General features: G+C 40.6%; 43 protein-coding genes, 6 tRNA genes, 1 other RNA gene, 3 pseudogenes and 1 riboswitch. Of the genes and pseudogenes, 31 read left to right on the top strand and 22 right to left on the bottom strand.

Annotation, left to right across the window (positions count from 1 at the left end; genetic code table 11):
• Together AC25JC_RS15495 and AC25JC_RS15490 are read right to left on the bottom strand one after the other, a co-directional pair.
• Positions 1 to 107: pseudogene (locus tag AC25JC_RS15495) on the bottom strand (hypothetical protein); the annotation flags it as partial.
• 132 nt (positions 108 to 239) lie between these two features.
• Positions 240 to 971 (bottom strand): annotated as a pseudogene (locus AC25JC_RS15490) (MBL fold metallo-hydrolase); the annotation flags it as partial.
• A 372-nt stretch (positions 972 to 1,343) separates the two neighbouring features.
• On the opposite strand from AC25JC_RS15490, the gene AC25JC_RS15485 reads away from it, so the two are divergent.
• Positions 1,344 to 1,718: a diacylglycerol kinase gene (locus tag AC25JC_RS15485; protein ID WP_180083798.1), complete on the top strand. Its 375-nt coding sequence runs from the start codon at positions 1,344 to 1,346 to the stop codon at positions 1,716 to 1,718.
• A 139-nt stretch (positions 1,719 to 1,857) separates the two neighbouring features.
• Here the strand turns inward: AC25JC_RS15485 and AC25JC_RS15480 are convergent, their stop codons facing one another.
• Positions 1,858 to 3,462, bottom strand: a complete 1,605-nt coding sequence (locus AC25JC_RS15480; protein ID WP_078192152.1) for an isocitrate lyase — start codon at positions 3,460 to 3,462, stop codon at positions 1,858 to 1,860.
• A 683-nt stretch (positions 3,463 to 4,145) separates the two neighbouring features.
• Here AC25JC_RS15480 and AC25JC_RS15475 point away from each other — a divergent pair.
• The 4 genes from AC25JC_RS15475 to AC25JC_RS15460 all read left to right on the top strand — a co-directional run bounded on the left by AC25JC_RS15475 (position 4,146) and on the right by AC25JC_RS15460 (position 8,536).
• Complete coding sequence (locus AC25JC_RS15475; RefSeq protein WP_078191331.1) at positions 4,146 to 5,138, top strand: LysR family transcriptional regulator; 993 nt, start codon at positions 4,146 to 4,148, stop codon at positions 5,136 to 5,138.
• 129 nt (positions 5,139 to 5,267) lie between these two features.
• On the top strand, positions 5,268 to 6,596 hold the full coding sequence (paeA, locus tag AC25JC_RS15470) for a polyamine export protein PaeA (protein WP_486924374.1): 1,329 nt from the start codon (positions 5,268 to 5,270) through the stop codon (positions 6,594 to 6,596).
• A gap of 54 nt (positions 6,597 to 6,650) precedes the next feature.
• Entirely contained in the window at positions 6,651 to 6,929 is a 279-nt protein-coding gene (locus AC25JC_RS15465) for a hypothetical protein (protein WP_078192154.1), read from the top strand.
• 266 nt (positions 6,930 to 7,195) lie between these two features.
• Entirely contained in the window at positions 7,196 to 8,536 is a 1,341-nt protein-coding gene (locus AC25JC_RS15460) for a CitMHS family transporter (protein ID WP_427988907.1), read from the top strand.
• A 95-nt stretch (positions 8,537 to 8,631) separates the two neighbouring features.
• Here the strand turns inward: AC25JC_RS15460 and AC25JC_RS15455 are convergent, their stop codons facing one another.
• Entirely contained in the window at positions 8,632 to 9,138 is a 507-nt protein-coding gene (locus AC25JC_RS15455) for a hypothetical protein (protein WP_249680408.1), read from the bottom strand.
• Between the two features lie 196 nt (positions 9,139 to 9,334).
• On the opposite strand from AC25JC_RS15455, the gene AC25JC_RS15450 reads away from it, so the two are divergent.
• From AC25JC_RS15450 to AC25JC_RS15440, 3 genes are all read left to right on the top strand, one after another.
• Entirely contained in the window at positions 9,335 to 10,069 is a 735-nt protein-coding gene (locus AC25JC_RS15450) for a hypothetical protein (RefSeq protein ID WP_249680409.1), read from the top strand.
• Positions 10,070 to 10,237: 168 nt separating this feature from the next.
• Positions 10,238 to 10,323, top strand: a tRNA-Leu gene (locus AC25JC_RS15445).
• An 88-nt stretch (positions 10,324 to 10,411) separates the two neighbouring features.
• Complete coding sequence (locus AC25JC_RS15440; RefSeq protein WP_486924373.1) at positions 10,412 to 11,080, top strand: hypothetical protein; 669 nt, start codon at positions 10,412 to 10,414, stop codon at positions 11,078 to 11,080.
• Positions 11,081 to 11,140: 60 nt separating this feature from the next.
• Here the strand turns inward: AC25JC_RS15440 and AC25JC_RS15435 are convergent, their stop codons facing one another.
• From AC25JC_RS15435 to rlmE, 4 genes are all read right to left on the bottom strand, one after another.
• On the bottom strand, positions 11,141 to 11,455 hold the full coding sequence (locus AC25JC_RS15435; RefSeq protein ID WP_078191338.1) for a DUF5713 family protein: 315 nt from the start codon (positions 11,453 to 11,455) through the stop codon (positions 11,141 to 11,143).
• Positions 11,456 to 11,543: 88 nt separating this feature from the next.
• Positions 11,544 to 12,398 carry a dihydropteroate synthase gene (gene folP / locus AC25JC_RS15430; protein ID WP_486924372.1) on the bottom strand — a complete coding sequence of 285 codons (855 nt, stop codon included), beginning with the start codon at positions 12,396 to 12,398 and terminating at the stop codon, positions 11,544 to 11,546.
• A gap of 112 nt (positions 12,399 to 12,510) precedes the next feature.
• On the bottom strand, positions 12,511 to 14,409 hold the full coding sequence (ftsH, locus tag AC25JC_RS15425) for an ATP-dependent zinc metalloprotease FtsH (protein WP_078191443.1): 1,899 nt from the start codon (positions 14,407 to 14,409) through the stop codon (positions 12,511 to 12,513).
• Between the two features lie 136 nt (positions 14,410 to 14,545).
• On the bottom strand, positions 14,546 to 15,196 hold the full coding sequence (rlmE, locus tag AC25JC_RS15420) for a 23S rRNA (uridine(2552)-2'-O)-methyltransferase RlmE (protein ID WP_078192159.1): 651 nt from the start codon (positions 15,194 to 15,196) through the stop codon (positions 14,546 to 14,548).
• 195 nt (positions 15,197 to 15,391) lie between these two features.
• Between rlmE and AC25JC_RS15415 the strand changes: the two genes are divergently transcribed.
• Both AC25JC_RS15415 and AC25JC_RS15410 read left to right on the top strand, forming a co-directional pair.
• Positions 15,392 to 15,715, top strand: coding sequence for a YhbY family RNA-binding protein (locus AC25JC_RS15415; RefSeq protein WP_078191340.1), 324 nt, complete (start codon positions 15,392 to 15,394; stop codon positions 15,713 to 15,715).
• Positions 15,716 to 15,721: 6 nt separating this feature from the next.
• Positions 15,722 to 16,261 carry a DOMON-like domain-containing protein gene (locus AC25JC_RS15410; protein WP_180083791.1) on the top strand — a complete coding sequence of 180 codons (540 nt, stop codon included), beginning with the start codon at positions 15,722 to 15,724 and terminating at the stop codon, positions 16,259 to 16,261.
• 234 nt (positions 16,262 to 16,495) lie between these two features.
• Here the strand turns inward: AC25JC_RS15410 and AC25JC_RS15405 are convergent, their stop codons facing one another.
• Positions 16,496 to 16,981, bottom strand: a complete 486-nt coding sequence (locus AC25JC_RS15405; protein WP_180023242.1) for a hypothetical protein — start codon at positions 16,979 to 16,981, stop codon at positions 16,496 to 16,498.
• 309 nt (positions 16,982 to 17,290) lie between these two features.
• On the opposite strand from AC25JC_RS15405, the gene carA reads away from it, so the two are divergent.
• The 5 genes from carA (at position 17,291) to AC25JC_RS15380 (ending at position 24,019) form a co-directional block, all read left to right on the top strand.
• A complete protein-coding gene (gene carA, locus AC25JC_RS15400) occupies positions 17,291 to 18,433 on the top strand; it encodes a glutamine-hydrolyzing carbamoyl-phosphate synthase small subunit (protein WP_078192162.1) in 1,143 nt (380 codons plus the stop codon).
• Positions 18,434 to 18,446: 13 nt separating this feature from the next.
• The gene (gene carB / locus AC25JC_RS15395; protein ID WP_180113742.1) at positions 18,447 to 21,677 is read left to right on the top strand and encodes a carbamoyl-phosphate synthase large subunit; all 3,231 of its coding nucleotides are present in this window, start codon (positions 18,447 to 18,449) and stop codon (positions 21,675 to 21,677) included.
• Between the two features lie 106 nt (positions 21,678 to 21,783).
• A complete protein-coding gene (gene greA / locus AC25JC_RS15390; protein WP_078192164.1) occupies positions 21,784 to 22,260 on the top strand; it encodes a transcription elongation factor GreA in 477 nt (158 codons plus the stop codon).
• Positions 22,261 to 22,451: 191 nt separating this feature from the next.
• Positions 22,452 to 23,324 carry a class I SAM-dependent methyltransferase gene (locus AC25JC_RS15385; protein WP_486924371.1) on the top strand — a complete coding sequence of 291 codons (873 nt, stop codon included), beginning with the start codon at positions 22,452 to 22,454 and terminating at the stop codon, positions 23,322 to 23,324.
• Positions 23,325 to 23,398: 74 nt separating this feature from the next.
• Positions 23,399 to 24,019: a CatB-related O-acetyltransferase gene (locus AC25JC_RS15380; protein ID WP_486924370.1), complete on the top strand. Its 621-nt coding sequence runs from the start codon at positions 23,399 to 23,401 to the stop codon at positions 24,017 to 24,019.
• On the opposite strand, the gene AC25JC_RS15375 is transcribed toward AC25JC_RS15380, so the two are convergent.
• On the bottom strand, positions 24,008 to 25,438 hold the full coding sequence (locus AC25JC_RS15375; RefSeq protein WP_486924369.1) for a KAP family P-loop NTPase fold protein: 1,431 nt from the start codon (positions 25,436 to 25,438) through the stop codon (positions 24,008 to 24,010). The two genes, AC25JC_RS15380 and AC25JC_RS15375, sit on opposite strands and share 12 nt — an antisense overlap.
• A 162-nt stretch (positions 25,439 to 25,600) precedes the next feature.
• Between AC25JC_RS15375 and AC25JC_RS15370 the strand changes: the two genes are divergently transcribed.
• Positions 25,601 to 26,179: a hypothetical protein gene (locus AC25JC_RS15370; protein ID WP_486924368.1), complete on the top strand. Its 579-nt coding sequence runs from the start codon at positions 25,601 to 25,603 to the stop codon at positions 26,177 to 26,179.
• 67 nt (positions 26,180 to 26,246) lie between these two features.
• Here AC25JC_RS15370 and AC25JC_RS15365 read toward each other — a convergent pair.
• The 4 genes from AC25JC_RS15365 to coaD all read right to left on the bottom strand — a co-directional run bounded on the left by AC25JC_RS15365 (position 26,247) and on the right by coaD (position 27,559).
• Positions 26,247 to 26,323, bottom strand: a tRNA-Met gene (locus tag AC25JC_RS15365).
• Positions 26,324 to 26,396: 73 nt separating this feature from the next.
• Positions 26,397 to 26,776: RNase P RNA component class A (gene rnpB, locus AC25JC_RS15360), an RNA gene on the bottom strand.
• Between the two features lie 26 nt (positions 26,777 to 26,802).
• Positions 26,803 to 27,066, bottom strand: a complete 264-nt coding sequence (locus AC25JC_RS15355) for a YfhL family 4Fe-4S dicluster ferredoxin (RefSeq protein WP_078191349.1) — start codon at positions 27,064 to 27,066, stop codon at positions 26,803 to 26,805.
• Between the two features lies 1 nt (position 27,067).
• Positions 27,068 to 27,559, bottom strand: a complete 492-nt coding sequence (coaD, locus tag AC25JC_RS15350) for a pantetheine-phosphate adenylyltransferase (protein ID WP_078191350.1) — start codon at positions 27,557 to 27,559, stop codon at positions 27,068 to 27,070.
• 137 nt (positions 27,560 to 27,696) lie between these two features.
• Here coaD and smpB point away from each other — a divergent pair, with 137 nt between their 5' ends.
• Positions 27,697 to 28,170, top strand: a complete 474-nt coding sequence (smpB, locus tag AC25JC_RS15345; protein WP_078191351.1) for an SsrA-binding protein SmpB — start codon at positions 27,697 to 27,699, stop codon at positions 28,168 to 28,170.
• Between the two features lie 53 nt (positions 28,171 to 28,223).
• Here the strand turns inward: smpB and AC25JC_RS15340 are convergent, their stop codons facing one another.
• The 4 genes from AC25JC_RS15340 to rluD form a co-directional block, all read right to left on the bottom strand.
• Positions 28,224 to 29,573, bottom strand: a complete 1,350-nt coding sequence (locus AC25JC_RS15340; RefSeq protein ID WP_373684428.1) for a hypothetical protein — start codon at positions 29,571 to 29,573, stop codon at positions 28,224 to 28,226.
• Positions 29,574 to 29,802: 229 nt separating this feature from the next.
• The gene (locus AC25JC_RS15335) at positions 29,803 to 30,354 is read right to left on the bottom strand and encodes a flavodoxin family protein (RefSeq protein ID WP_078192171.1); all 552 of its coding nucleotides are present in this window, start codon (positions 30,352 to 30,354) and stop codon (positions 29,803 to 29,805) included.
• A 40-nt stretch (positions 30,355 to 30,394) separates the two neighbouring features.
• Positions 30,395 to 31,135, bottom strand: a complete 741-nt coding sequence (gene pgeF / locus AC25JC_RS15330) for a peptidoglycan editing factor PgeF (protein WP_486924367.1) — start codon at positions 31,133 to 31,135, stop codon at positions 30,395 to 30,397.
• Between the two features lie 44 nt (positions 31,136 to 31,179).
• Positions 31,180 to 32,232, bottom strand: coding sequence for a 23S rRNA pseudouridine(1911/1915/1917) synthase RluD (rluD, locus tag AC25JC_RS15325; RefSeq protein ID WP_078191355.1), 1,053 nt, complete (start codon positions 32,230 to 32,232; stop codon positions 31,180 to 31,182).
• A 71-nt stretch (positions 32,233 to 32,303) separates the two neighbouring features.
• On the opposite strand from rluD, the gene AC25JC_RS15320 reads away from it, so the two are divergent.
• Both AC25JC_RS15320 and AC25JC_RS15315 read left to right on the top strand, forming a co-directional pair.
• Positions 32,304 to 33,287 carry an outer membrane protein assembly factor BamD gene (locus AC25JC_RS15320; RefSeq protein WP_486924366.1) on the top strand — a complete coding sequence of 328 codons (984 nt, stop codon included), beginning with the start codon at positions 32,304 to 32,306 and terminating at the stop codon, positions 33,285 to 33,287.
• A gap of 220 nt (positions 33,288 to 33,507) precedes the next feature.
• Entirely contained in the window at positions 33,508 to 35,436 is a 1,929-nt protein-coding gene (locus AC25JC_RS15315) for a DNA primase (protein WP_486924365.1), read from the top strand.
• A gap of 55 nt (positions 35,437 to 35,491) precedes the next feature.
• On the opposite strand, the gene hemA is transcribed toward AC25JC_RS15315, so the two are convergent.
• Entirely contained in the window at positions 35,492 to 36,775 is a 1,284-nt protein-coding gene (gene hemA, locus AC25JC_RS15310) for a glutamyl-tRNA reductase (RefSeq protein WP_486924364.1), read from the bottom strand.
• Positions 36,776 to 36,853: 78 nt separating this feature from the next.
• Here hemA and AC25JC_RS15305 point away from each other — a divergent pair, with 78 nt between their 5' ends.
• From AC25JC_RS15305 to panD, 11 genes are all read left to right on the top strand, one after another.
• A complete protein-coding gene (locus tag AC25JC_RS15305) occupies positions 36,854 to 38,566 on the top strand; it encodes a tetratricopeptide repeat protein (RefSeq protein ID WP_180107740.1) in 1,713 nt (570 codons plus the stop codon).
• Between the two features lie 9 nt (positions 38,567 to 38,575).
• Positions 38,576 to 39,154, top strand: a complete 579-nt coding sequence (gene lolB / locus AC25JC_RS15300; protein ID WP_249734495.1) for a lipoprotein insertase outer membrane protein LolB — start codon at positions 38,576 to 38,578, stop codon at positions 39,152 to 39,154.
• A 28-nt stretch (positions 39,155 to 39,182) separates the two neighbouring features.
• Positions 39,183 to 40,022 carry a 4-(cytidine 5'-diphospho)-2-C-methyl-D-erythritol kinase gene (ispE, locus tag AC25JC_RS15295; protein ID WP_180114867.1) on the top strand — a complete coding sequence of 280 codons (840 nt, stop codon included), beginning with the start codon at positions 39,183 to 39,185 and terminating at the stop codon, positions 40,020 to 40,022.
• Between the two features lie 3 nt (positions 40,023 to 40,025).
• Positions 40,026 to 40,100, top strand: a tRNA-Gln gene (locus AC25JC_RS15290).
• A gap of 38 nt (positions 40,101 to 40,138) precedes the next feature.
• Positions 40,139 to 40,213: transfer RNA gene (locus tag AC25JC_RS15285), tRNA-Gln, on the top strand.
• A gap of 28 nt (positions 40,214 to 40,241) precedes the next feature.
• Positions 40,242 to 40,316: transfer RNA gene (locus tag AC25JC_RS15280), tRNA-Gln, on the top strand.
• Positions 40,317 to 40,407: 91 nt separating this feature from the next.
• Positions 40,408 to 40,482 (top strand) — tRNA-Gln (locus tag AC25JC_RS15275).
• A gap of 37 nt (positions 40,483 to 40,519) precedes the next feature.
• On the top strand, positions 40,520 to 41,473 hold the full coding sequence (locus AC25JC_RS15270) for a ribose-phosphate pyrophosphokinase (RefSeq protein ID WP_078191360.1): 954 nt from the start codon (positions 40,520 to 40,522) through the stop codon (positions 41,471 to 41,473).
• Between the two features lie 98 nt (positions 41,474 to 41,571).
• The gene (rplY, locus tag AC25JC_RS15265; protein ID WP_078192179.1) at positions 41,572 to 41,868 is read left to right on the top strand and encodes a 50S ribosomal protein L25; all 297 of its coding nucleotides are present in this window, start codon (positions 41,572 to 41,574) and stop codon (positions 41,866 to 41,868) included.
• Between the two features lie 20 nt (positions 41,869 to 41,888).
• Complete coding sequence (gene pth, locus AC25JC_RS15260; protein WP_168378106.1) at positions 41,889 to 42,464, top strand: aminoacyl-tRNA hydrolase; 576 nt, start codon at positions 41,889 to 41,891, stop codon at positions 42,462 to 42,464.
• Between the two features lie 150 nt (positions 42,465 to 42,614).
• Entirely contained in the window at positions 42,615 to 42,995 is a 381-nt protein-coding gene (gene panD / locus AC25JC_RS15255; RefSeq protein ID WP_078191363.1) for an aspartate 1-decarboxylase, read from the top strand.
• Positions 42,996 to 43,126: 131 nt separating this feature from the next.
• Here the strand turns inward: panD and AC25JC_RS15250 are convergent, their stop codons facing one another.
• The gene (locus tag AC25JC_RS15250) at positions 43,127 to 43,738 is read right to left on the bottom strand and encodes a GDYXXLXY domain-containing protein (RefSeq protein ID WP_486924363.1); all 612 of its coding nucleotides are present in this window, start codon (positions 43,736 to 43,738) and stop codon (positions 43,127 to 43,129) included.
• Positions 43,738 to 45,579: a DUF2157 domain-containing protein gene (locus AC25JC_RS15245; protein ID WP_486924362.1), complete on the bottom strand. Its 1,842-nt coding sequence runs from the start codon at positions 45,577 to 45,579 to the stop codon at positions 43,738 to 43,740. The genes AC25JC_RS15250 and AC25JC_RS15245 overlap by 1 nt, the downstream gene beginning before the upstream one ends.
• 170 nt (positions 45,580 to 45,749) lie before the next feature.
• A riboswitch (FMN riboswitch) is annotated at positions 45,750 to 45,903 on the top strand.
• Between the two features lie 103 nt (positions 45,904 to 46,006).
• Here AC25JC_RS15245 and ribB point away from each other — a divergent pair.
• Positions 46,007 to 46,666 (top strand): 3,4-dihydroxy-2-butanone-4-phosphate synthase, encoded by a 660-nt coding sequence (gene ribB, locus AC25JC_RS15240; RefSeq protein WP_180101767.1) that lies wholly within the window; start codon positions 46,007 to 46,009, stop codon positions 46,664 to 46,666.
• Between the two features lie 87 nt (positions 46,667 to 46,753).
• Here ribB and AC25JC_RS15235 read toward each other — a convergent pair.
• A pseudogene (locus tag AC25JC_RS15235) lies at positions 46,754 to 47,110 on the bottom strand (LysE family translocator); the annotation flags it as partial.
• Between the last annotated feature and the right edge of the window lie 95 nt (positions 47,111 to 47,205).

Here is a 47,205-nt window from a genome sequence, read left to right as displayed (position 1 = left end):
GTCGGAGCTGTCGGAGCTGTCGGAGCTGTCGGAGCTGTCGGAGCTGTCGGAGCTGTCGGAGCTGTCGGAGCTGTCGGAGCTGTCGGAGCTGTCGGAGCTGTCGGAGCTAAATTTAGCGGGTTCCAACGGAACTGACCATCATTCATTTCACTAATTTTACCAATACCGGGAAATGGTAAATGTGCAAATGCAACAAAGGTTTGCTCTTGAGCAAAACGTTTAAAAATTGCTAAACGAGTTTCACTGGCTTTGACCGGATCGACATCAAAATCGACAGATAACTTGGGTTGTTCAAACTGTAAATGATACGAATGAACCACATCACCGAGGATAGCAAAACTTTTAGCTTGCGACTTTAAGATAAAAGAATAATGCCCTGGTGTATGCCCAACACTCGGTAGTACTTCTAATCCATTAATCACCGAACCAACGCTAAAAGTCTTAAAACTCCGCATGGTCTGATAAGGCGCAATCGCAGCTTTAATTTTTGCAACAGTTGCTAAATAACCGTCACGTTTTTCGGCAGCTAAAGTGTCAACGGTGTTTTCACTTAACCAATACTGACTTTCTTGTTCATTGACGTAAACCGTTGCATTTGGAAACACGGCCTTGCCTTGTTTCGCAATGCCACATGCATGATCAGGATGTAAATGGGTTAAGAAAACACTGCGTACGCGATTAAGCTTATAGCCGGCCGCTTCAATATTTTGTGCAATAGATCCTAAGTTCGGACCAAAACAACTGGCTGCACCACTATCGACAAGACTGATGCCGCCTTGTCCATCATCAATCAGATAGGCATTGACACTGGTTTGTATGCCTTTGCTCTGATCAACCGCAAGCTTTTGGAATAAAGCACTGACTTCTTCTGGAGTTAAATTTTGTTTAAATAAATCAGGACTTAATTCGAGTGTCCCATCTTTTAAAGCAATGACTTTATATGCACCCACTTGGAAAGGATAAAATCCCATGGGCTGTGTCACATTCGTTTTGATTTCCGTTTGAATAAATGCCGGCTCTGCACTGACAAACTGGCTGGTTAAAAGTGTTGCTGCAAGCACAGCAAAACTAAAGTTTTTCATTGTTGACCTATATCACTTTTATTATTTCATGCAATGAAGCAAATGCTTCAAAATTAAAAATTTTAAACGTCTGTATTGTGCCTGAAATTCAGGCAAATTTTAAGTCTAATACTGGATAAACATAGCACTAACTTGATACAGGCACATGTAAATCATCCTAAACTTTTAGGCCTAATAAAATAAAAGCTGAATGCAAGAAAACTTTAAGCTTGGCATGCTATATTTTCGCCAGTTTTTAAATCTATACGTCTGTACAGTACTATGAGTGAAATTTCCCCGTTTAAAGGTAAATCTGGACTTAAACGAATTTTTAATGCAACGCAATATTCCCTCGACGGATTCAAAGCTGCTTATCAAAATGAAGCTGCATTTCGACAAATTGTCTGGATGAATATTGTGCTTATTCCCACCAGTTGCTTACTCGATGTGAGTCGTGTTGAACATGCCCTTATGGTAGTGGTGTGTTTATTTGCCTTAATTGTTGAGTTATTCAATTCTGCTATTGAAGCCGTGGTCGACCGGGTATCTTTAGACAAGCATCCACTTTCTAAAATTGCCAAAGATATGGGAAGTGCAGCTCAATTTGTCGCTTTAGCAATTATTTTTTTTACTTGGTTAATTATCCTTTTGCCTTAAATAAAGGGTGTCTCATTATATTTGCAGGGTTATGCCCTGCTTTTTTATATCGACACACTTCAATAAATGGATTTAAGAAGATTTTAAAGCCATAAAAAAACCCAGCTTTCGCTGGGCTTTTTTCGAATCAGTTCAATGCTTAGTGAGCAGCGAATTGGTTCATTGTGTTTTTCGCATCGTCACCCGCTTTAAGCGCGTTGTCACCAGCGAAGATTTCTTTGTGGTCGTCACCGATGTCTGAACCAGCCATTGCTTGGTGTTTCACACATGCAATACCACCGCGGATTTCTTTACGTTGTACGCCAGCAACATAAGCCAACATACCTTCAGAACCGAAGTAACCTTGAGCAAGTTCATGCGTAGAAAGTGCTGCAGTGTGGTAAGTCGGAAGTGTGATCAAGTGATGGAATACACCCGCTTCACGAGAAGCATCTGCTTGGAATGTACGAACTTTTTCGTCAGCTTCAGCAGCCAATTCAGAGTTGTCGTACTCAGCGCTCATTAATTTAGCGCGGTCGTATGCAGATACGTCTTTACCTTCAGCAACCCAACGGTCGTAAGCTTGTTGACGGAAGTTTAATGTCCAGTTGAATGATGGAGAGTTGTTATAAACAAGTTTCGCATTTGGAACAACTTCACGTACACGGTTAACCATGTGAGCAATTTCTTCAACGTTTGGAGTCGCAGTTTCGATCCAAAGAAGGTCAGCACCATTTTGAAGGCTAGATACACAGTCAAGTACAACGCGGTCGATTTGCGTGTCTGGACGGAACTGGTACAAGCCAGAAGCAAGACGTTTTGGACGGTGAAGTTTACCGTTACGCTTGATTAGGATTTCGTCTTCTTGAGCTTCTGAAATGTCAATTTCAGTTGTGTCTAAGTAGCTGATGTATTGAGAAGCGATGTCGCCTGGCTCTTTAACCACTGGGATTTTTTGAGTCAAGTCAGCGCCTTCAGAGTCAGTACGAGCAACGATGATACCGTCATCAAGACCCATTTCTAAGAATGCATAGCGAAGAGCGTGGATTTTCGCGATGAAGTCTTCGTGTGGAACTGTAACTTTACCAGCTTGGTGACCACATTGTTTAGCGTCAGATACTTGGTTTTCGATTTGTAGTGCACAAGCACCCGCTTCGATCATTTTCTTAGCTAGTAAGTAAGTCGCTTCTTCGTTACCGAAACCAGCGTCGATGTCCGCAATAATTGGCACAACGTGAGTTTGGAAGTTGTCGATTTGAGCAGTAATTTCTGCAGCTTTAGCAGTATCACCTGCTTCGTTTGCTTTTTTAAGCGCACGGAATAAGTCGTTTAATTCTTTCGCATCAGCTTGGCGAAGGAAAGTGTAGATTTCTTCGATCAATGCAGGAACTGAAGTTTTTTCGTGCATAGATTGGTCAGGAAGTGGACCGAATTCTGAACGAAGAGCTGCAACCATCCAACCAGAAAGGTAGATATAACGACGTTCAGTTGTACCGAAGTATTTTTTGTTCGCAATCATTTTTTGTTGTGCGATAAAACCGTGCCAGCAACCTAATGATTGAGTGTATTTGCTAGAATCAGCATCATAAGCAGCCATATCACGACGCATAATTGCAGCTGTATATTTCGCAATGTCTAAACCAGTTTTGAAACGGTTTTGCATTTGCATACGTGCAGCATCTTCTGGGCTAATATCGCGCCAAGTGCTTCCGAATTTTGCTTTTAATTCACGGATTGCATCAATCGCTGTTAAGTATGTAGACATGATATGTTCCTGTAATAATATTAGGATTTTTCTGCAACGTAAGGCTAAAATCATACCCTCGAATGATTGTTCAGATTTAGAACACTTCGTTGCGATAGACACAGAGTAGATTGACTAAAAAAATTAATCCAATATTCTGCATTAATTTTCAGTATTTATTTAAAAAATATGTAGATTAAAGTCGTATTATAATAATTAACCAATATTTATAAGTATTTGTATTTAAATAATTTTATTAATATATTTTGCTAATTTTTTTGTCTATTTTTCAAACATCTTGATGAATTATTCTTCATTAGACTTAAGTCGACTGAGCATTCACTTTAAAAAAAAACAGCATTTTTTACGCAATTTTTGCCCAAATTTACCGAGCTAAATACTTGGTTATTCTGTCTTCAAATGATCAGGCAAATGAGATATTTCATCTAATTTTTTTGTTTTATGAACATCGCATCACATAAACAAATTGCTCCGTATTTTTATTTCATTCACTTTAAAAATATCGGTCTAAACAGGTAATAAGTATTTAAGAAGTATGTGCTACGACTTCAGCAAATTTGTCTTAAAACTGCTGAATTTTAGTACAAAAGTACACGTCATTTTTTCATCCATTTTTTACACAAGCCTTAGTAGTTATGGCATAATCAGATAAATTTCATGATTTTATTGTCGGTATTTATTTTATGAATCTGGAGCGGGTCGATCTCAATCTATTAATTTATCTTGATGTACTTCTTCGTGAAAAAAATGTGACTCGTGCTGCCGAGCAACTGGGTGTAACTCAGCCTGCGATGAGTAATATTTTACGTCGTCTACGCAACTTATTTAATGACCCACTTCTTATTCGTTCTTCAGAAGGTATGACACCTACAGAACGTGCGCTTGAATTACAGCCACGTATCCGTGACGCACTTTCTGACCTTTCGATGATTTTGGAACCCCGTACCGAGTTCCGACCTTACACTTCAAATCGTGTTTTCCGCATCATGACTTCAGATTATGCTGAAGCAACACTGGTGCCGCGCCTAGTAAAAGCTTTGCGCTCAGAAGCACCCAATGTGGTTCTCGATTTTTTAACGCCTAGTGATGTGTCTTATCGAGATATGGAACAAGGTAAAGTCGACTTGGCGATTAACCGCTTTAATGAAATTCCGCAAAGTTTCCACCAAGTTTTGGTCTGGCGTGACAGTTTTTCATGCCTTTTAAATGCCAAGCACCCTGCTGCAAATAATTTAAACCTTAAAAGCTATTTAGATGCACAACACATTTGGGTGTCTAAAACAGGTATGGGTGTCGGTTTTGGTGTCAACCCAGAAAAACAAGCGGGTCTAGGTTGGATTGATCAAGCCTTAGAACGTATTGGCCAAAAACGTAAAATTTCAGTTTTCACCCGTCATTATCAAATGCCGGGCTTATTGGCATCGAATGTTGACTTGGTTGCAACTCTGCCAAGCCGTATTGCTCGACTTCAAGCCAAAAGTCAAAACCTGTTACTTCGTGATCCACCATTCTATATTCCTGAATTTGAATTAAAAATGGCTTGGTGTCCATTACTTCATCATCACCCTGCTCATCGCTGGTTACGTCAACTTATCTTGTATGTTGCACGTCAAATGATTGAAGAAGAAAACCGCGAATACTTAATGAATAACTCTCAGTTTTCACAGTATCAGTAATTAATTCTTTAATTCCTTATTAATTCAAACGTATACTGTCACTATATAGGTAGTAGTTAAGACTACTACCTTGCCCATTTTTGTGTTAGAAATACAGAAAAATAGAATGAATCACAAACAGGTGTATTCGTGAGCCTTTTCCAAAATATTGTCATTATTATTCTCCTGATCGTCGGTGCGGGTTTTCTTTCACTAACAGAAATTGCCCTTGCGGGGGCACGAAAAGTAAAACTTAAAATTTTGGCTGAATCTGGAGATTCACGTGCACAACGTGTGCTTGACTTACAAGCCAACTCAGCAGACTTTTTCGCTGCATCGCAAATTGGCTTAAATGCCGTGGCAATTCTTGGCGGTATTTTGGGTGAGGGTGCATTTCGTCCCTATTTCATAACCTTAGTGACCCGTTTTTATCAGGGCCCGTGGACTGAAACTATTGGATTCACCCTGTCGTTTACTTTAGTCACCTCCTTATTCATTCTATTTGCTGATCTGATGCCAAAACGTTTGGCGATGATCGCACCTGAAAAAATTGCCGTTGCTGTTGTTGACCCGATTCAAATCTTTATTAAAGTGTGTAAGCCAATGGCGTGGGTGATTAATGCCATTGCCAATTTGTTGTTTCGTTTATTCAAAGTGAATACAACACGTGATGACAATATTACCTTTGACGACATTTCAGCCGTGATGGATGCCGGTGCTCAAGCTGGTGTACTACAAAAGCAAGAACACCACTTTATTGAAAACGTATTTGAGCTAGAAGAACGTAACGTCCCTTCAAGTATGACTACACGTGAAAACGTGGTGTACTTTACCCTCAAAGAATCAGAAGCCAGTATTCGTCAAAAACTCGCTGAATTTCCATATTCGAAGTTTTTGGTCTGTAGTGAAAATATTGATGACGTGATTGGCTATGTGGATGCCAAAGATATTTTGGTGCGAATCCTCAACAATCAGTCACTTTTACAACTCAACGAAAATACTATTCGTAATGTTCTCACGATTCCAGATACCTTAACACTGTCCGAGTTACTCGATCGCTTCCGCTCATCCAAAGAAAAATTTGCCGTTGTAATTAACGAATATGCGTTGGTTGTCGGCGTTATTACCCTCTCCGACATTATGATTACCGTGATGGGCGATTGGGTAACACCGATTGAAGCAGAGCAACAAATTATTAAACGTGATGCGGATTCTTGGCTCATCGATGGCAGTACACCAATCGAAGATTTAAAACATGCACTCGCTTTAGATGAAATGCCCGATGAAGAAAACTATGAAACCCTTGCGGGCTTTATGATGTTTAAACTACGTAAAATTCCACGTCCAGCTGACTTTGTTACATATCATGGCTACAAATTTGAAGTTGTGGATGTAGACCACTTTAAAATTGACCAATTATTAGTGACCCGCTTACAACAGGCTGAGACTGAACTGGATACACCAGAAGAATCGGATTAATTCGATTCTTCTTTTTTTAAAACCATAAAATAAAAATACGATGGAATAACAACGATGTCTTTTTCACTTAAAGCGATTTTGACTTGCTTTAGTTTTTATACTGGGGCTTATTTAGTCTATTATTTTTTCAAAGCTCATCCGCAACCTTTATTTCTATTGCTCGGTGTTGCACTGATCGTCACTGCTTGGTTTTTAACACCTTATCCTTATGAACGTGGCAGACAACAATATGACGAAACCATGCGTTTTGGTCTTTTTTTTTATAATCCCTTAATTTTTTGGTTCCGATTTTTTAGTTGGCCGATTCGGACGCTACTGTCTATTTTTGCTTAAGCGCACTTATTGTGATCAAACTGGATCTACACGCACTTACAGTTCTCTACAGATGTTGAATATATGTAAACAGACCACTTTTTTTGAATAAAAATTAAAATAAATCGAAAAACTACCCCTCCTTAATACCTTCATTATTAATGACTATTTTTCATCAAAATAGTGATGTATTTCACATTTTCCCACCTTTGTTTTGACTGATGAAATTTCTCTTTATGCTCTGCCCTTGGATTTAAAAACAGCTTTATATTTCAAAGGAATGAACCATGTTAACCGTACTCGGTTTGGGCATGATCTTGTGCTTTATGTATTTGATCATGTCGAAACGCTTAAGCCCACTTGTCGCACTGACTTTAATTCCCCTACTTTTTGCCTTGATTGCGTGGTTACTTGGTTTTTATTTTGACAGCTTGTCACACATACAAATAAATGAAATTGGCGACATGATGATTGAAGGTGTAAAAAAACTTGCACCGACTGGCATCATGCTGCTTTTTGCGATTCTGTATTTTGCCATCATGATTGATACAGGTTTGTTCGACCCTTCGGTGAAATTTATTTTAAAAATGGTCAAAGGTGATCCCTTAAAAGTTGTCCTTGGAACCATTACCCTGACGTTAATTGTCTCTTTGGATGGAGATGGTTCTACAACCTATATGATCTGTGTTGCGGCCATGCTGCCACTCTATAAGCGCTTAGGTATGAGCCCATTGATTATGGCATGTTTGATTATGCTCTCTAGTGGAATTATGAATCTTACACCTTGGGGTGGGCCTACTGCCCGCGCCGCCAGCGCGCTTCATGTCGACCCAAGTGATGTATTTGTTCCGATGGTTTTACCGATGTTATTTGCCATCGGCTGGTTGTACTTCTTAGGAACGATGTATGGTCGCATGGAAAGAAAGCGTCTAGGAATTGTCCAATTGGATATCAGCCATGGTGAAAACATTCAAATCTCCGATAATCCAGAAGCCAACCGCGCAGATCTACGTTGGTTTAATGCACTGTTAACCGTCGTTCTGATGATTTGTCTGGTTTTTAGTATTTTACCTATGCCTATTTTATTCATGGTGGCTTTATGTATTGCGCTAGTCGTCAACTACAAAAATGTCGACTTGCAGAAAAAGTTAATCGCACATCACGCAGGTAGTGCTTTAAACGTGGTCGGCATCATTTTTGCTGCAGGTATTTTTACCGGAATTTTAGCTGGAACAGGCATGGTAGAAGCCATGTCCAAACAACTTGTGGCAATTATCCCTGAAAGTATGGGTCCCTATTTAGCACCGATTACCGCTGTCATCAGTATGCCGATGACTTTCTTTATGTCGAATGATGCTTTCTATTTTGGGGTTTTGCCAATTCTTTCCGATGCTGCCGCTCATTATGGAATTGCACCTGTAGAAATGGCACGTGCCTCCATCGTAGGGCAACCTGTACACCTACTCTCTCCACTTGTCCCTTCGACCTATTTACTCTGTGGACTTGCGGGTATCGAGTTTGGACAACATCAGAAATTTACCATTATCTGGGCTGTAATCACGTGTTTTGTCATGTTAGCAGCAGGTCTGATCTTTGGAATGTTTCCCTTTTATTCGAGCTTAACTTAAAATTTTAAAGATAAAAAAGCACCATCAGGTGCTTTTTTATGCTTAACAATACTGAACTAGCCAGTGTTTTACACTCACAGGTTCATTTGTAGTGATTAATACTTTGAAATTAATGCTTCTAGAACTGCTTCATAATGAATACGAATGTCATCTTCTAAAATTTTATAAACATTGTCGAATTGAACCATTGGCCAGCCTTCTTTCCAAAATGGAAAAATGTTATGGAGGTCATGAGTCACCGTTGCGTCTTCACGTACAATTGCTTGTGCAACTTGTGACAATACTTGTGCAGTTTCAGCACCATCAATCGCTAAATAATCGATACCACGAACTTTCAAAATACGGATACGGTCTTTCTTATAGCGAATTTTTTTACTTTGGCCTTCATTTAAGCCTAAAGCCAAAGTCACAGCTTCAACAAATTTATCTTCAAATGCTTGATTTAATTTCACCAAAGCTTGTTTATGAGCCTCTTGACGACCAGCTTTCCCCCCACTACGAATCACTTCATTTGCTTCAGTATTTAAAACATCTGATTTCATCGACTGAAGAATGTCTAGAATTTCGATATCGCTTAATGTTTCAGGAGAATGATCAGTCATAAACTGCCTATAAAAACTTAATATTCAATAAGTATGTATTTTCGCATAAAAGCAGCGTGAAAACTGCGACCTTCGCTATAGAAATTGCGTTTTCTCTTATAATGTTCAGATATACAACATGATTTAGAAAAAAAATTCTGTCAAAAATATCGAAATCAACTATATTACTTTCACGCTTTAATATTAACGTCACAATATGGCTCAAAAAAAACCGGCTGCACTTTACCTTCAACAACTGAAACAGCAATATCCAGCAGCCTTTAAACATAATTATTTATTTTATAGCCAACTGAAAACTCAAGGCATTTTAGACGAACTCAAAGAGCTTATTCCTTGGGTTTTGGCGGCGATGATTTTTATTTCTTTGAGCATGAGTATTGGACATGCAGTGCAAGTATATTTTCCAGATATGAGTGAGTTTCGAGCTCATGGTATTGCTGTGCTGAGTATTATGTTGTTTTTCATGCTGGTTGTGCCCTTAGTCATCAAGCAAATCAAACACAGTTCAATGTCACTGTATCAAAGTTTGAAGAATACGCCGTTCAGACTTGCGATCGTGATTTTATTACAATTACTCAATATCGCCTTTTTACAAAGCACCTTTGTTCAATCTGTATTGTTCTTTTTCGCCATGAGTTTCGGCTTTGTGCGTTTTTATAAAGAAAATCTATTCAAAGGTGGAAGTAACACCCAAGAATACTATTTTCTGCAAGAGACACGTCGTATTGCTTATTGGTCGTATAAACAAATGCTTAAAGCAAAATTACGTTTGACGCTCAGTAATCCGAATCAAGCAAATCATAAACAGTTATCTGAGCGTTTCACCCATTTCCAAAATTTACACATACAAATGCTGCATCAGGAAAATCAGCTGTGTAAAAAGCTAAAGCACCAAAATGTTGAACATTATCTTGATGAGTTAATGAAATAAGTCGACTTTGGTGTAGTGAAAAAACTTTAATTCACTGCTCAAAATATCATTCAATACATCAATATTTTTGAATATTTTCAACTTATATGCATGAATTGATTGATTTTAAAACAAACACCATTAAATACACTTGCCAAGCTCCATTTCGTCCTCTATTATTGCGCACATGCCCGAGTGGTGAAATCGGTAGACACAGGGGATTTAAAATCCCCCGCCCACAAAGCGTGCCAGTTCGAGTCTGGCCTCGGGCACCATTCTTATACTTCTAAGATTGGTGCAATAAAAGATCCAGCAATTTGCTGGTTTTTTTATGCCTAAAATTTATAAATCTATTATTATTCAATGCGAATACCTTCAGATTTTGATTTCCCTGCACTACAACTCAAGCATCCCGATGCCTTTTATCAACGATTGCTGTTTGCGCATTTAAAAATCATCAATCTCACGCCCACTGCACCCGTTTTAATCTTTAGCTTTTGCCTGATACTTTTAATCTCTCTTGGCAGCGCTGTACTTAGCCTGATGTTTTCGACGACATTTTCAATTCACGACCCAAACATGGCGTTTAATCTTGGTATATTGATTATTCTTCCTTTGATCTATTGCTATGTCTGGTATGCACATTATCAAGCACGTTTTAGCAGCAAGTCCGCAGTTCAACGCCTGCAAATACAACTATATCTCCTTGGCGGATTAACACTTATCCTCGCTATAAACTTTAAGTATCTACAAACAGATGTATTAAACCTCATCAGTCTCTGTGGACTTTTTTTCAGTCTGTTTTTATGTGTATTTACTGAATTACTTTATAAACCTGAAAGCAGCGCCATTGAACGAGTAAAACTACAAAAGCTTCGCCAACTGGCATATTGGTCTTATCAACAATCCTTAAAACAAAAAGAGCATCAAACGTATTTCTACGCCCTACACTTACAAGCCATGCAAGAAGAACAGAAACTATCAGCATCGATCAAATCATCGTTTAAAGATTTTATAGACAAAGCTAAATAATTTTTTAAATCCCTAGACACAAAAAAGCCCTGTCACTACAGGGCTTTTTTTAAAGTTCAATTACCATTCTCGGTTAGCAACTAACTCTTCCATTTCAATATCCATATGGCCTTCGTCTTGCAGCACCATCATCATGGCTTCTGCAATATAATCTGCAGCCGTATCATCCAAAGACGAATCTAAATCTTCAAATTGAGGTTTCATCTTATTGAGCTGTGCAACCGTTTCATTGGCAAAATGGTAGATATCAGTTGAACTTAAATCTGCTTTTGCGATTTTCTTCGCAAATTGAACAACCAATAACTTCACCTCTGCAACCAACACATCTGGGTAATATTCATCATCAAACATGGGTAGCAGTAAATCTGCAAACATACGAAACTCTATCACAAAACATTCAGGGCGCTTATATAACACAAATACTACAATTCACCAAATTTATTGGGATTTAGTATTTTTCAAATCACACCGCATTCTGCATGGCTTGCCAAACACGTATCGCATCTACCGTCGCTTTGACGTCATGTGCGCGAACCATACATGCACCTTGTTGAATGCTGAGTAAATGCGCTGCAACCGATCCTACAGCGCGATTTTGTGCATCCGCACCGCCAAGTGCTTCACCGATAAAACGCTTACGAGATAATGCCGAAAGGATCGGATAGCCCATGTCATTCAATTGATAGAATTGCTGTAAAAGCTTTAAGTTTTGCTGCGCATTTTTTGCAAAACCAAAACCCGGATCAATTATAATGTTTTCTGCACGCACACCTGCATCTAATGCATCTTGCACACGTTGCTTTAATTCATCGATTACATCAGCCACGACATCTTGATACTGATCTAGATTATTCATCGTGGTAGGTTCGCCACGCATATGCATAATGATCACTGGAATATCCAGTTTTGCAGCGGTTTCTAAGGCATTCGGCCGAGTTAATGCACGTACATCATTCCAGATATGCGCACCTGCCTGAACCGCTGCCTCAATCACCTCAGGCTGTGAGGTATCGATAGAAATCACTACATTGTGTTTAGATAAAGCTTCAACGACGGGTACGACCCGTCGAATTTCTTCTTCAACCTCAACAACAGATGCAGCCGGACGTGTTGACTCACCACCGACATCAATCACTGTCGCGCCATCCACTATCATTTGTAAGGCATGTGCTATAGCTTGGTCTTTACCATTGTGTTTGCCACCATCACTGAAAGAGTCCGGTGTGACATTTAAAATTCCCATCACATGTGGCTCTGACAAATCTAATTGCAAATTACCACAGTTTAAAATTTTATTAGGCAAAGACACCAACTTCATAGTACACATCCCAGATTTTGCTGCGCTTATTTTAACGCTAAGTTTGCTCAGCATTTCGTTCACATGCATTTATTTTCATATAAAAAAACCACCCGAAGGTGGTTTTATAATTTTATGCTTTTGGCAATGACGGTAATGGTGGTGGAACATCTGGACCATCCGTTGGTGTGACATCAATCACTGGATTCTCAGCGATGTACACTTTTGGTGGTTGAGGTTCACGTCCTTCCATAATGTCACGGATTTGATCACGATCAATAGTTTCCCATTCAAGCAATGCTTTCACCATGGCATGTGCGATATCTTTGTTATTTTCAAGAATATCGCGAGCAACTTTATATTGTTCATCTAAAATACGGCGAACTTCACGGTCAACTTCAAGCTGAGTTGCTTCAGAAATCACACGACTTCCTAAACCACCCATGAATGACTGCTGTGAATCATCTTCGTAAACCATGACGCCCATTTTATCGGACATACCGTATTTAGTAACCATTGCTCGTGCCATTTTCGTTGCACGTTCAAAGTCATTTGAAGCACCAGTCGACATTTGGTTAATGAAGACTTCTTCTGCAATACGACCACCAAACAAAATTGAAAGTTCATTCAACATTTTGTCTTTGTAATGGCTGGTTTGGTCATGTTCAGGCAACTGCCAAGTCACACCCAATGCCCAACCACGCGGCATGATTGTCACTTTATGCACAGGGTCTGTACCCGGCAATATTTCAGCAACAATTGCATGACCTGCTTCATGATAAGCCGTCGCACGACGTTCTTCTTCGCGAATCACCATCGATTTACGTTCAGGACCCATGTAAAGCTTATCTTTTGCATCTTCAAAGTCATGCATATCGACCGTGTTCTTGTTACGACGTGCAGCAAACAGTGCCGCTTCGTTTACAAGGTTAGCCAACTGAGCACCCGAGAAGCCCGGTGTACCACGTGCCAAGACTTTGACATCTACACCAGTCACAGAAGGTAATTTTTTCAAATGTACATTCAGAATTTGTTCACGGCCTTTAATATCCGGTAGAGATACCATCACTTGACGGTCAAAACGACCTGGACGAAGTAGAGCTTTATCCAATACATCAGCACGGTTTGTTGCAGCAATGACGATAATACCTTCGTTGCCTTCAAAGCCATCCATTTCAACCAACATTTGGTTTAATGTTTGCTCACGCTCATCATTACCACCACCTGTGCCTGAACCACGGTGACGACCAACGGCATCGATCTCATCGATGAAAATGATACATGGTGCATGACGCTTTGCTTGTTCAAACATGTCACGGACACGAGACGCACCCACACCCACGAACATTTCAACAAAGTCAGAACCCGAAATACTAAAGAACGGTACTTTCGCTTCACCCGCAATCGCTTTAGCAAGTAAAGTTTTACCTGTACCCGGAGGACCAACCATAAGCACACCTTTCGGAATGCTTGCACCAAGTCGTTTGAACTTAGATGGATCTTTTAGGAAGTCAACGATTTCAACAACTTCTTGTTTAGCTTCATCACAGCCCGCAACATCAGTAAATGTCACTTTGATTTGGTCTTCAGACAGCATTTTTGCTTTTGACTTACCAAAACTCATTGGGCCATTCTTACCACCAGCTCCACCACCCATGTTGCGCATAAAGAACATGAATAACAGAATGATTAAAAGAACAGGGAAACTTGCAATCAGAAGTTGCATCAAAATACTTTGACGCTGTGGCGCTGTACCTTCAACAACAACATTGTTCTTGATTAGGTTCGGCATAAGTTCAGGATCTTGAACCGCAGGACGGATACTTTCAAACTCAGAACCGTTTGATTTTTCGCCACGAATTCTTTCGCCATCAATGGTGACTTGTTTAATCTGACCCGCATTTACGGCTGCCACGAACTCAGAATAGTTCATCGCGGTCGGTTGATTGCGGTCACTGACGTTGCTGAAGATTAAAACCAGCACGCCTAGGATAACCAGCCACAACACGGCATTCTTAAAAAGATCGCTCAAAGCTTTATTCCCATTTCTATCTAATTCGTTCAATCCCATTTACATGGGTGACTCTAATACTTACGCTGCAGAGTAGCTTCGCAATAATTTAAAAACGTACAAAATGCACAATTTTTAACGAGTTGGCAAGTAAACTTTACTTGAAAGCTTTCTTACGTCCCTGCCCGATTAAAAACACTTCTTTAGATCGAGCACGTGAAGCCGCCGGTTTTGCTGTTTTCAGCACATCAAATGTGTCTACAACTTGCTTACGGTATTCATCAAATCCAACACCTTGGAACACTTTAACAACAAATTGTCCATTTGGTCCAAGAACCTTTTGAGCAAAGTCGATTGCTAATTCACAAAGATAGATCTGACGCGGTTGATCTACAGCCTTATTACCTGATGTATTGGGGGCCATATCTGAAATTACAACGTCTACAGTACGTCCATCTAAAATTTTTAACAATTCATCGAACACTTCTTGTTCACGAAAGTCACCTTGCAAGAAGGTCACATCGGGTAAAGCATCCATGGGTAAAATATCAGAAGCAATTACCAAACCTTTGTCGCCAACAAGTTTACCGGCAATTTGCGACCAACTACCTGGTGCAGCACCTAAGTCGACAACGGTCATGCCTGGCTTGATCAATTTGTATTTTTCTTGAATTTCAAGCAATTTATAAGCGGCACGCGCACGATATCCTTCCTTTTGTGCTTTTTTCACAAAGGGGTCATCAAGATGCTCACGCATCCAGTCACGACTACTTTTGGATAATTTCTGGTTAGTAATGCGGGTAGCCATAACTCTCTAAATAAAAAAAACTTCTCAGTCTTGATTGTACGTGAAATTCAGCACTTTTGCAGTAGACATGTGTATCTAAAAAGCATCTTAAATCATGTTTTTTTCAATAATCTTCATCGAGAAAATGCCGATTAAATACAGCGCTTCAACTTTGATTTTGCTATACTAGGTCGTTTTTAAAATTAGGTTATATTTATGGCGGCTTTATCTATTCAAGAACGTAAACGCTTACGTCAAATTGGTCACACCCTAAACCCAGTTGTAATGGTTGCGGACAAAGGCTTATCAGAAAGCGTTGTTGAAGAATTAAACCGTGCGTTAAACGACCATGAGTTAATTAAAGTGAAAGTTGTGGCAGAAGACCGTGAAGCTCGTGCTGCAATGATTACTGAAATTGCGACTGTTTCAGGTTCTGAAGTTGTTCAAACGATTGGTAAGATTGCTTTGATTTACCGCAAAGCGGCAAAACAAAATGCAAAACTGTCTAACCTTGTTCGCTACGCACACCTGTCTAACTAAGCATTTATGGCAAGTTTCGAACTCAGCGCTTTTGATCGTCGCTTTCAGGCTGTATCAGTCGTTGGTGCTATCGAACAACAAAGCCCATATACTTTAAATGTGGGTTATTGGATTCGAGACCCAAACCAACTGATTCAATGGCCAGAATTGGTATCAGCTCACCCACGAATCGATTTTTTGTGGGAACAGACCTGCTTAGAAGTTTTTATTGGTGTACGCAATGAAGACTTTTATCGTGAAATCAACCTCTCCCCTTCACAAGCTTGGCAGGTTTACCAGTTTGAAGAATATCGCTATCCAGAAGATATGCCGCCACAAGCTGCTTACGATATTGAACTGAATCAGTTGAAACGGACGCACTATGGCTTAAATGTCAGTCTTGATCTGACAGAATTTATGCTGAAGTACAAACTTAAATGGGAAGATCTCTATATTGGTCTAACTGCGGTACTGAAAACCTCTCAAGGTGAACAGTACTATGCCATGCAGCATAGTAGTCCAAATGCTGACTTTCACAACAAACGTGATTGGCTACATCAGTTCTAAATTTTTAATGTTTTGATCTTCGATAAAAAGCAAAAGTACGATCTTTTGCTTTTTTATTGCCTGTCTATTTTTAAATAACTGCTTTGGACTTAAATGTACCATTCACAATAAGGGAGCCATTAATGACTCCCTTATGCATAGTGCTAACTTGATGTTTAATTCGCTCTCACCCAATCCAGCTCCTTGGAATGACTAGATTTAACTTAAGCGTTTTAAAATTCATGTCATTCACAATTAACTTTTAAGATCTGTGGTTTGATCCGTAACATCAGCTTTCAGTGGTGAAACTTTTTTCCACGCTTCTAAAGTATGTTCCTTAGAACGCTTAAATGTTTCTGTTAGATGATCTTTGTGTTTTCCTGAAATTTGGGTCACATCTTCTTTCAGCTCTTTTCCAAGTTTTGAAAGATCATCAATAACCGTATTAAACTCAGTTTTCACAAATTCTTTGAGTTCACTAAAATCTTTTTGCGATGAACCAAATTGAACTTTTAGCTGATCAAGTTTATTCAACACATCTTGCTTCAACTGACGCAATTGATCTTGCACACTGGCATTCAACTGCTTTGCCTCTGCTCCGATCTTTTCTTTGCTTTCAGTGACCGCTTCTGTGGCTTGGACACTCGCTTCTTTTGCAACTTGTTCAAGCTTTTCAGCACCTTCGATAACGACTTCTTTCAGGGAGGATTTAGCCGCTGTTTGTTTTTGTTGTGTTGCCATGACTTTGTACCTATAGTTTTTGCTGACCGAACCACAATAGCGCTTATTGATAAATTTTAATTTATGATTTGTCTGACAATAATTAATTGCTTACATTTTTCTACGATTTTGCAAAACCAAACTTTATTCTAAAATGCAAGCGCTTTATCTGCTTTATTCCTAATATTTACAATGGACTTTCAGTGGCTTTCTGCGTATAATGCCGTGTTAAGTTCAAGCGAGCAGATGTAAGGAGGGTAGGTTTTTAAGCAGCCTTCCTTTTTTTTCGTCTTCTCGCTTTTTTACAGCCTAAATTTCAGGAGCTTTGGTTTGAGCACCCCAGCAATTTTAGCCCTTGCCGATGGTACTATTTTTAAAGGTACTTCAATTGGCGCATCGGGTAGTACGACTGGTGAAGTCGTTTTCAACACTGCCATGACTGGCTATCAAGAAATTTTGACTGACCCAAGTTATGCACAACAACTTGTGACCCTAACTTACCCACATATCGGTAACACAGGTTGTAATGATGAAGACGCTGAGTCAGGTCGAATTCATAAAGTATGGGCAAACGGATTGATCATTCGTGACCTACCTTTATTGCATAGCAACTTCCGTGCTGAGCAATCACTAAGTGATTACCTTAAACAACACAATGTTGTTGCTATCGCAGATATTGATACTCGTAAATTAACGCGTATTCTGCGATCAAAAGGTGCGCAAAACGGTTGTATCCTTGCTGGTGAAAACGCGACTGAAGAAGAAGCGTTAGCTAAAGCACGTGCTTTTGGTGGTCTTAATGGTTTAGACCTTGCAAAAGAATGCTGTGATCCGACCGGTTTCGAGTGGACTGAAGGCTCTTGGGCGCTTGGTAAAGGTTTCGCTCAACCAGAACTTAAATTCCATGTTGTAGCATACGACTACGGTGTCAAAACCAACATCTTACGTATGCTCGCAGACCGCGGTTGTAAATTGACTGTCGTGCCTGCGCAAACTCCTGCTGCTGATGTACTTGCGCTGAATCCAGATGGCGTGTTCTTATCGAACGGCCCCGGCGATCCAGCAGCATGTGATTATGCAATTGAAGCTGTAAAAACAATTGTAGAAGACGCACGCAATGTACCTGTATTCGGTATTTGCTTAGGTCACCAAATTCTTGCACTTGCATCAGGTGCAAAAACTGTGAAAATGCCTCACGGTCACCACGGTGCTAACCATCCTGTACAAAACTTAGAAAATGGTACAGTGATGATTACTTCTCAAAACCACGGCTTCGCAGTGGATGCAGAAACTCTTCCTGCAAACTTGAAAGCTACGCACAAATCACTGTTCGACCAAACCCTTCAAGGGATTCATCGTACAGACAAACCTGCGTTCAGTTTCCAAGGTCACCCAGAAGCAAGCCCTGGTCCACATGACTGCGCACCACTGTTCGATCATTTCATCGAACTTATCGAAGCATCTAAGAAGTAATTAAGGAAGCATCATGGCTAAACGTACAGACATTAAAAGCATCTTAATTATTGGTGCTGGTCCGATTGTGATCGGTCAGGCATGTGAGTTTGACTACTCAGGTGCGCAAGCATGTAAAGCCCTTCGTGAAGAAGGCTACCGTGTTATTTTGGTGAACTCTAACCCAGCGACCATTATGACTGACCCTGCGATGGCAGACGCAACTTACATCGAGCCGATCACTTGGCAAACTGTAGCTGCAATCATTGAGAAAGAACGTCCAGACGCAGTTCTTCCGACAATGGGTGGTCAAACAGCATTGAACTGTGCCCTTGCACTCGATGCCAACGGTATTTTAGAAAAATACAATGTTGAATTGATTGGCGCGACGAAAGAAGCGATCGAAAAAGCGGAAGACCGTAAACTTTTCGATATCGCGATGCGCAAAATCGGTTTGGAATGCCCTCGCGCTGACGTTGCAGAAAGCATGGAACACGCACTTGAAATTCAAGCACGTTTCGGCTTCCCTGTCATTATCCGTCCATCATTCACGATGGGTGGTTCAGGCGGCGGTATTGCTTATAACAAAGAAGAATTCATTGAAATCTGTGAACGCGGTTTCGATCTTTCTCCAACTAAACAATTATTGATCGATGAATCTTTAATTGGTTGGAAAGAGTACGAAATGGAAGTTGTTCGTGACAAAAACGACAACTGTATCATTGTATGTACAATCGAAAACTTTGACCCAATGGGCGTACATACTGGTGACTCAATCACTGTTGCTCCTGCGCAAACATTGACAGACAAAGAATTCCAACTTCTTCGTAATGCATCTTTAGCTGTACTTCGTGAAATTGGTGTTGAAACTGGCGGTTCTAACGTTCAGTTCGGTATTAACCCGAAAGATGGCCGTATGGTTGTGATCGAGATGAACCCACGTGTTTCTCGCTCATCTGCACTTGCGTCTAAAGCAACTGGTTTCCCAATTGCAAAAATCGCTGCGAAATTGGCTGTCGGTTATACCCTTGATGAGTTGAAAAACGACATCACTGGCGGTACAACACCTGCATCTTTCGAACCTGCAATTGACTATGTTGTAACGAAAATTCCTCGTTTCAACTTCGAGAAATTCCCGCAAGCTGACGCAACTTTGACGACTCAGATGAAATCTGTAGGTGAAGTCATGGCAATTGGCCGTAACTTCCAAGAATCTGTGTCTAAAGCGCTTCGTGGTCTTGAAGTAGGCGCATGCGGTTTTGACGAAAAAATCGCTGTGGGCACTGAAGGCGCACGTGAGAAAATTCTTGTTGAATTGAAAGTTCCTGGTCCAGAGCGTATTTGGTACGTAGGCGATGCATTCCGTCACGGTTTCACTCTTGATGAAGTATTTGAAGCAACCAAAATTGACCGTTGGTTCTTGATTCAAATCGAAGACATCATCAAAACTGAAAACCAAATCAAAACTTTAGGTTTTGGTGACTTAAACGCTGACAACATCCGTTCGTTCAAACGCAAAGGTTTATCAGATCTTCGCATTGCGGACTTGATGGGTATTTCACAAAAACAATTCCGTAAACACCGTTGGAACTTGGGCGTAACTCCAGTTTACAAACGTGTAGATACATGTGCTGCAGAGTTTGAATCTGACACAGCTTACATGTACTCAACTTACGATGAAGAATGTGAAGCGAATCCGTCTAACCGTGACAAAATCATGGTCATCGGTGGCGGCCCTAACCGTATTGGTCAAGGTATCGAATTCGATTACTGCTGTGTACACGCGGCTCTTGCTATGCGTGATGACGGTTATGAAACCATCATGGTGAACTGTAACCCTGAAACGGTTTCTACAGATTACGACACATCAGATCGTTTGTACTTCGAACCAATTACTTTGGAAGATGTACTTGAAATCGTGCGTATCGAGAAGCCTAAAGGTATTATCGTTCAGTACGGCGGTCAAACTCCGCTTAAATTGGCTCGTGCTTTAGAAGAAGCTGGTGCGCCAATTATCGGTACATCACCTGATGCGATTGACCGTGCAGAAGACCGTGAACGTTTCCAACAAATGATTCAACGTCTACAACTTCGTCAACCAAACAACAGCATCGTAAAATCTGCTGAAGAAGGTATGGCTGAAGCAGCAAAAGTTGGCTACCCACTTGTGGTACGTCCATCTTATGTACTTGGTGGCCGTGCGATGGAAATCGTGTACAACGACGAAGAATTGAAACGTTACTTACGTGATGCGGTTCAAGCATCTAACGAAGCGCCAGTACTTCTTGACCACTTCCTTGACGATGCGATTGAAGTTGACGTGGACTGCGTATCTGACGGTAAAGACGTTGTGATCGGCGGTATCATGCAGCATATCGAACAAGCTGGTATTCACTCAGGTGACTCAGCATGTTCTATTCCTCCTTACTCTTTATCTCAAGAAGTACAGGACGAAATGCGTCGTCAAACCATCGCTATGGCAAAAGAGCTTGGCGTAATTGGTTTAATGAACGTACAGTTTGCTGTTAAAGGCACTGACGTATACATTCTAGAAGTGAACCCACGTGCATCACGTACTGTTCCGTTCGTATCTAAGTGCATTGGTGAATCTTTAGCGAAAGTTGCTGCGCGTTGTATGGCAGGTCAATCTCTAGAATCTCAAGGATTCACTACAGAGATTATTCCTGAACACTTCTCTGTAAAAGAAGCTGTGTTCCCATTCAACAAATTCCCTGGTGTTGACCCAATTCTTGGCCCTGAGATGAAATCTACAGGCGAAGTGATGGGTGTAGGTAAAACATTTGGTGAAGCGTTCTATAAAGCTGTGTTAGGCTCTAATGACCGTTTACCAGGCCTACCAACGGAAGGCGAAGTTAAACATGCATTCTTATCTGTTCGTCATTCTGACAAGCCTCGTGCTGTTGGTATTGCGAAACAGTTAACAGATCTTGGCTTCAAAGTCATCGCTACTGGCGGTACTTATGATGTGATTAAAGATGCTGGTATTGAATGTGAACGTGTGAACAAAGTGACTGAAGGCCGTCCTAATATCGTAGACCGCTTGAAAAATGGCGAAGTTCACCTCATTATCAATACAACTGAAGGCAAACAGGCTCAAGAAGATTCATTCTCGATCCGCCGCTCTGCATTACAAGGTAAAGTGTATTACACAACTACCCTTAACGGTGCTGATGCAGTATGCCAAGCTTTAGCAATCAAATTGCCAATGGATGTATACCGCTTACAAGACCTTACTAAAGGTTAATTAAGTTACCGAGAAGTCCCGCCACCTCTCGGTGGCGGGCTTTTTTTCATTTCTAGATCAGTAAAAATTTTACTGATTTTTTCTTTTACAAACATGAGGGACAACAATGCAACGTTATCCTATGACTCCCGAAGGCAAAATTGCCCTAGAGAAAGAATTACAGCAACTTAAAAGTGTTGATCGTCCACGTATTACTGCAGCAATTGCTGAAGCGCGTGAACATGGGGATTTGAAAGAAAACGCTGAATACCACGCTGCTCGCGAGCAACAAGGTTTCTGTGAAGGCCGTATCCAAGATATCGAAGGTAAATTGGGTGCTTGCCAAGTGATTGATGTTAAATCACTTGAGCAAAATGGTCGTGTGGTTTTCGGTGTGACAGTGACCATTGAAAACTTAGATACTGAAGAACAAAAGACTTATAAAATCGTTGGTGATGACGAAGCAGATTTTAAAATCAACAAAATCTCTGTGAATTCACCAATTGCGCGTGGTCTTTTGGGTAAAAACGAAGGCGACGATGTAAAAATCAACACACCACAAGGTGAAGTTGAGTATGAAATTTCTAAAGTTGAATATCTTTAATTCATTAAGATAAGCAATTTTAAGCCCCTCTTTTGAGGGGTTTTTTATTATTGTATGTTTTCCTTAGCCCAATGTATGCTATCGAGTGACCAAAATGTACGTTCAGCAACAATAGTCGACTGAATACGTCATTGTTCAACTGGCTTATTTCATTAAAGTGTTATCTAAAACAAAAAGAGTCATAACACACGATGAAATTTGGACATGCAAGCCGAACGGCACAAGCTGCCGCTGCCATTCGCGCAAATCATTATTTATATGCGAACCAACCTGTTTTTTCCGACCCTTATGCCTTTCATTTCACCAGTCCAATTTGGCGTCGACTGCTTTCAAGTCGTGCATGTATAAAAGCGTTAAATAGCAAAATACCCAACCAAACATTTGGATTACTCACTGCACAGGTGGTGGCACGTTCACGCTATGCCGAAGATCAATTAGAAAAGGCAGTACAACAAGGAATTAAACAATATGTGCTGATTGGTGCAGGTTTAGATTCTTTTGTCCTCCGATTAGCGCAGAAATACTCAGATATTAAAATCTTTGAAGTTGATCACCCTGATACTCAGGCATTAAAAATACAAAGTCTACAGAAACTCGGGCATATTCCAGACCATGTTGAGTTTGTTTCGATTGATTTTGAGAAAGAAAATTTAGCGTATGCCTTAAAACGGAGTTCTTATAATACCGAGCAACCCGCTTTCTTTTCTTGGCTTGGAACGACGCATTATTTAAAACCAAAAACAACTATGAGCACCTTACAAACCATTGCCGAATTTGCAGCCACAGGTAGCGAATTAGTTTTAGATTATTCTATTCCCTATCAAGATTTAACTGGTATAGAGCGTGTCGGATCATTTGCTGTTTCCAAATTTACCTATTTTTTAAGTGAACCCATTATTGGGACATTTCACAGTTATGAGTTACACCGTGCCGTGACAAAACTGGGTTATGTGGTCTTAGAAGATTTATCTGCACATGACATTACACAGCGTTATTTTGTAAATCGTAAAGATCGAATACGGCATACTCAAGCCACGCATTTACTGCATTTAAAACGAGCTTAAGCATTTATCTGTGGTCGACATTTATAGTGAGTCAGCTAGAATAGTCACGCGAATCATTATTGCTATTAAACGTTATGTCTGAAAAATTGATTAATTCACCTGTCAATCATTGGTGTGAGTTTGAGTTCATCTCTAAAACAGTGAAGAACCCAAATATTCACATCAAAGGTCATTATTCATATTATTCTGCATATTGGGATCAAGGTTTTGAGCGCTGTGTGGTGCGTTATCTGCACGACAAACCTGCGACCCCAGAGAAGCCGATAGACCAGCTACATATCGGTAATTTTGTCTGCTTTGGCGCAGAATGCGTGATTATGATGGGTGGTAACCAACTCCACCGCACAGACTGGATTTCAGCCTTTCCGTTTGATACACGGAGTTTTGTCCCTGCGGGCGACACCATCATTGGTGATGGATGCTGGATCGGCTCACGTGCCATGATTATGCAAGGCGTTACGCTGGGTGAAGGTGCTGTGGTGGCTACAGGCGCCGTGGTAACTAAAGATGTGCCGCCTTATGCTGTTGTCGGCGGTGTACCTGCTAAAATTATTAAATATCGCTTTTCTGAAGAAGATATCAAAAAACTGCTTTCCCTCAAGCTCTATGACTTAGATGAAAAGCAGTTTTTAAAAATGCGGGAGCAGTTGCAGACGGATGACGCTAAAAATCTCATAACCTATTTAAATGGATAATCCACTCGAAATGTAAAATTCCCATTCTTTTTTGAAGTCCACTGAATCTTCATATGAATTCATTGGCTGCATACTTATCTGCTGTAAATAATAGTCACTGTCAGGATTTTTTTGGTATTCATCAAAATATCGCATAAATATGCTAGCTATATGTACACTTCGAAAGTCATTTAATACCTGCCCATATAACTGATGTGTATTAATTACTCTCCCCCTTGACTCCATGTCATCTTTAAACGCTAATAGCTGCTGTGTTAATGCTAAATCTGCATCAATAATTTCCTTAAACCATTGCACAATGTATTCGTATACATCTACCGTTGATTTTCTATCTTTTAAGTTTTTACCTAAAAACAAATAAATTACTAATATTTGATTTTTAAGAGAATCATTTAAAGCTAATAAGTTAAAACTATGAATTATTTTAATTAATGATCGCGTTGTAGTTTTACAATGCAAAGCCATAAATGAAAATAAGAAGTCAATTTTGTTAAACTGTCCAACTCTTATGCTAATGCCTAGTTCCTGCAATTTATCCTGTATAAAACTCAATCTATTTTCAATTTTTGTAGGATTTAGCTTAATAAAAAAATCAATGAATTTATCTAAATACTCTTCCCCAATTTTTTCATCATAACCGTAATTATGACAAACCACCCTTGAAAACTGTGTTTTATCCATAACTAGAACAAAAACAATTTTAGGAATATCAAAGAAATGTTTAACCCTTTCAATTAATCGTATCGCAAAATCAGGACGACAACGATCCAACTCATCAATAATAAAAACTAAGGGATTTTCTAAACTTGCAGCTAACTCAGTTAATGTACTTTTAAAAGCCTGCAAAGATTGTTTTTCCTCTTCATAGCTATCAATCTTAGCTTGAATTGCTTCTGTAACTTTTTCTCCAATATTTTCAGTCACTTTATCAATTGCATCATCAAGTTTATCTGTGATTTGCTCACTATCAATTTTAATAAGTGGAATAATCCCACCCGTTAATGCACAGCTAATCATTGAAGCAATAAGTGTTGGAGCTAGAGTTAAAAGTCCTTGCTGCATAACTGCCGTTGCTTTCTTAAATTTATGTACCAAACGCTTATCAGCAGTTTTATCTAGTTTCGCTGCAATTTCAGAGGCTATAACAAGAAATGGATCTTCCAAATAATCATTAGCAAATGCATCTAGGTAAATGACGTTATGCTCAGTATCCATTAAATGCTTTGCCCAATGTCGGACAAACCATGTTTTGCCCTCACCCCATCGTGCATCCAAAGCAAGAACAGCACCGCAGTTTAAACGATCGACGTAATTTGTAAGTTGCCCTCCTAAACGACGGCGATCCCAAAGATCACCTTCCCATGCAGTTTCAATATTCTCAAAATTATCTTTAGTCCAGTTTAATTGGTTATCCATCATTTCTATTTATATTCATCAAGTTAACTATGTATTGAGTATAGCAGTAGCGCTATAAATTAACATTTAACCCATAAGCATCTCGTAACTTGTCATAGCCTTTTCCCCAAATACAGACTATAAAGAACACATAAAATAAAAAGACCCCACTTTTCAGGATGAATGATGACGAGAACCACTCAATTCTCAGGCATATTTATACTTGCCCTGCTGGCAGCAGTCGTCGCAACTTTTTGCGATGCGATTCATGTCTATACCCAGACGCTTAGTTATCCCAACCCATTATTTTTCCATCAAGCTTGGTGGGTATTCCCTGGCTTTTTTATTGCCTTTGCTTTCATGGCATTTAGCTATATTCAACTTACACAACTACTTAAACACCACGTAATGACTCAGCTCAGTTGCCATCACGATGGTACAGCTCCATTAGTTGAGGCTTTAGTACTCTTTGCGATTGTCTACATACTCAGTGGTTTTGGTAACTTCCACCCTGAAGCATTGTGCTGGATTTTCTATATTAGCTTTTTTATTCGCTGGTTATTTAGCTATGAGCGTACATGGCTACTGATATTAGCCATTATGCTTGCCATTGGCGGCATGTTCTTTGAAGGACTATTAGCTGAATTTGGTTTAGTCAAATATCGCTATTCAGAAGTTTTTAATGTGCCGTATTGGCTCGGGGGCGTATATATGCATGGCGCATTTGCCTTACGTGCAGGTATGCGTCGTTTTGTTTATCGTTAATTTTTTAAATTTGGAAAATTGAGACGTAAAAAAAGACCACTCAATCGGAGTGGTCTTTTTTTGAATATGGTGGCTATGACGAGACTTGAACTTGTGACCCCCGCATTATGAGTGCGGTGCTCTAACCAACTGAGCTACATAGCCTTAAACTGTGCGCGCATTATGGAGGGATATTTAAATATCGTCAAGCCCATAATGCGCGTATTTGATCAAAATTTGTTGAAGTGAACCGATAAGCCGGGTTCTGTCGAGGACGATCATTCCTCTAGGCGTACAATCACTCATACGCTCAAGCGACCTACCCGGATCCAGCATGGGCCATGCCTAAAGGATCCCTATTTGGTCTTGCTTCCGGTGGGGTTTACCATGCCATGAACTGTTACCAGTCATGCGGTGCGCTCTTACCGCACCCTTTCACCCTTACCTCCGATTTTGATTGCTCAAAACCATAATGAAGGCGGTCTACTCTCTGCTGCACTTTCCGTCGGCTCACGCCGCCCAGGCGTTACCTGGCACCTTGCCCTATGAAGCCCGGACTTTCCTCCCCTGGTTTAGTCACGGAGACCTATACACAGCAGCGATCGTCTGGTTCACTTCGGGGCGCATTCTAACAAATCTGACAACTAATTGCTTGATGTTTTTTGAGCAGTTAGTTTTTCGTACTTTTGTTGAAGCTGTTCCTGAGTTTCAGGATGTGCCGGATCCAATGGAATACAGTCCACCGGACAGAACAACTGACACTGCGGTTTATCGTGATGCCCAACGCATTCCGTACACAAATCGGGGTTAATCTCATAAATGAGTTCCCCCATGAAAATCGCCTCATTGGGGCATACAGGTTCACAGACATCGCAGTTGATGCATTCATCAGTGATATATAAAGACACTCTACCAACCTTGCTGTTGTTTACGCTTAAAGGCTTCCACAACAGCTTGTGGTACAAACTGAGTGACATCACCATTTAAACGTGCAATTTCACGCACGAGCGTAGATGAAATAAACGAATATTGCTCTGATGGGGTTAAGAACACGGCTTCAAATTTACTGTCCAAACGGCGATTCATATTTGCCAATTGAAATTCATATTCAAAATCTGAAACTGCACGTAAACCACGTAACACAGCTGTTGCTTTTTGCTCGTTAAAGAAGTTGACCAACAGCCCATCAAAACCTACAAACTCAACATTTGACAAATGACTTAAAGACTCTTGCGCTAGTGCAACACGTTCTTCCAGACTAAACACAGGGTTTTTGTGATGTCCAATTGCAATTGCCACGACAACTTCGTCAAACATGCGTGATGCACGTGTCACTAAGTCGATATGACCATTAGTAATTGGATCGAATGTGCCCGGATAAATTACACGAGTTTTAGACATCCAGTTGTACTCTGTTATTTTGTAGACGGGTATTTTAACAAAATCTTGATTTATAGGTGAAGTCAGCTTGTAAATTTAAAAACTTCATCTTATTCAAAGTTCGGGTACAATAGTGCTAAGTTTGGAAGTTTTTGATTATGACGAAAGCAGTAGTTAAAAAAAATAGTAGCAGTACGATTGCCCTAAATAAGCGTGCGCGTCACGATTATTTCATTGAAGAAAAATTTGAAGCGGGTCTTTCATTACAAGGCTGGGAAGTCAAATCAATGCGTGCGGGTCGTATGACTATCGTAGAGAGCTATATTACGTTTAAAAATGGTGAAGCATTTTTATTCGGCGCTCAAGTGCAACCTTTACTGAGTGCTTCGACACATGTGGTGCCTGAAGCAACACGTACTCGTAAATTATTGCTGAACCGCCGTGAAATTGAAAAACTACAAGGTGCGATTAACCAAAAAGGTTATTCATGTGTGCCTTTGGCATGTTACTGGAAAGGTCCTCATGCCAAACTTGAAATCGCCCTAGTAAAAGGTAAACAGCTTCACGACAAGCGTGCAACGGAAAAAGACCGTGATTGGCAGCGCGATAAAGCCCGTATTTTTCATAAATAAGTTCAATAAAAAAACCTCCATCTTGGAGGTTTTTTTATTTTTAAATTGCAGATTTAGCAGAATTTCAATCCACCAAAACAGTTGGTCCGAACTTCCTGATTTCCCAAGACCTGATTTTTTAACGTTAAATTGGCCGCACCGGCATTACTAAGGTTAATTGAACCGACATTTTTATAAATCGGTAAACCAAATGCTGCACCAACAGCAGAACCTAATGGAATATAAATCGGTTCATTGGTTAAAATTTGCGATACTTTTTGAGCAACTTGTGGCAAGACGCCTGAGATATCCACTTCAGATGTTGGATTTAATTTGCCAATATTGATCGGGTCTTTAAATGACATCCACCAACCTGTACGTGCAATATCATCGGGATTGGCATCTGGCCAACTAATATCTTGAGATTGAAGCGATAAATAACCGGCTGTGCCATTTAGTGGAATGTTATGAATCATATTTAAGGCTTGCTCAAAGGTAATGTTCATTTTCAAACCATCAATTGATGAGCCCGAATCCATAAAGAACTGCGCCCCTTCTACCCATAACAAATTACGGTCAAGTTTGACCTGCAAACTACCACTATCACGGTTGAGTTGAATCGACGGTACAGTCGCACTGATATTTTTGGCAACGGCTTGAGTTTGTCGTTTTCCGTTGATGGTAATTTCAGGGACGGTAAATGGCACATTCATTGAAGGAATTTTTAAACCCTTACTATTTTCGGGTTGGCTGACAAAGCTACGATCATTGTTCCAAATCGTATTAATCACCAAGTTCCCCGATAAAGTCTCACTGGTGCTATCCCCAAAGATCGCGGCTTGGGTCTTTGCTGTCCCTGTAGTCGGTGCAATTTTCATATAACCGCTCAGTGACTTAATCCCATCTGTCGGCGCACCCGTATTTTGAATACCAGTGGTCAATAAACCTGTAATTGATTCAGCACTGACACGGAAGCCTTTAACTTCGCGTAAAGCGGCTTGTTTTGGGTTTTTAATTGCAAATTCAATAAACGGATTTTTCAGTTCGGCACTGGTTGACGCTCGATCACCATTAAAGACGGGATTACCGTTGGCATCGGTCGACGTTGCATTACCACTCAACGCTAGATGACGAATATCAATATCACAGCCATTTGACCCATTTACCCCACCACAGCCGAGTTGCAAACTTTTGACATTGACGTTCAGATCCATGACGGCATCTAAACTGAGTTTGTAGAAACCAATATTTTCATCGACCATTTGTTGGTTGACCAAAATAGGATCGGTATAGGACATATTCATCAATGCAGCACCATTGATGGCAGACAATTCTTCATCTGCTAATCCCACCAATCCTTCTGCTGCAAAAACAACGTCAGAAACACATAAGGTCAATGCCATTGCGACTATTGTTTTTTTCACGATTATTTAATCCTTTTTAATATTCGTCACTCATCCCGAGTGAAATTTATGAGAAGATTAAATCAATAGCGTTGGCGTAAATGAATGGCAATTTGTGACACGCATCACAACTCAATTATACAAAATGCCAATTTTCACGAATTTTAGGCCAATAAAAACCCCAGTAACATTTCCATCACTAGGGTTTTCAAAGATTTATAAATGATAGTTCAAACGATTTATTTACAAATTAATTAACTTTATTTAACAACAGTCCCAGATATTCACCAAACCAAATAGCGGTTTCTAAATCACCCGCAGGTGGCGTGACTTCAACAGGCGCATTATCCGATTGTGTCATTAAACCTAAAAAGCTCGACATCCGATTTAAATCTGTTGTGCTTCGTCCAGTTGGCATCAATGGAAGACCGCTCCACAACATGCCGTGCTGCATGGCGAATAAATTGATTTGCTGCAATACTGCCAATTTATCTCCACTTAAGCCGCCACCATTGGTAAAACCAGCGGCTAACTTGCCTTGCCATGTCCGTGCTAACCAGCGTTTAGATGATTGCTCCATGAATAATTTCATTGCCGCACTCATACTGCCCATATAGGTTGGGCATCCAAAAACGATGGCATCTGCACTGTCCAATTCATCCCAATCCACATGCTCTACATTCATGAGATGGACTTTTACACCGGCTTTTTCTGCACCTTGTACAATGAAATTCGCCACTTTGGCAGTGTGCCCATAGGGGCTGTGGTAAACAACAGCAAGAGATTTAGCAGTCAAAGACATAACATTTAAAAGTCGATAGATTCAGTCAAGTTTAGCATTTTCAAAGCATAAAGACGAATGTTGCCATACGTCCTGTTTTCGCTTCTCGGCGATAAGAAAAATATTCTTCAGCTTGCAAAAAGGTACATTGGTCGCCACCGGTTACAGCTTTAACCCCATGTAATGCAAGAATATAACGCGCTATCGCATAAAGATCAGCATAATATTTACCTTCCTTTACACCAGCTTTAAATGCACTTTCAAGTTCTGGATATTTGGAACAAAAGGCAGCTTTGACTTCTGCACCAATTTCAAAACTCTCTTGGCAAATTGCTGCCCCCAACCAAGCCCATGTTGGCTGTGTGTGAATGGCTGCAATGGTGTTTTCCACAATACCGTTGGCCAAGCCCTTCCAACCTGCATGCAGATTGGCAACTTCAGTCCCGTCAGTATTACCCAAAACCACAGGTAAGCAGTCTGCGGTCATCATCATCAGGGCATGATGTTTAGACTGCGTGACCATACCATCGCCTTCGGGTGCAACAAAGTTGATCTGTTCATCAATGCGATGGCATAGCGTACTGTGCGTTTGGTTCATCCAACTGATTTTATTCACGCCATATTCAGCAAAGTCGTTCAACAACTGCATTCGGTGCTTTTGCACACGCGCTGCATCATCTCCCACATGCAATGCCAGATTAAATCCTGCCAGTTCAGGTTGTTCAGAGGGTTGCGTCTGATCATGATGAACTCGAGTTTGTCCCACAAAAACACCCTGTGGAAGTCCCTGAACAAATTGCATGTTGCCGTCCTTTTCTATCTATGGCGTGTAAATCAGGTTAAAACTTAATACGCTTTGTTTTCGCTACGTAATACTTCAACCAATTGATTAAAGTCTTCAGGCCATGGTGCTTCAAACATCATGTCTTCTCCTGTACGTGGATGAACGAGACCCAATTTAACCGCGTGTAACGCTTGACGTTTAAAGCCACGTAAAGTGTCATCTAATAACATCGACGCGCCTGCAGGCATACGTACACGTGGTACATACACTTGATCGCCCACAAGACCATGACCGATATAAGTGAAATGCACACGAATTTGATGGGTACGACCCGTTTCTAAACGTGCTTGAACGCGGGTAAAGTTTTGGAAACGTTCTTTCACATTATAGTGAGTCACCGCATCTTTACCGCCCGGCAAGACTGCCATTTTGATGCGATCGACAGGATGACGTTTAATTGGTTCATCGACTGTACCGCCAGCAATAATGTTGCCATATACGATCAAATCGTAAATACGGTAAACCGATTTCTTCGCCAATTGCTTACTTAAAGAAAATTGGGATTCGAGGTTTTTCGCAACAACCAACAAACCAGAGGTGTCTTTATCAATACGATGCACCAAACCTGCACGGGTCAACTCTGAAGATTTTGGGTAATGGTGCAAAATTGCATTCACCAATGTGCCTGTACTGTTTCCAGCGCCCGGATGTACAACCATACCGACAGGTTTATTAATCACCATAATATCGTCATCTTCATAGACAATATTAAGTGGAATATCTTCAGGTAAGCTACGGGTTTGTGCTTCTAACTCGACGTCTAAAGTCAATAACTCTGTGCCTTCGCATTTGTACTTTGGTTTCACAGTGTTACCATTGACCAACAAATGGCCCTCTTTGAGCCACTGTTTTAGCTTTTCACGAGAAAAATCAGTCCAAACCAGTGCTGAAACCTGATCAATACGTTGTCCTAAATAGCTTTCATCCAATTGAAATTGCAACGATAAACGTGTTGCAGTTGAGTCTGAAGTATGGTTATCTGCATCCTCAGAATCTTCAAGTAAATTGAAATCAGTTTCAGGGAAATTAGAATTGGAAGATTGTGCTTGACTCATTTGCTCATTCAGACAAAAGTGGTTTAATAGTTCAATTGTAGCTCATTGCCCGTATTAACAGAGGAATTTTTATGTCGCTACCAAAATATAAAATGACAATGCTTGCTCTAACAATAGGCATTGCATCGGCAATGGTAGGCTGTAGCAGTAATCCAAAGAAAGAAGTGGTCGACACAGGTCCACAATCAAGCGAACAGATTTATATCGAAAAAGCACAAAAAGCGCTTGAACGTAACCAATATACAGATGCAGCAAAACACCTTGAAGCTCTAGAGACCTACTACCCTACAGGTAACTATGCGCAGCAAGCACAACTTGAACTATTGTATGTAAAGTTTCAGCAAAAAGACTATGAAGGTGCGATTGCACTTGCAGACCGTTTTATTCGTATGAACCCACAACATCCGCAAGTTGATTATGCGTACTACGTGCGTGGTGTTTCAAACATGGAGCAAAACTACAACGGTTTGCTTCGCTATACTTCTTTAAAGCAATCGCATCGTGATGTGAGCTATCTCAAAGTGGCTTATCAAAACTTTGTCGACTTTATCCGTCGCTACCCATCGAGTGAATATGCAGTCGATGCCGCACAACGTATGAAGTTCATCAGTCAAGAATTGGCTGAAAGCGAAATGAATGCGGCGCGTTTTAATGTGAAGCGTAAAGCATGGTTAGCTGCTGTTGAACGTTCACTTTGGGTGATCGAACATTATCCGCAAGCGCCACAAGTTCCAGAAGCTCTAGCGACTGTAGCCTATGGTTACGACAAACTTGGTGATAAAACCACGTCTCAGCAATACATTGAAGTACTTAAACTGAACTATCCAAAACTTGTGAAGTCAGACGGTACGGTCAATATGCGTGCTGCACGTAGTGAAGGCAGCTTCCTTAACCGTGCAACTTTGGGTATTTTCGGTAAAGAAGCACAGACGATGTCTGAGCAAACCTCTACACACGTAGTTGAAACCGATGAAGAAAAACGCAGTTTAACCAATCGTTTAAGCTTTGGCTTATTGGATCGTCCTCATAGCGAAAAAACTGAGTCGTCAGAATAAGCTGAATAATATAGTCGCAACGAAGGTCGATTTTTCACAAAGGGCAAGTTAGAATACTTGCCCTTTTATCTTTTCAGGATCTACAGATTCGGTTAGATTAAAAGGTATACAATAGTTCGATGGACGATGCTGTACTGGATCTCCACCTGAACTTACAGCATTGCTGATTTCAAAATATTTCCGAACTGCCCAAATTCAATAGATAGACAGATAAAACAGCATGGCCATTCCTCAACATACAATTGATCAAATTTTAGATCGCACCGATATTGTCGATGTGATTGGTCAATTTGTGAAATTGAAAAAGACTGGACGCACCTACTCAGGATGCTGCCCATTCCATCAGGAAAAATCGCCATCTTTCCATGTCTATCGTGATAAACAATATTTTCACTGCTTTGGTTGTCAGGCCAATGGTAATGCCATCCGTTTTTTAATGGATATTGGTAGCCGTAACTTCATCGAAGTAATGAAGGATTTATCTAGCCAAACAGGTATTGAACTACCGAAAGACAATAACGATTCCAATAAACTCAAATATAAACGCGAATCTAAACCCAAACCTGTACAAAAACCTCCAATCGAAGCAAAAGCTCTGCCACCCAAAACAGGCGAAACCGACACAAATCCTGCTGCAGTAAATTTCGAACACGACCCATTTGCTGAGTTTCAAAATAACGAAGATGCCTTTTATGGGAACGATCCGTTTGCTCACTTTGACCAAGTTACCAATGGTTTTGAAGATGTGCCGCAAGAAGGAAACTTATATGACTTGCTGGAAAATGTCGCACAGTTTTATGAGCAACAACTTCCGCTCAGTCCAATTGGGCAAGCTTATTTTAAACAACGGGGTCTCAGTGCAGACACCATCGCCTATTGGCGCTTAGGCTATGCCCCTGAAGATTGGCAACATCTGGAAAAAGCCTTTCCACAAGATATCGAAGGACTCAAACTTCTCGGTTTGATTCGAACCAGTGACAGTGGTCGTGACTTTGACCTACTGCGCGAGCGGGTGATTTTCCCGATTCGAGATGCGAAAGGTCGTGTGGTCGGTTTTGGTGGTCGTGCCTTAAATGATGAAATCAAACCGAAATACATCAACTCCCCAGACTCTGAAGTTTTCCATAAAAACCAGTTACTTTATGGTTTATACGAAGGCCGTAAACAAAAAGCCCAAGATTGGTTAATGGTCGAAGGTTATATGGATGTTATTGCCCTACAGCAATATGGCATTCATGGCGCTGTAGCGACTTTAGGGACTGCCAGTAATACTGAACATTTAAACATTTTATTTAAGCAAAATAGCCGCATTACCATTGCATTTGATGGTGATGCCGCAGGTCAAAAAGCAGCTCGTCGTACGCTCGAAATTGCCCTTCCATTACTGAATGATGGACGTGAACTTAAATTCTTTGTATTGCCGAATGACCATGACCCAGATTCATTGATCCGCCGTGAAGGTATTGAAAATTTTCGACGGTTACTGCACACCTCACCGCTTCTTTCTGAATTTGTTTTTGCACATTTAACGCAAAATCATGATGTCAGTTCACCTGAGGGTAAAAGTCAGGTGATGGGTGAACTCAGACAGCTCACTGAACTGTTGCCGAAAGGTGGTTCATATCGTTATTTGCTACAACAATATTTCCGTGAAAAATTAGGGTTTAGCCGAAAGTGGCAGCCTCAAGTCAATAATGATGCATCATTGAGCTTTAGTACAAAAATTGATGCTGAAGAATATGTGATTGCGATTTTAATCAATCATCCTTATCTCTACATTCACTTTGAGCCCTTACGCGCTTTAGTTTCACAAGATTTATTGCTTTATCATGTTTTAAATATTTTCAATGTAATTTTTGATGAATTGCCTGATGATCCAGAGTTATCAACCTATTATGTACTCGGTGCTTGTGCAGCACATCATCATGAATTACAACGTATTTTAGAGCATGCCAATATCAGCGATTATACGTCTTCACCTGAACAAGCAGATAAACTTGCGGCAGATTTATCGACAAAATTGCAATATCAATTCTTACAACTCAAGATCAAGTCGAATAAGTTTTCTAGCCTTGCAGAAATGCGTAATTTAAAACAACGTATTTATGATATTGATAAAAAAAGATCGCTCACGCTCCTTGAAGATTAAGTTTTAATTTCAAGTTCAAGCTGTGAACAACATACTATTCAATGAATCAGCTTATTTATTTCTTTGGTTTACGGCGATTTTCAGCCACATTAACTAAATTTTTTTCTATCATTTCAAAATAAGCGGGATCTTCCGCCATCGCTGCATTGCGCAGCACGATAGAGGTTGGATGCAACAGCTTTTGGGTTAAACGATGTGACATTTCTTGCATAATCTTCGCAGCATCTTCGCCCTTTTGTAGACGATTCAAGGCCAAAGCCAGCTCTTCTTGACGCAATGACTCCCCATGTTCACGGTATGCATGAATTGTCGAGCCAGCCAAATTCACTTTTTGCTGTGTGATTAAATCTGTCGCAAGCTGATTAACCATCACTTCGGCTTCAACTGCCGCCTGACGACGCTGAGCCAAGTTTTCTTCAATGACAGTTTGCAGATCATCGACACCATATAAATAAACACCATCTAAACTTTCAACTTTGGCTTCAATATCTCGTGGTACAGCCAAATCAACCAACAGCATTTGTTTATAACGACGTTTTTTCAGTGCTGCTTTGACATCCGTAAAATAAATCACTTGATGCAAGCTTCCGGTACAACTTGAAATTACATCTGCACGATGTAAATTGTCTGCCAAATCTGCAAAATCAATAATTTCGACTTCTACACGATGAGCAATCTCTTGGGATAAAGCTTCGGCACGGGTACGTGTACGGTTACAGATAATAATTCTGCCCACACCCATTTCGGCCAAATGCTTTGCAACCAAGCTATTCATTTCACCAGCAGCAACAATCATGACCGTCAATTTTTCAGGCTGACTAAAAACCTGTAAAGCTAGCTGAGCAACGGCATAGCCCATCGACACCGCATGACTTCCTACGGCTGTTTCAGAACGCACTCGTTTTGCCGCATAAAAGGCATATTCAAAAATACGGTTTAAATTTGGGGAGACAGTTTCGGCATCTTTGGCTAAGGACAAAGCCGTTTTAACTTGACCTAAGATTTGAGGCTCACCAAGCATGAGCGAATCCAAGCCGCTAGCCACACGCATGAGGTGTGTCACCGCCTGTGCATTTTCATAACGATACACATGATTTGACAATTGCTTTACATCAATACCATTTGATTGGGCAAGCCAATTCAATACCATGTCTGCATTTTCAGACATCGCATAGACTTCAGTACGATTACATGTAGATACCACCACCATGTCATTGAGTTCAGGTGCATGGCTTTGCTGTTCAAGCAGCGCTGTTAACTTTTCAGGGTTAAATGCAATCTGTTCGCGCAGTTCTACAGAGGCGGTTTGATGGTTGACACCCAATGCAAAGAAAGACATATCAGATCATCATTTCGCTAAATTTATGCTATTGTGCATTATCGGCGTCATAAAAAGCATTACTTGGATCAAGAAAAATTGCGTCTAACAAATAGCCGACTGAACGGCCAGACAATAAAGCAGTATTCTACCACATTCTTACTTGTTGGTAGCATGGCTTCTACTGCCCCAATTCGGGCCGTGGGAGAAGTTTACCATGCAAATTCAGGATATGATGCAATTAAACAAAGTATGATTGCAGAATTTGCCTTAGCTTATAACGACATCCCAACCGCGCTTCATAATTACACCGTGCTTGCAATCAAAAGTAAATCCACCATGGTCAAACAGCGTGCTTTAAACGTTGCTATTGAGCAAAATGATTTACAAGCAGCCTTAGATATTGCTACACATTGGGTTGTGCAAGAACCTGAAGATGTACCAGCATTATTTTATTTATCACATATTGCTTTGAAAGCCCATGAATATGAGCTTGCCGCCGAAACACTTGATAAAATTTTAACCATTGACCCAAATGCAGATTTAGAACAAATTTTGGCGGGTATTTCCCCTGAATCAGAGGAAGATCGCGCTTATCTGATTCAAGCACTGACCGCTAGCAAAGAAAAAACCAACCCTTCTATTTTGGTCTTAGTCGCAGGTTTACAAGCTCAAAATGGTGCCTTTGCTGATGCCTTAGATACCATTAATTTAGCACTAAAAAAACGCCCGAAAGTGACTGGCTATATCCTAATGAAAGCCAATTTACTCATGTCGTTGGGTGATGAAGACGAAACCTTAAAATGGTTCGAAAAATCCAGCCGTAAACACCGCAACAATATGGAAGTTCGCTTAGCAGAAGCAAAATATTTAATTAAAATCAATCAGTCAGAATTAGGTCTAGAAAAACTCGAAGATATACTAAAGAAATGGCCATCTGCTGAAGAACCGCTATTTATGGCAGGTTTGACCAGTATTGACTTAGAGCTTTATGAAAAAGCCGAAAAGTATTTGGTGGAGTTACGTTATTCGAGCAAATACCAAAATGAAGCGTATTACTATCTCGCAGTAAATGCTGAACGCAAACAGCATTATGAAACGGCAAAAGCCTATTATCGCCTTGTTGATGGCAGTCTTTATACAGTTTCACGGCGCAATATGATCAGCATTTTTAGCCAGCAAAATAAGCTGCATGATGCACTGCGCTTTTTAACCCAAGAGCGGGTTAATTATCCTCAACATGCCAGTTTCTTATATCTTGCTCAGGCGGATATTTTAAAACGCATGAACAATAAAAAAGCAGCAGTCCGTTTGCTTGATGAAGCGGTAAAAAACTTGCCCGAAGATCCTGAGCTCATTTATGCCGAAGTTCTACTGCTCGACGCCCATCAAGATAAAGATAGACTCGACCAATTACTAAAACAATTACTCGAAATTGAACCCAATAGTCCGACCTATTTAAATGCATATGCCTATACATTGGCGGTACAAAATAGACGCTTAGATGAAGCCCGAAAATACGTCGAACATGCCTTAGAATATGCTCCTGAGCAAGCTTCAATCTTAGATACGTTCGGTTATATTTGTTATTTGCAAAATGATTTTAGTACATCTGCATCTGTTTTGGCCAAAGCGTATGAACTGAGTAATAGTTTAAAAATTGGCATTCGCTATGCACGATCAGTCTTCATGCAAGGTGATATGAATAAATTTGACGCGTTGTTACAACAACTCCAACAAAAACATCCGAATGATCCGCAATTAGAGCAACTACATTCGTTATTGTTACCCCAACCCATGAAAAAGAGTTAGAAAGACTTTATGCAAGTATCTTCAAAATTTGGGGTATCTGCCCTGACCTGCTGCGCTTTATTTTTTACCGGTTGTCAGCAATATGTTAAAACACCCGATCAACCCAGCCCTGAAGAAGTCGCTGCAAATCAATTCAACTTACAAGGTAAGATTGGTGTGCGCACGCCACAACAGTCAGGAAGTGCTTTTTTTACTTGGGTTCAAGACCGCAATGAATATGATATCGAACTGAGTGGCATATTAGGTGTTGGAAAAACTCAAATCAGCGGTAAACCCGGTCAAGTTCAACTCAATAGTGCAAAAACCGGTTTGATTGAAGCAGCAACACCAGAAGAATTACTCGAACGTGCTACCGGTTGGCAAGCTCCCATTACCCACCTCGTCGACTGGGTACAGGCGCGCCCTGCAACCACACAAGCAAAAATTCAACGCGATACTGCGCAGCGCCCACAACAGATTATTGAAGATGGTTGGACCGTTGACCTCAGTTATAACGAGACTGCAACGGTACCGAACAAGTTAATTTTAAAACAAGCACTTGAATCCGGTCAGGAAAACCGTATTACAATGGTGATTCAAAATCGTTAATTTGCCTAAAAACTGAGCTATGACTTCTGTGATTCGTGTACCTTCTCCTGCAAAACTCAATTTGTTTTTGCACATTACTGGCCGACGTCCGAATGGATATCACGAATTACAAACGATTTTTCAGCTCATCGATTTATCGGATTGGATGGAATTTCACCCACTTGCAAATTCTGCTGATGAAGATTTTATTCAAATTGAGGGCTTAAACAGCGTCAATCTAGAGCAAAATTTAATTTATCGTGCTGCTCAAATACTCAAACCGTTTGCTAAAGCACTGACTGCACAAAAAATCCACATTGAAAAAAATATTCCGATGGGTGCAGGGCTCGGCGGTGGTTCATCCAATGCAGCCACCACCCTAATCGTGCTCAATCAACTATGGAAATGTGGTCTAAATACCGAACAACTTGCAGAACTCGGCTTACAACTTGGGGCAGATGTTCCCGTGTTTGTACATGGTCTAAATGCATGGGCAGAAGGCATCGGTGAACACTTAACATTCATAGATTTAGCTCAAAAACAGTACATTGTGTTAAAACCTGACTGTTTTATCAGCACTCAACTGCTTTTTTCACAAAAAACGTTGACAAGAGACTCAAAGCCCACTAAATTTTGCGGCTATCAGGAAACGCCATCTGATTTTGGAAATAACTTTGAGCCTGTGGCACGAAGCTTATATCCCGAAGTCGATGAAGCAATGCGGTACTTAGATCAGTTCGGTACAGCAAAGCTTACAGGTACAGGTGCTTGTGTATTTACTGAAGTGACTGAAAATATGAATATTGATGACATATTGAAAAATGCACCATGTAAATCTTACTTGGTTCGCAGTTTGCAAGAATCACCATTACGTCATTTTGAAGTTTGATATAGGGGCGTCGCCAAGTGGTAAGGCACCGGGTTTTGATCTCGGCATCCGTTGGTTCGAATCCAGCCGCCCCTGCCATCATTTTTCACCTGTAGATGTAATTGCTGTAAAGTATTAGGGGCGTCGCCAAGTGGTAAGGCACCGGGTTTTGATCTCGGCATCCGTTGGTTCGAATCCAGCCGCCCCTGCCATTTACTTTATTCGCTATTTCATCAATTTAGGGGCGTCGCCAAGTGGTAAGGCACCGGGTTTTGATCTCGGCATCCGTTGGTTCGAATCCAGCCGCCCCTGCCATTTACTTCAAAAAAGACAGAGCATAATTTGCAGTATCTTTGTTGTTTCAACTTGACAAAATACTGTAAAAATATTAAAGTTCTGCCGCATTAGGGGCGTCGCCAAGTGGTAAGGCACCGGGTTTTGATCTCGGCATCCGTTGGTTCGAATCCAGCCGCCCCTGCCATCTAATTCTCCAATTTGCCAACCGCCAAGGGTGCTTCATGCCCAATCTTGTCGTTTTTAGTGGATCTGCACATCCACAATTCGCCCAAAAAGTCGTTAGCCACCTTCACATCCCTCTAGGTGCTGCATCTGTAGGTCAATTTTCTGACGGTGAAATCGCTGTCGAAATTACTGAAAATGTTCGTGGTAAAGACGTATTCATCGTACAACCAACTTGTGCTCCAACTAACGATAACCTTATGGAAATCTTAGTTATGGCTGATGCTTTGCGTCGAGCAAGTGCTGGTCGTATCACTGCTGTTATTCCTTATTTTGGTTATGCTCGTCAAGACCGTCGTCCACGTTCAAGCCGTGTGCCAATTACAGCAAAAGTTGTTGCAGATATGCTCACAACTGTTGGTATTGACCGCGTTGTCATGATCGACCTTCATGCTGACCAAATCCAAGGTTTCTTCGATATTCCTGTAGACAACATCTACGGTACTCCTGCACTTTTAGCAGATCTTCGTCAACAGTCACACGACAACTTAATGGTTGTTTCTCCTGACGTTGGTGGTGTAGTACGTGCGCGTGCTGTAGCTAAGCAAATGGGTGATATCGATCTTGCGATCATCGACAAACGCCGTCAAAAAGCGAATGAATCTCAAGTAATGCACTTGATCGGTGACGTTAAAGGCCGTGACTGTGTCATCGTTGATGATATGGTGGATACAGCAGGTACATTGTGTAAAGCTGCTGACGCACTAAAAACTTTTGGTGCTCGCAAAGTTGTTGCTTACGCAACTCACCCTGTACTTTCTGGTAAAGCTTTAGAAAACTTGAAAAACTCTGTGATTGACGAATTGGTTGTAACAGACACTATTCCGCTTTCAGAAGAAGCTCAAGCTCTTGGTAAGATTCGCCAAGTTTCAGTTGCAAGTATGGTTGCTGAAACAATTCGTCGTATTAACAACGAAGAATCTATTAGCGCAATGTTCGATTCTTATCTATAATATAGCGCTAAATTTAAAAGCCCTGCCTTTTGGTGGGGCTTTCTATCACTAGACTGGTCGAAGGTCTAGTTAATTAAACTTAAATAGGAATGTCTATCATGGCAAACTTCGTATTAAATGCAGTAGCACGTGAAGAAGCAGTACAAGGGAAAGGTTCGAGCCGCCGCCTTCGTCTTCAAAATAAAGTACCAGCAATCATCTACGGTGGTGCAGCTGAACCTGTAGCAGTTACTTTGGAACTTCGCGAACTTGTTAAAGCTTTAGAAAACAACGCATTCTTTGAAGAAGTTGTTGAAATCAACATTGACGGTAAAGCTGAAAGCGTTAAAATCCAAGCTTTACAACGTCACCCAGCTAAAAACACTCCTATGCACGCTGACTTCAAACGCGCATAAGTGTTAAATGGTGTAAATGAGTGAGTAAACTTTCACTGATTGTTGGTTTGGGTAACCCAGGTTCTGAGTATGCCCAAACCCGCCATAATGCAGGCTTCTGGTTTGTAGAACGCCTTGCAGAACAATATGGCATCCAACTTAAAGCTGATCCTAAATATAAAGGCATCAGTGGTCGTGGTAATATCGAAGGTCAAGACGTTCGTCTGCTGTTACCTACAACCTTTATGAACCTCTCTGGTCAAAGTGTTGTTCCCTTCGCTAAATTCTATCAAATTGCTCCTGAAGCAATGCTTATCGCACACGATGAACTTGATATGAACCCTGGTGTCATTCGCCTGAAAACTGGCGGTGGTCATGGTGGTCATAATGGTTTACGCGATATCGTCCCGCATATTGGTCCAAATTTCCATCGTTTACGTATTGGTATTGGTCATCCTGGTTCTAAAGAACGTGTCTCAGGCCATGTCTTAGGTAAAGCACCAAGTAGTGAACAAGGTTTAATGGATGATGCTATTGCACATGCCTTATCACGTACTAAATTGTTGGTAAGTGGTGAGATTCAGCAAGCCATGAACCAGATCAACGCTTACAAATAGAACTGACAATTCCACAAATTGTTGAACAATACTTATTGCCATCTGAATGATTTCAGAGCAAAATGCGCTTGCATTTGACTGCTCACCCAGCATTCAAGAGATTGTTCCACCATAAGATACGATCTTAGGTCTACCAAGGAGACGCTAGCCATGCTATCTCGTTTATTAAAAGCTAAAATCCACCGTTGCGTCGTTACACAAGCAGAATTACATTATGAAGGTTCTTGTGCAATTGACGGTATTCTTCTAGATTTAGCCGGTATCCGTGAATATGAAGAAATTCATATGTGGAACGTGACTAATGGTAAGCGTTTTACCACTTATGCCATTCGTGGTGAAGAAGGTTCTGGCATTATCTCTGTAAATGGCGGTGCTGCTCACCAAGCAGATATTGGCGACTTGTTGATTATCGCAACTTTTGGTGATTTCACAGAAGCTGAAGCAAATGCACATAAGCCACGCTTAGTCTATGCGAACCCAAACAACACGGTGAACCACACAGCGAACTGTATTCCAGTTCAAGTCGCTTAATTCAAGCATTTAAAGATTCTAAAAAGCCCGCAAAATTTGCGGGCTTTTTTATGGCTAAACTATGCATTATTGACTGCAAAAATTCAGTATTAGACGCATATCACTACATATAACTCAACAGCTCAATTTATCTACCCTGCTCTCGGGCCCTTCCACCATACTTGGTTTTGTTTACAATCAAAGGGCTGTAAATGCTCTCCGACCAAACCCACCAACAAAGGCTGACCATTTTCTTGTACATTTAGCTCTGCATATTGCGAATCGCGATAGCATGCTTCCAAGCCTTCAGCAAATAAAAAGCTGCTCGCAGCGGGATATAAACCCTCAAATCTATTGTCAGGATTTTTGAGCACCAGTTTTGTGGATGAGCTTGGATACTGCGCTAATAACTCTGGGTTGAAACTGGTTCGAATCACTCTACGCTGTGCATCAAGCTGCGCATAACTCACAATACTGTTTTTATCGACAAAATAGTCACGGTATACATTTTCTTCTTTGTTCGCTTTGGCAGCTTGCCCATTGGCAGATTGCTCTTTTGATGGCTGACCACCAAAATAGAGCTGATAATTCAAGGCCATATAATCCCCTTGAATCAAAGAGCGCGGATCGACAGGTTGCAGCTTTACATAAATACTCTGACTGTTTGCCAGATGCCATTCATGACGTGCAATCATCAGCACAAATAAAAGAATACTGAGTACAACCAAACCAACAGGAAGTATTTTTTTATTAAGTATGGTCATCACACATCTCCCCCTTGTTTAAGCTGTATCGCAGATAACATCTTGGTAATGCCAAGCAGCAAAAGGCCAGAGATCAAAATCGTTAAACTTTTTAATAAAAAACTCAGACCCAAATTGTAGTACAGCATCCATAAGCTAAAAATGATCAACACGATGCTCAGGGCTTTAACCAAAGATTGCTGATAGACCTGCGCCCATGCCAATAAAACCAATAATAAGAAAATTTCAAAATAACCCATCGCAATCAGCACAAGGCCCAATAGCAGTAACGGCCATTTTTCGCTCCCCACCTGTTTTTGCTGATTTGCGATGTAAAGGCCAAGCCAAACCACAGGCAGCAGGTAACCGACAAACAGGTCAAGAACACCATTTTGGGTCTGTTCAAACTGTAGAATGTTATTTGACAACGTCTGCAACACCACACCCGCCAATACGATGCATAACATCCATAACACAATGCTTTTTCGATACATCGAGTGCAACCAAGCTGTTGCACTCCCGAGCAAGAAAATCAGTAGAATATAATTCAATCCAATCACAGCTAAGATGACATGTTCATTGCTCATAAAAAGATCGGCATCAAATAGTGTGGCCACTGCAAGGCCGTATCCTGCAATGAGTTGAATAAAAACAATAAACCAATGCATTCGACTAAACAAACAGAGCAATATAACGCCAATTTGCAACATTAAAATAAACGAAATGCTATTGGTTAAGCTCTCTGTATGAATGAAGACCGCAGATTGGCCACATACCCATAAGCAGTAAGCAAATTGGCGACTAAAGATACTTTTAGCTCGTCGAATCAACCACCAAGCCACAGCTACAAAAACTAAGCCCATGACGATCGAAAACGCCTTCCAATAGGTCAGCAATAAGCTCGATAAAATAATTCCTGCCAACCATGCCCCAATCGCTAAAGGAATAACCGCAAATTTAGTCTGTGGCAGAAATTTCATCAGTGCCCAACTGATCACCGCAAACCAAGCAAATATCAGCAAAGCAAAAACCAACAATCCTGCACTCGAGTCAGATAAAATATGTTCTGCCCATTGGAAAATCAAAATACTGAAACTCGCGGCAAGACCCGCAGTTTGTAAACTGGTTTCTAATGCACGCTGTTGTCGATAAAAATAGATAATCAGATAAATTGGAAGCAACAAGGCAAAAATTAAATATTGCCATTGATACTGATCTACCCCATTTCCACAGTATAAAAACATGCAATACATCGACATTAGTGTAATAAATGCAATAAATACTAAGCGCAGTGCAGCATAATATTTCAAACAATAGGTCACACAAATTGCCGTCAATACATTCATACAGAGTAAATACCCCCAAGAATGATCAACGATTAAATAGCTTTGTTTAAAATATAAAAATAATGCCAATTGACTGATCAAACACAGTAACGCAAAGACTCCGATATTCGGTCGATATAACCAAGGTAAAAGCAGCAAAGCCCAGACTAAAAATAACAGATAACTGTCTGCACCTGTTTGATAGACCTGTCCAATCACAGCCAAACTCAATCCGAGCAACAAAGCACTTAAAGCATCTAAACTTTGCTGAATCCAAGCATGCCTTGCAAAATATACACTCGTCACAGCACTCAGTAGCAACAGCAACATTGGAATTGCCAATTGAATGAATTTTGGCAACATCAACCAGTTTGCCGCGATCAAATACACGAAACTGGCAGCTATCAGTGCAACACCAATCACTTGCAGATACCGAATAACCTGTACATCTTGAAACAGATCTGTTGAAAACTCTTGATCTAACTGTGAACGATGCAGCTTTATATTTTGCTGCTGAGAATGCTGAGGAACGGTCATTTTTTATCATTATGCAATCATGGTTGATTTATCGGCACGATAGCATGCTTTGACACACTTTATATAAATGCTTACAAATCCAATCTTATAACTTTACTTATCTAAAATTTTGCAAATGATTCTAAGCAATAATCCCCCATCATCACTCAAACAGGTCTATACTCAAGACACATCGCTTCAGGGCGGGGTGAAATTCCCCACCGGTGGTAAATTTGCTGGGTTGAAAGCCCTACAAAAAGCCCACGAGCCAATCGTTTAAACGCGATTCGCAGATCAGGTGCAATACCTGAGCCGACGGTATAGTCCGGATGAAAGAAGACGACGTCACATCTCTATATCATTGATCATTTTCAATATATATCGTAACGCCACTATTTCACATGTCCTGAAATGTTCAACCGTATCTAAAATTTACGCGAGCGTTTCAATGTCTAGTTTAATTCAACCCGAAATTTTCTTTTCTGCCCTTCCACCTGCAGAACAGCGAATGCTGCAAGCCTTAGAAGACATTCGTCATGGCAAGCCTGTTTTAGTCATGGACGATTTTGACCGTGAAAATGAAGCCGACCTGATTGTTGCTGCAGAAACACTGACTGTAGAAACCATGGCACGCATGATTCGTGACGGTTCAGGGATTGTCTGCCTGTGTTTAACCGATGCTCAGGCTAATCATTTAGAACTTCCACCCATGGTGTCTGATAACTCTAGCCATTTTAAAACTGCCTTTACCGTAACCATTGAAGCTGCGGAAGGTGTTACTACTGGCGTTTCAGCAAAAGACCGAACAACTACAGTCAAAGCCGCAATTAAAGATGGTGCTGTGGCTAGTGACTTAAACCGTCCGGGTCATGTTTTTCCTTTACGTGCGCGTGAAGGCGGCGTATTGACCCGTCGTGGACATACTGAAGGGACTATTGATTTGGCACGTCTGGCCGGTTTAAAACCTGCAGGTGTTTTGTGTGAATTAACCAACCCAGACGGCACAATGGCGAATGGCGTACAAGTTTTAGCGTATGCACAAACCCATCATTTGACTGTACTCACCATTGAAGAAATTGTGCAATATCGTTTACAGCACAATCTCTAGTGCGAATTAATTAAAGCTCTACACATTCATAAAAAGGCTGATTGAATCAGCCTTTTTTATTTTTTACTGCACATTTCAAGTTAAGAATTAAACCGTGAATATGTTATAGATCCCGTAGATGGCAACTACCACTAAAATCAGCCCACACAGTGCCAACAATTTTTTATACCAGCGTGATTTCGACAATCGATGAAAAGACAAATACACCAAAGACAAAGTTGCGAAATCTAAAACGATCCAACTCAGGGTCAACACAATTAAACTCAGATTAAGATGAGGAGTAATTCCTACAAACTGCGGAAAAAATGATGCGAAAAAAATAATATCCTTAGGATTTGAAATTCCCACGATCAATCCTTTCTTAAAGCCCCCTTGTGCTGCTTTTAACTGCAGAGATTGTGCAGTGGGCTGTATAGTTACTTCTTTTAAAATATCAAAACCAATAGACTTCTTTCATAATTCATTTTTTGCTCAGCTCTAAATTATAGATTCCCGCAATTAAATTGAATCTTAAGCCCAGTCTTTTTCCTCGATTACGA

The organism is Acinetobacter sp. P37 (assembly GCF_057480965.1).
Note: the sequence above shows the minus strand (reverse complement) of the source record. Positions and strands in the feature narration are given on the sequence as shown.

Coding starts and splice junctions, on each gene's coding strand:
- rlmE (WP_078192159.1), bottom strand. CDS start 15,196: ATGGCTACCCGCATTACTAACCAGAAATTATCCAAAAGTAGTCGTGAC.
- smpB (WP_078191351.1), top strand. CDS start 27,697: ATGACGAAAGCAGTAGTTAAAAAAAATAGTAGCAGTACGATTGCCCTA.
- AC25JC_RS15480 (WP_078192152.1), bottom strand. CDS start 3,462: ATGTCTACATACTTAACAGCGATTGATGCAATCCGTGAATTAAAAGCA.
- ribB (WP_180101767.1), top strand. CDS start 46,007: ATGTCTAGTTTAATTCAACCCGAAATTTTCTTTTCTGCCCTTCCACCT.
- rplY (WP_078192179.1), top strand. CDS start 41,572: ATGGCAAACTTCGTATTAAATGCAGTAGCACGTGAAGAAGCAGTACAA.
- AC25JC_RS15435 (WP_078191338.1), bottom strand. CDS start 11,455: ATGTTTGCAGATTTACTGCTACCCATGTTTGATGATGAATATTACCCA.
- AC25JC_RS15370 (WP_486924368.1), top strand. CDS start 25,601: ATGACGAGAACCACTCAATTCTCAGGCATATTTATACTTGCCCTGCTG.
- AC25JC_RS15455 (WP_249680408.1), bottom strand. CDS start 9,138: ATGACTGATCATTCTCCTGAAACATTAAGCGATATCGAAATTCTAGAC.
- AC25JC_RS15485 (WP_180083798.1), top strand. CDS start 1,344: ATGAGTGAAATTTCCCCGTTTAAAGGTAAATCTGGACTTAAACGAATT.
- folP (WP_486924372.1), bottom strand. CDS start 12,398: ATGAAGTTGGTGTCTTTGCCTAATAAAATTTTAAACTGTGGTAATTTG.
- AC25JC_RS15405 (WP_180023242.1), bottom strand. CDS start 16,981: ATGGCAACACAACAAAAACAAACAGCGGCTAAATCCTCCCTGAAAGAA.
- AC25JC_RS15475 (WP_078191331.1), top strand. CDS start 4,146: ATGAATCTGGAGCGGGTCGATCTCAATCTATTAATTTATCTTGATGTA.
- AC25JC_RS15320 (WP_486924366.1), top strand. CDS start 32,304: ATGTCGCTACCAAAATATAAAATGACAATGCTTGCTCTAACAATAGGC.
- AC25JC_RS15440 (WP_486924373.1), top strand. CDS start 10,412: ATGCGAATACCTTCAGATTTTGATTTCCCTGCACTACAACTCAAGCAT.
- AC25JC_RS15415 (WP_078191340.1), top strand. CDS start 15,392: ATGGCGGCTTTATCTATTCAAGAACGTAAACGCTTACGTCAAATTGGT.
- greA (WP_078192164.1), top strand. CDS start 21,784: ATGCAACGTTATCCTATGACTCCCGAAGGCAAAATTGCCCTAGAGAAA.
- AC25JC_RS15250 (WP_486924363.1), bottom strand. CDS start 43,738: ATGACCATACTTAATAAAAAAATACTTCCTGTTGGTTTGGTTGTACTC.
- AC25JC_RS15245 (WP_486924362.1), bottom strand. CDS start 45,579: ATGACCGTTCCTCAGCATTCTCAGCAGCAAAATATAAAGCTGCATCGT.
- carB (WP_180113742.1), top strand. CDS start 18,447: ATGGCTAAACGTACAGACATTAAAAGCATCTTAATTATTGGTGCTGGT.
- rluD (WP_078191355.1), bottom strand. CDS start 32,232: ATGAGTCAAGCACAATCTTCCAATTCTAATTTCCCTGAAACTGATTTC.
- hemA (WP_486924364.1), bottom strand. CDS start 36,775: ATGTCTTTCTTTGCATTGGGTGTCAACCATCAAACCGCCTCTGTAGAA.
- lolB (WP_249734495.1), top strand. CDS start 38,576: ATGCAAGTATCTTCAAAATTTGGGGTATCTGCCCTGACCTGCTGCGCT.
- AC25JC_RS15380 (WP_486924370.1), top strand. CDS start 23,399: ATGTCTGAAAAATTGATTAATTCACCTGTCAATCATTGGTGTGAGTTT.
- AC25JC_RS15315 (WP_486924365.1), top strand. CDS start 33,508: ATGGCCATTCCTCAACATACAATTGATCAAATTTTAGATCGCACCGAT.
- AC25JC_RS15410 (WP_180083791.1), top strand. CDS start 15,722: ATGGCAAGTTTCGAACTCAGCGCTTTTGATCGTCGCTTTCAGGCTGTA.
- coaD (WP_078191350.1), bottom strand. CDS start 27,559: ATGTCTAAAACTCGTGTAATTTATCCGGGCACATTCGATCCAATTACT.
- AC25JC_RS15385 (WP_486924371.1), top strand. CDS start 22,452: ATGAAATTTGGACATGCAAGCCGAACGGCACAAGCTGCCGCTGCCATT.
- AC25JC_RS15270 (WP_078191360.1), top strand. CDS start 40,520: ATGCCCAATCTTGTCGTTTTTAGTGGATCTGCACATCCACAATTCGCC.
- AC25JC_RS15450 (WP_249680409.1), top strand. CDS start 9,335: ATGGCTCAAAAAAAACCGGCTGCACTTTACCTTCAACAACTGAAACAG.
- panD (WP_078191363.1), top strand. CDS start 42,615: ATGCTATCTCGTTTATTAAAAGCTAAAATCCACCGTTGCGTCGTTACA.
- AC25JC_RS15375 (WP_486924369.1), bottom strand. CDS start 25,438: ATGATGGATAACCAATTAAACTGGACTAAAGATAATTTTGAGAATATT.
- pgeF (WP_486924367.1), bottom strand. CDS start 31,135: ATGCAATTTGTTCAGGGACTTCCACAGGGTGTTTTTGTGGGACAAACT.
- AC25JC_RS15460 (WP_427988907.1), top strand. CDS start 7,196: ATGTTAACCGTACTCGGTTTGGGCATGATCTTGTGCTTTATGTATTTG.
- AC25JC_RS15335 (WP_078192171.1), bottom strand. CDS start 30,354: ATGTCTTTGACTGCTAAATCTCTTGCTGTTGTTTACCACAGCCCCTAT.
- AC25JC_RS15465 (WP_078192154.1), top strand. CDS start 6,651: ATGTCTTTTTCACTTAAAGCGATTTTGACTTGCTTTAGTTTTTATACT.